The sequence below is a fragment of the Bradyrhizobium sacchari genome (assembly GCF_002068095.1).
Classification (GTDB): Bacteria; Pseudomonadota; Alphaproteobacteria; order Rhizobiales; family Xanthobacteraceae; genus Bradyrhizobium; species Bradyrhizobium sacchari.
Genome location: NZ_LWIG01000007.1, coordinates 696224 through 753005 on the forward strand (window position 1 = coordinate 696224; position 56782 = coordinate 753005).

General features: G+C 64.5%; 58 protein-coding genes and 1 pseudogene (1 of these 59 only partly in view). 28 read left to right on the plus strand and 31 right to left on the minus strand.

Annotation, left to right across the window (positions count from 1 at the left end):
- The 3 genes from cysC to A5906_RS09760 form a co-directional block, all read left to right on the plus strand.
- The coding region (gene cysC / locus A5906_RS09750) for an adenylyl-sulfate kinase (RefSeq protein WP_080134973.1) at window positions 1-481 on the plus strand (481 nt) is incomplete at its 5' end.
- A gap of 296 nt (window positions 482-777) precedes the next feature.
- Window positions 778-2943: a malate synthase G gene (locus A5906_RS09755; protein WP_080134974.1), complete on the plus strand. Its 2166-nt coding sequence runs from the start codon at window positions 778-780 to the stop codon at window positions 2941-2943.
- Between the two features lie 132 nt (window positions 2944-3075).
- Window positions 3076-3276, plus strand: coding sequence for a CsbD family protein (locus A5906_RS09760; RefSeq protein WP_008546815.1), 201 nt, complete (start codon window positions 3076-3078; stop codon window positions 3274-3276).
- A 164-nt stretch (window positions 3277-3440) separates the two neighbouring features.
- On the opposite strand, the gene A5906_RS41245 is transcribed toward A5906_RS09760, so the two are convergent.
- The gene (locus A5906_RS41245; RefSeq protein WP_018646636.1) at window positions 3441-3596 is read right to left on the minus strand and encodes a Thivi_2564 family membrane protein; all 156 of its coding nucleotides are present in this window, start codon (window positions 3594-3596) and stop codon (window positions 3441-3443) included.
- A gap of 286 nt (window positions 3597-3882) precedes the next feature.
- On the opposite strand from A5906_RS41245, the gene A5906_RS09765 reads away from it, so the two are divergent.
- Both A5906_RS09765 and A5906_RS09770 read left to right on the plus strand, forming a co-directional pair.
- Window positions 3883-5976 carry a methyl-accepting chemotaxis protein gene (locus A5906_RS09765; protein ID WP_080134975.1) on the plus strand — a complete coding sequence of 698 codons (2094 nt, stop codon included), beginning with the start codon at window positions 3883-3885 and terminating at the stop codon, window positions 5974-5976.
- 314 nt (window positions 5977-6290) lie between these two features.
- Window positions 6291-8384: a methyl-accepting chemotaxis protein gene (locus A5906_RS09770; RefSeq protein WP_080134976.1), complete on the plus strand. Its 2094-nt coding sequence runs from the start codon at window positions 6291-6293 to the stop codon at window positions 8382-8384.
- 200 nt (window positions 8385-8584) lie between these two features.
- On the opposite strand, the gene A5906_RS09775 is transcribed toward A5906_RS09770, so the two are convergent.
- Together A5906_RS09775 and A5906_RS09780 are read right to left on the minus strand one after the other, a co-directional pair.
- On the minus strand, window positions 8585-9235 hold the full coding sequence (locus A5906_RS09775) for a DUF2865 domain-containing protein (protein ID WP_080134977.1): 651 nt from the start codon (window positions 9233-9235) through the stop codon (window positions 8585-8587).
- A 17-nt stretch (window positions 9236-9252) separates the two neighbouring features.
- Window positions 9253-10038 (minus strand): L,D-transpeptidase, encoded by a 786-nt coding sequence (locus A5906_RS09780; RefSeq protein ID WP_080134978.1) that lies wholly within the window; start codon window positions 10036-10038, stop codon window positions 9253-9255.
- A gap of 208 nt (window positions 10039-10246) precedes the next feature.
- Here A5906_RS09780 and A5906_RS09785 point away from each other — a divergent pair, with 208 nt between their 5' ends.
- The 3 genes from A5906_RS09785 to A5906_RS09795 all read left to right on the plus strand — a co-directional run bounded on the left by A5906_RS09785 (window position 10247) and on the right by A5906_RS09795 (window position 12354).
- Window positions 10247-11359: an AI-2E family transporter gene (locus tag A5906_RS09785; protein WP_080134979.1), complete on the plus strand. Its 1113-nt coding sequence runs from the start codon at window positions 10247-10249 to the stop codon at window positions 11357-11359.
- A 78-nt stretch (window positions 11360-11437) separates the two neighbouring features.
- Window positions 11438-11809: an ElaB/YgaM/YqjD family protein gene (locus tag A5906_RS09790; protein ID WP_080134980.1), complete on the plus strand. Its 372-nt coding sequence runs from the start codon at window positions 11438-11440 to the stop codon at window positions 11807-11809.
- Window positions 11810-11898: 89 nt separating this feature from the next.
- Window positions 11899-12354 (plus strand): hypothetical protein, encoded by a 456-nt coding sequence (locus tag A5906_RS09795; RefSeq protein WP_080134981.1) that lies wholly within the window; start codon window positions 11899-11901, stop codon window positions 12352-12354.
- An 11-nt stretch (window positions 12355-12365) separates the two neighbouring features.
- Here the strand turns inward: A5906_RS09795 and A5906_RS09800 are convergent, their stop codons facing one another.
- From A5906_RS09800 to A5906_RS09810, 3 genes are read right to left on the minus strand one after another with little or no spacing between them, the layout of a single operon-like run.
- Window positions 12366-12548: a hypothetical protein gene (locus A5906_RS09800; RefSeq protein ID WP_080134982.1), complete on the minus strand. Its 183-nt coding sequence runs from the start codon at window positions 12546-12548 to the stop codon at window positions 12366-12368.
- On the minus strand, window positions 12545-13756 hold the full coding sequence (locus A5906_RS09805) for a PepSY-associated TM helix domain-containing protein (protein ID WP_080134983.1): 1212 nt from the start codon (window positions 13754-13756) through the stop codon (window positions 12545-12547). Before A5906_RS09805 ends, A5906_RS09800 begins: the two co-directional genes overlap by 4 nt.
- Window positions 13757-13765: 9 nt before the next feature.
- Window positions 13766-15949 (minus strand): TonB-dependent siderophore receptor, encoded by a 2184-nt coding sequence (locus A5906_RS09810; RefSeq protein WP_245326652.1) that lies wholly within the window; start codon window positions 15947-15949, stop codon window positions 13766-13768.
- Window positions 15950-16459: 510 nt separating this feature from the next.
- Between A5906_RS09810 and A5906_RS09815 the strand changes: the two genes are divergently transcribed.
- Together A5906_RS09815 and A5906_RS09820 are read left to right on the plus strand one after the other, a co-directional pair.
- The gene (locus A5906_RS09815) at window positions 16460-17602 is read left to right on the plus strand and encodes an OpgC domain-containing protein (RefSeq protein WP_080134985.1); all 1143 of its coding nucleotides are present in this window, start codon (window positions 16460-16462) and stop codon (window positions 17600-17602) included.
- Window positions 17603-17713: 111 nt separating this feature from the next.
- On the plus strand, window positions 17714-18322 hold the full coding sequence (locus A5906_RS09820) for a TetR/AcrR family transcriptional regulator (protein ID WP_167523551.1): 609 nt from the start codon (window positions 17714-17716) through the stop codon (window positions 18320-18322).
- 112 nt (window positions 18323-18434) lie between these two features.
- On the opposite strand, the gene A5906_RS09825 is transcribed toward A5906_RS09820, so the two are convergent.
- From A5906_RS09825 to urtA, 16 genes are all read right to left on the minus strand, one after another.
- A complete protein-coding gene (locus A5906_RS09825) occupies window positions 18435-20090 on the minus strand; it encodes a CHASE domain-containing protein (RefSeq protein ID WP_080134987.1) in 1656 nt (551 codons plus the stop codon).
- A gap of 299 nt (window positions 20091-20389) precedes the next feature.
- Complete coding sequence (gene ureG, locus A5906_RS09830) at window positions 20390-21013, minus strand: urease accessory protein UreG (RefSeq protein ID WP_080134988.1); 624 nt, start codon at window positions 21011-21013, stop codon at window positions 20390-20392.
- Window positions 21014-21165: 152 nt separating this feature from the next.
- On the minus strand, window positions 21166-21894 hold the full coding sequence (locus A5906_RS09835) for an urease accessory protein UreF (protein ID WP_080134989.1): 729 nt from the start codon (window positions 21892-21894) through the stop codon (window positions 21166-21168).
- A complete protein-coding gene (locus A5906_RS09840; RefSeq protein ID WP_080134990.1) occupies window positions 21875-22534 on the minus strand; it encodes an urease accessory protein UreE in 660 nt (219 codons plus the stop codon). Before A5906_RS09840 ends, A5906_RS09835 begins: the two co-directional genes overlap by 20 nt.
- A gap of 13 nt (window positions 22535-22547) precedes the next feature.
- Window positions 22548-22847, minus strand: a complete 300-nt coding sequence (locus tag A5906_RS09845) for a putative quinol monooxygenase (RefSeq protein ID WP_080134991.1) — start codon at window positions 22845-22847, stop codon at window positions 22548-22550.
- 128 nt (window positions 22848-22975) lie between these two features.
- A complete protein-coding gene (gene ureC / locus A5906_RS09850) occupies window positions 22976-24691 on the minus strand; it encodes an urease subunit alpha (protein WP_080134992.1) in 1716 nt (571 codons plus the stop codon).
- 34 nt (window positions 24692-24725) lie between these two features.
- Window positions 24726-25265: an HD domain-containing protein gene (locus A5906_RS09855; RefSeq protein WP_080134993.1), complete on the minus strand. Its 540-nt coding sequence runs from the start codon at window positions 25263-25265 to the stop codon at window positions 24726-24728.
- 139 nt (window positions 25266-25404) lie between these two features.
- Entirely contained in the window at window positions 25405-25860 is a 456-nt protein-coding gene (locus A5906_RS09860) for an endonuclease domain-containing protein (protein WP_136615093.1), read from the minus strand.
- 68 nt (window positions 25861-25928) lie between these two features.
- Entirely contained in the window at window positions 25929-26234 is a 306-nt protein-coding gene (locus tag A5906_RS09865) for an urease subunit beta (RefSeq protein WP_080134995.1), read from the minus strand.
- Window positions 26235-26350: 116 nt separating this feature from the next.
- A complete protein-coding gene (locus A5906_RS09870) occupies window positions 26351-26653 on the minus strand; it encodes an urease subunit gamma (RefSeq protein WP_007605424.1) in 303 nt (100 codons plus the stop codon).
- A gap of 40 nt (window positions 26654-26693) precedes the next feature.
- On the minus strand, window positions 26694-27524 hold the full coding sequence (locus A5906_RS09875) for an urease accessory protein UreD (RefSeq protein ID WP_080134996.1): 831 nt from the start codon (window positions 27522-27524) through the stop codon (window positions 26694-26696).
- Window positions 27525-27560: 36 nt separating this feature from the next.
- A complete protein-coding gene (urtE, locus tag A5906_RS09880) occupies window positions 27561-28256 on the minus strand; it encodes an urea ABC transporter ATP-binding subunit UrtE (RefSeq protein WP_080134997.1) in 696 nt (231 codons plus the stop codon).
- Window positions 28257-28259: 3 nt separating this feature from the next.
- Window positions 28260-29021: an urea ABC transporter ATP-binding protein UrtD gene (urtD, locus tag A5906_RS09885; RefSeq protein ID WP_080134998.1), complete on the minus strand. Its 762-nt coding sequence runs from the start codon at window positions 29019-29021 to the stop codon at window positions 28260-28262.
- Window positions 29022-29027: 6 nt separating this feature from the next.
- Window positions 29028-30194: an urea ABC transporter permease subunit UrtC gene (gene urtC, locus A5906_RS09890; protein ID WP_080134999.1), complete on the minus strand. Its 1167-nt coding sequence runs from the start codon at window positions 30192-30194 to the stop codon at window positions 29028-29030.
- Window positions 30191-31798 (minus strand): urea ABC transporter permease subunit UrtB, encoded by a 1608-nt coding sequence (urtB, locus tag A5906_RS09895; RefSeq protein WP_080135000.1) that lies wholly within the window; start codon window positions 31796-31798, stop codon window positions 30191-30193. Before urtB ends, urtC begins: the two co-directional genes overlap by 4 nt.
- A gap of 84 nt (window positions 31799-31882) precedes the next feature.
- Entirely contained in the window at window positions 31883-33211 is a 1329-nt protein-coding gene (gene urtA / locus A5906_RS09900; protein ID WP_080135001.1) for an urea ABC transporter substrate-binding protein, read from the minus strand.
- Between the two features lie 479 nt (window positions 33212-33690).
- Here urtA and A5906_RS09905 point away from each other — a divergent pair, with 479 nt between their 5' ends.
- The 3 genes from A5906_RS09905 (at window position 33691) to A5906_RS09915 (ending at window position 36087) form a co-directional block, all read left to right on the plus strand.
- Window positions 33691-35286 carry a DEAD/DEAH box helicase gene (locus A5906_RS09905; RefSeq protein ID WP_080135002.1) on the plus strand — a complete coding sequence of 532 codons (1596 nt, stop codon included), beginning with the start codon at window positions 33691-33693 and terminating at the stop codon, window positions 35284-35286.
- 24 nt (window positions 35287-35310) lie between these two features.
- Window positions 35311-35601 carry a translation initiation factor IF-1 gene (gene infA / locus A5906_RS09910; RefSeq protein ID WP_009027364.1) on the plus strand — a complete coding sequence of 97 codons (291 nt, stop codon included), beginning with the start codon at window positions 35311-35313 and terminating at the stop codon, window positions 35599-35601.
- A 276-nt stretch (window positions 35602-35877) separates the two neighbouring features.
- Entirely contained in the window at window positions 35878-36087 is a 210-nt protein-coding gene (locus A5906_RS09915) for a cold-shock protein (protein ID WP_080135003.1), read from the plus strand.
- Here the strand turns inward: A5906_RS09915 and A5906_RS09920 are convergent.
- The 3 genes from A5906_RS09920 to A5906_RS09930 form a co-directional block, all read right to left on the minus strand.
- On the minus strand, window positions 36024-36521 hold the full coding sequence (locus A5906_RS09920) for a TadE/TadG family type IV pilus assembly protein (RefSeq protein WP_080135004.1): 498 nt from the start codon (window positions 36519-36521) through the stop codon (window positions 36024-36026). The genes A5906_RS09915 and A5906_RS09920 overlap by 64 nt on opposite strands.
- 406 nt (window positions 36522-36927) lie before the next feature.
- Complete coding sequence (locus tag A5906_RS09925) at window positions 36928-37416, minus strand: pilus assembly protein N-terminal domain-containing protein (protein WP_080135005.1); 489 nt, start codon at window positions 37414-37416, stop codon at window positions 36928-36930.
- A 155-nt stretch (window positions 37417-37571) separates the two neighbouring features.
- Entirely contained in the window at window positions 37572-38399 is an 828-nt protein-coding gene (locus A5906_RS09930; RefSeq protein ID WP_080135006.1) for a sterol desaturase family protein, read from the minus strand.
- A 269-nt stretch (window positions 38400-38668) separates the two neighbouring features.
- On the opposite strand from A5906_RS09930, the gene A5906_RS09935 reads away from it, so the two are divergent.
- The 11 genes and pseudogenes from A5906_RS09935 to A5906_RS09975 all read left to right on the plus strand — a co-directional run bounded on the left by A5906_RS09935 (window position 38669) and on the right by A5906_RS09975 (window position 47600).
- The gene (locus A5906_RS09935) at window positions 38669-38833 is read left to right on the plus strand and encodes a Flp family type IVb pilin (RefSeq protein ID WP_018646598.1); all 165 of its coding nucleotides are present in this window, start codon (window positions 38669-38671) and stop codon (window positions 38831-38833) included.
- 70 nt (window positions 38834-38903) lie between these two features.
- A complete protein-coding gene (locus A5906_RS42950) occupies window positions 38904-39050 on the plus strand; it encodes a hypothetical protein (protein ID WP_186465151.1) in 147 nt (48 codons plus the stop codon).
- Between the two features lie 123 nt (window positions 39051-39173).
- Window positions 39174-39698 carry an A24 family peptidase gene (locus tag A5906_RS09940; RefSeq protein WP_080135007.1) on the plus strand — a complete coding sequence of 175 codons (525 nt, stop codon included), beginning with the start codon at window positions 39174-39176 and terminating at the stop codon, window positions 39696-39698.
- 127 nt (window positions 39699-39825) lie between these two features.
- Window positions 39826-40626: a Flp pilus assembly protein CpaB gene (gene cpaB, locus A5906_RS09945; protein ID WP_080135251.1), complete on the plus strand. Its 801-nt coding sequence runs from the start codon at window positions 39826-39828 to the stop codon at window positions 40624-40626.
- 11 nt (window positions 40627-40637) lie between these two features.
- Window positions 40638-41745: type II and III secretion system protein family protein (locus A5906_RS09950; RefSeq protein ID WP_245326674.1), on the plus strand; the 1108-nt coding region annotated here is incomplete at its 3' end.
- A gap of 1 nt (window position 41746) precedes the next feature.
- Window positions 41747-42111 (plus strand): annotated as a pseudogene (locus tag A5906_RS44175) (secretin); the annotation flags it as partial.
- Window positions 42112-42131: 20 nt separating this feature from the next.
- Complete coding sequence (locus A5906_RS09955) at window positions 42132-42866, plus strand: CpaD family pilus assembly protein (RefSeq protein ID WP_080135008.1); 735 nt, start codon at window positions 42132-42134, stop codon at window positions 42864-42866.
- Window positions 42863-44131 carry a CpaE/TadZ family protein gene (locus tag A5906_RS09960; protein WP_080135009.1) on the plus strand — a complete coding sequence of 423 codons (1269 nt, stop codon included), beginning with the start codon at window positions 42863-42865 and terminating at the stop codon, window positions 44129-44131. The genes A5906_RS09955 and A5906_RS09960 overlap by 4 nt, the downstream gene beginning before the upstream one ends.
- Before the next feature lie 21 nt (window positions 44132-44152).
- On the plus strand, window positions 44153-45622 hold the full coding sequence (locus A5906_RS09965) for a TadA family conjugal transfer-associated ATPase (RefSeq protein ID WP_080135010.1): 1470 nt from the start codon (window positions 44153-44155) through the stop codon (window positions 45620-45622).
- A gap of 16 nt (window positions 45623-45638) precedes the next feature.
- Window positions 45639-46616 carry a type II secretion system F family protein gene (locus tag A5906_RS09970; RefSeq protein ID WP_080135252.1) on the plus strand — a complete coding sequence of 326 codons (978 nt, stop codon included), beginning with the start codon at window positions 45639-45641 and terminating at the stop codon, window positions 46614-46616.
- A 9-nt stretch (window positions 46617-46625) separates the two neighbouring features.
- The gene (locus tag A5906_RS09975; protein WP_080135011.1) at window positions 46626-47600 is read left to right on the plus strand and encodes a type II secretion system F family protein; all 975 of its coding nucleotides are present in this window, start codon (window positions 46626-46628) and stop codon (window positions 47598-47600) included.
- A 63-nt stretch (window positions 47601-47663) separates the two neighbouring features.
- Here the strand turns inward: A5906_RS09975 and A5906_RS09980 are convergent, their stop codons facing one another.
- Complete coding sequence (locus tag A5906_RS09980) at window positions 47664-48485, minus strand: tetratricopeptide repeat protein (protein ID WP_080135012.1); 822 nt, start codon at window positions 48483-48485, stop codon at window positions 47664-47666.
- Between the two features lie 119 nt (window positions 48486-48604).
- Window positions 48605-48808 (minus strand): hypothetical protein, encoded by a 204-nt coding sequence (locus A5906_RS09985; protein WP_008132239.1) that lies wholly within the window; start codon window positions 48806-48808, stop codon window positions 48605-48607.
- Window positions 48809-49003: 195 nt separating this feature from the next.
- On the opposite strand from A5906_RS09985, the gene A5906_RS09990 reads away from it, so the two are divergent.
- From A5906_RS09990 to A5906_RS10005, 4 genes are all read left to right on the plus strand, one after another.
- Window positions 49004-50377 carry a leucyl aminopeptidase family protein gene (locus A5906_RS09990; RefSeq protein ID WP_080135013.1) on the plus strand — a complete coding sequence of 458 codons (1374 nt, stop codon included), beginning with the start codon at window positions 49004-49006 and terminating at the stop codon, window positions 50375-50377.
- Window positions 50370-51224, plus strand: a complete 855-nt coding sequence (locus A5906_RS09995) for a C40 family peptidase (RefSeq protein WP_080135014.1) — start codon at window positions 50370-50372, stop codon at window positions 51222-51224. The genes A5906_RS09990 and A5906_RS09995 overlap by 8 nt, the downstream gene beginning before the upstream one ends.
- Before the next feature lie 245 nt (window positions 51225-51469).
- Entirely contained in the window at window positions 51470-51763 is a 294-nt protein-coding gene (locus tag A5906_RS10000; RefSeq protein WP_080135015.1) for a hypothetical protein, read from the plus strand.
- Window positions 51764-51788: 25 nt separating this feature from the next.
- Complete coding sequence (locus tag A5906_RS10005) at window positions 51789-52016, plus strand: hypothetical protein (protein WP_080135016.1); 228 nt, start codon at window positions 51789-51791, stop codon at window positions 52014-52016.
- An 85-nt stretch (window positions 52017-52101) separates the two neighbouring features.
- On the opposite strand, the gene A5906_RS10010 is transcribed toward A5906_RS10005, so the two are convergent.
- The 4 genes in view from A5906_RS10010 to A5906_RS10025 are tightly spaced (at most 3 nt apart) and all read right to left on the minus strand, a layout consistent with a single transcriptional unit that may run on beyond the window.
- On the minus strand, window positions 52102-53739 hold the full coding sequence (locus A5906_RS10010; RefSeq protein ID WP_080135017.1) for an ABC transporter ATP-binding protein: 1638 nt from the start codon (window positions 53737-53739) through the stop codon (window positions 52102-52104).
- A 3-nt stretch (window positions 53740-53742) separates the two neighbouring features.
- The gene (locus A5906_RS10015) at window positions 53743-54921 is read right to left on the minus strand and encodes an ABC transporter permease (RefSeq protein ID WP_080135018.1); all 1179 of its coding nucleotides are present in this window, start codon (window positions 54919-54921) and stop codon (window positions 53743-53745) included.
- Entirely contained in the window at window positions 54921-56030 is a 1110-nt protein-coding gene (locus A5906_RS10020) for a microcin C ABC transporter permease YejB (protein ID WP_080135019.1), read from the minus strand. The genes A5906_RS10015 and A5906_RS10020 overlap by 1 nt, the downstream gene beginning before the upstream one ends.
- A 2-nt stretch (window positions 56031-56032) precedes the next feature.
- Window positions 56033-56782: the 3' portion of an extracellular solute-binding protein gene (locus A5906_RS10025; RefSeq protein ID WP_080135253.1), read on the minus strand. It continues 1125 nt past the right edge of the window; the window shows 750 of its 1875 coding nt (coding positions 1126-1875); the start codon falls outside the window, past its right edge; it ends in the stop codon at window positions 56033-56035.

Consider the following 56782-nt stretch of genomic DNA (forward strand, 5'->3'; position numbering starts at 1 on the left):
GCTGTTCACCAATGGCGGCTCGCCGATCCTGCTCGATGGCGACACGCTGCGTGCGGGCCTCAACAGCGATCTCGGCTTCTCCGTGGCCGATCGCAGCGAGAACATCCGCCGCCTCGCCGAGGTCGCGACGCATCTCGCCCGCAATGGCCATATCGCGATCGTCGCCGCCGTGTCGCCGGCCCGCGAGGACCGTACCGCCGCGCGCCGCATCGCTGACACCGCGTTCCGAGAGATCCATGTCGCGACGCCGGCCGGCGTCTGCGAGGAGCGCGATCCCAAGGGCCACTACAAGAAGGCCCGCGCCGGCGCGCTGGCCTCGTTCACCGGCATCGGCAACGACTACGAGGCGCCGCTGGCCGCCGAACTCGTCATCGACACGTCGAAGCGGACGGTGGCCGAAGCGGCGGACGAGATCGAGCAGATGCTGAAGTCGACCGGCGTGCTGTTCGACGAAGTCGTGGACCTCGCCGCGAATATTTGAGGCCGTCCTAATCCTCCGCTGTCGTCGCCCGGCTTGACCGGGCGATCCAGTATTCCAGAGGCAGCGCTGGGATATGGAGAAGCCGCAGCGTACTGGATTCCCCGCTTTCGCGGGGAATGACAGTTATGCGTGGGGCTGCCTCCCTCTCCTTGACATTTTGACAAACCTTTAGGGGTCTTCTCACCGCCCCGATTTTGGGGCTAATAGGTCCCCGAAAGTCGCCCCTCGTGGGCGCATTTTGCTGCTGTCGGGTCAAAAGCAGCCAAAAACAGCCATTTCCAACAAGAAAGCCCATCATGAAACGCGTCGACGCCCATGGATTGAAGATTGCTCCCGTCCTGTTTGACTTCATCGCCAAGGAAGCGGCCCCCAAGACGGGGATCGCGCCGGATGCGTTCTGGGCCGGGGTTGCCGCCATCATCAAGGAGCTTGGGCCGAAGAACCGCGCGCTGCTGGCGGTGCGTGACACGCTGCAGGCCAAGATCGACGACTGGCACCGCGCGAGCAAGGGCAAGGCGTTCGACCTCGAGGCCTACACCGCCTTCCTGAAGGAGATCGGCTATCTCGTTCCGGAGCCGGCGACGCAGAAGGTCGAGACCGCCAATGTGGACGAGGAGATCGGCAAGATCTGCGGCCCGCAGCTCGTCGTTCCCCTCACCAATGCGCGCTACGCGCTGAACGCGGCGAATGCGCGCTGGGGCTCGCTCTATGATGCCTTCTACGGCACCGACGCGATCCCGCACGATCCGTCCGAGGGCGGCAAGGGTTACAACAAGGCACGCGGCGACAAGGTGATCGCCAAGGCCAAGGCGTTCCTCGACGCAGCCGCGCCGCTCGCGACCGGCAGCCACACGGACGTCACCGCCTATAGCGTCGTCGCAGGCCAGCTCGCGGCGAAGCTGAAGAGCGGCAATGCGACCGCGCTGAAGAACGCGGATCAGTTCGCAGGCTTCCAGGGTGATGCGGCCGCGCCGAGCGCGGTGCTGCTCGTCAACAACGGCCTGCATGTCGAGGTGAAGATCGACCGCAGCAGCACGATCGGCAAGGACGATCCGGCCGGCGTCGCCGACATGATCATGGAGGCGGCGGTCTCGACGATCCTTGACATGGAGGACTCGGTTGCCGCGGTCGACGCCGAGGACAAGGTGCTGGTCTACCGCAACACGCTCGGCCTGATGAATGGCACGCTGTCGGCCGATTTCGAGAAGGGCGGCAAGACGCTGACGCGCTCGCTCAACGCCGACCGCGTCTACAAGACGCCCGACGGCAAGGGCGAAGTGAAGCTGCATGGCCGCAGCCTGCTCTTGATGCGCAATTGCGGTCACCACATGTTCACCGACGCCGTGCTCGACGAGAAGGGCGAGGAAGTGCCGGAAGGCCTGCTCGATGCCGCCGTCTCCGGCCTGCTCGCCATCCACGACCTCAAGGGCAACTCCAAGGTCAAGAACAGCCGCACGGGATCGGCCTATATCGTCAAGCCGAAGATGCACGGCCCGGACGAAGTCTCGCTCACCTGCGAGGTCTTCGACCGCGTCGAGAAGATGCTGTCGCTGCCCGAGAACACGCTCAAGATCGGCATCATGGACGAGGAGCGCCGTACCACCGTCAACCTCAAGGCCTGCATCCAGCGCGCGTCCAAGCGCATCATGTTCATCAACACCGGCTTCCTCGACCGCACCGGCGATGAGATCCACACCTCGATGGAAGCGGGCCCCATGATCCGAAAGAACGAGATGAAGGCGCAGGCCTGGATCAAGGCGTATGAGGACTGGAACGTCGACATGGGTCTGACCTGTGGCCTGCCCGGCCATGCCCAGATCGGCAAGGGCATGTGGGCCGCGCCCGACAAGATGGCCGACATGCTGGCGCAGAAGCTTGGCCATCCGCAGGCCGGTGCCACCACCGCCTGGGTGCCCTCGCCGACGGCGGCGACGTTGCACGCCCTGCACTACCACCAGGTCAACGTGATCGCGCGCCAGCAGGAACTGACCAAGGGCGGGCCGCGCGCAAAGCTCGAAGACATCCTCACCATTCCGGTGTCGAAGTCGAACTGGGCGCCCGATGACGTCAAGCAGGAGATCGACAACAACTGCCAGGGCATCCTCGGCTATGTCGTGCGCTGGATCGACCAGGGCGTCGGCTGCTCCAAGGTGCCCGACATCCACGACGTCGGCCTGATGGAAGACCGCGCCACCTTGCGCATCTCCAGCCAGCACCTCGCCAACTGGCTGCACCAGGGCGTGATCACCGAGGCACAGGTGATGGAATCGCTGAAGCGGATGGCGGTCGTGGTCGACAAGCAGAACGCGGGTGATCCGATCTACAAGCCGATGGCACCTGCCTTCGACGGCGTCGCCTTCAAGGCCGCCTGCGACCTCATCTTCAAGGGCCGCGAGCAGCCGAACGGCTACACCGAATACATCCTCACCGCGCGCCGCCGCGAGGCCAAGGCGCTTGGTTGAGCTTCAGTCACAGGAACGTCAAAAAGCCCCGGCCTGCGCCGGGGCTTTTTTGTCGGGCGAAACGTCGCGGCGCTCCACGGAACGGCTGTGCGCGCCTCGCGTTGTCCGGCCATCAACCCATGGGAGATGGTCATGGACTGGAATCGGATCGAAGGAAACTGGAAGCAGTTCAAGGGGTCGGCCAAGGAGAAATGGGGCAAGCTCACTGACGACGACCTCCAACTGATCGAGGGCCGTCGCGAGCAGCTCGAAGGCCGGCTCCAGGAACGCTATGGCAAGGCCAAGGACCAGGTTCGTCAGGACGTCGACGACTGGCTGAAGTCACTGCACTAGCGCAGCATGAACGAAGCCCCGGCGCAGGCCGGGGCTTTTTGTTTGAAAGCAGTCGCACGCGTAGCCCGGATGGAGCGTAGCGCAATCCGGGACCCATATCGCTTGGGGCAAGACCCCGGGGTTTCGCTTCGCACCATCCGGTTACGCCGCCTACGCTACCTTCGCTAGAACACCGCGAGATATTTCAACAATGACACGATGCCAATGATGATGACGATCACGCGCGCGATCTGCTTGGCGCGGCCGTCCATCGGCAGCATGTTGATGAGGTAAAGTACGAGGATGACGACGAGAAAAGTGACGAGGACGCCAATCAGCATTGCAGGGACCCCCCTTCTGGCAAATTGCTAACAGTGTCCTAACGCCCGTCTCGCGCAGCGGTTCCATCCCGGCAACCCATTGCAACTTCTAGTAAATGCGTATTTCTACCGGCAGGCTGGCTGCCTAAAACTTTACCCTTTTCCTTTCACATGCAGACACCGTCCGGCCGTGAGGCGCCAACGGCATGCGATTGCCGATTCTAACCCGCCCCTCCTTTTTGATGTTGCCGGGGCGCCGTCACGAACTTTGATTTGGGAATTCGACTTGGGAATTGGGGGGACCTCGATGCTGAATCGTCTGACCGTATCCGCGCTACTCAAGGCGGTGATCGCGATCACGTCGGTCTGCGTGGTCGTTGCGCTCTCGCTCACCGCCTATGCGTCCTGGGACCGGCTGAGGACCGCCAGCCGCATCTCGCAGATCGCCGACGCGTCCGCGGACCTGTTCAAGGCGATGCACAATCTGCGCACCGACCGCTCGAGCACCAACCGGCTCCTCAACGCGACCGAACCGATGGATGCCGAGATCGAGAAATATCTGCGCGCGATCCGGGACGCCGAGATGCCAGCCATGGCACACGCGCTGGAGCTGCTGCCGACGATGGAGTTTCCGCAATCCGGCACGCTGGTGCCGGAGCTCGCGCGCCTCTATAAGTCGGCGAGCGAGCAGCAGAAGCAGTTCTGGGAGGAGGTCGTCAAGCCCAAGGACCAGCGCCGCTCCGGCCTTCCGAAGGAATACATGGAGACGACGCAGGGCCTGCTCGACACGCTCGACAAGCTCTCGAACACCTTGGCCGCGACCGTCAATCACCAGGACGCTGCGATCGACCAGCTGCTGTCGATCAAGCAGAACGCCTGGCTGCTCCGCAACACCGCGGGCGAGGCGTCGCTGATCATCTCCCTCGGGCTCAACAGCGGCCGCATCGCGCCGGAGGCTCGCCTCGCCTACACCCAATTCGTCGGCGGGACGGCCGCGACGTGGAAGGCGCTGGAATTATCGACCTCGGGCATGGAGCTGCCGCCGGCACTGTCATCCGCCATGGCCGCGGCCAAGACCGCCTATTTCGATCCGCAATATCTGGCCCTTCGCGATCGCCTGGCGAATACGCTTGCAAATGGCGAAAAGGCCGAGATGACGGCCAACCAGTGGACGCCGGTCACCGTGGGCCGCCTGTCCAGCGCGGTTGCCGTCGCCGAGACGGCGCTGGACGCCGCCAAGAGCCATACCCTGGAACAGCGCAGTGCTGCGCTGCGCGCGCTGATCGTGCAGCTCGTGCTGCTCGCGCTCGCCGTCGCGCTTGCCGTCGGCGCGATCATGCTGGTCAGCCGCCGCGTCATCCGTCCCCTCAACACCATCCGCGACGCCATGCTGAAGGTCGCCGGCGGCGACCTTTCGGTCGACAGCGGCTATCTCGAGCGCCAGGACGAGATCGGCGCGCTCGCCGGCGCGCTGGAAGCCTTCAAGCAGCAGGCCACCGACAAGCTCAAGATCGAGGCGCAGGAGCGTGAGCGCAATGTGGGTGCTTCCGCACGCCAGCGCGCGATCGAGGCCTATGTCGGCGAGTTCGAGGGCGTGGTCCGCAAGACGCTCGACGAACTCAGCCGAGCCTCCGGCGAGATGCGCAAGACCTCGGGCGATCTGTCCGCCGTGTCGCGCCAGACCAACGACCGCGTGCAGGTCGCCGGCAAGGCCTCCAACGATGCCTCGATGAGCGTCGACAGCGTCGCCGCAGCCGCCGAGGAGCTCTCGGCCTCGATCAACGACATCAGCCAGCAGGCCGCCCATGCCGCTGGCATCGCCGGACGCGCCGTCACCCAGGCACGCGAGACCGACGGCACCGTTCAGGGGCTTGCAAAATCCGCCGGGCGCATCGGCGAAGTCGTCGGCCTCATCAACACCATCGCGGCGCAGACCAATCTGCTCGCGCTCAACGCCACGATCGAGGCGGCGCGAGCCGGCGAGGCCGGCCGCGGCTTTGCCGTGGTCGCATCCGAGGTGAAGTCGCTGGCGAGCCAGACCGCGAAAGCGACTGAAGAGATCTCCGAGCAGATCGCCGATATCCAGAAGGTCGCGGGAGACGCCATCACCGCGATCCAGACCATCGGCGGCATCATCGGCGAGGTGAACGAGGTCGCCACCGCGATCGCGGCCGCCGTGCAGGAGCAGGGCGCGGCGACGCAGGAAATCACGCGCAGCACGCAATTTGCAGCGCAGGGCACCAAGAACGTCTCGGACAACATCACCGGCGTCAAAGCCGACGCGGATGCCGCGGCCGAGGCCGCGGACAATGTCAAGCACGCCTCCGAGATGCTGGAGAGCCAGAGCCGCCAGCTCGGCCATGAGGTCAGCGACTTTCTCGGCAAGATCCGCGCGGCGTAGGGCTTGGCTCCGGTGTCGTCCCGGCGAAAGGACCCATAGCCACCTGCTAGCGTAATGGGCAGGCTGGTGGCTAGCGCCTGCCGCCACGCCGACATTTGGGGTAATGGGTCCGGCTTTCGCCCGGACGATGATGGGCGCGCCCGCAATTTTACGGCAGAGGCACTGTCTAAGTTTTTACCCTTTTCGGGCCAAATGCCCCAAGCGCCTGCCGAGGCGGGCGTTGCTCTGTCATGTGCAACCCTTTGGTCTTTCGAAGTCCGTCGGGAGACTGCCGTTCGGGGCCACGAACTTCGCAATGCCTACCGGGGTGCCCGATGCTCAACCGCCTGACCGTATCCACGCTGCTGAAAGCGGTGATCCTCTCGACCACTCTCGTCGTCGTGATCGGCTGCTCGATCAGCGCATGGAGTTCATGGACCCGGCTTCAGCAGGCCAACCGGATCGTTGCGGTATCCGGCGCGTCGGCCGAGGTGTTCAAGGCGATGGCCAACATCCGGGCCGACCGCTCGACCAGCAGCCGCCAGCTCACCTCGGACGTCCAATTGGACCAGGATATCGAAAGATATATCCGCGGAATCCGCGACATTCTGATGCCGGCACTGGCGCGTGGCATCGAGATTCTTCCCTCCATCGACTTGCCGCAGGGCGAGGCGATGGTGTCCGACCTCAGTCGGCTGAACAAGCTGCTGCTTGAGAAGCAGGCAGAATTCTGGACCGAGGTCGCCAAGCCCAAGGCGTCGCGCCGCGCAGCACTCGCGAAGGAGTATACCGACGCCGAGGATGGGCTGATGGCGATCCTCGAAAAGCTCGCGCCGATGCTCGGCGCGAGCGTCAATCATCAGGACGCGATCATCGACCAGTTCATGATGATCAAGCAGATGGCCTGGCTGTTGCGCCTGAGTGCCGGCGAGTCCTCGCTGATCGTCGGCAACGCGCTCGGCACCGGCAAGATCACGCCCGAGCTTCAACTCGCCTATACGAAGTTCCTTGGCGGCACCGATACCGCCTGGAATGCGATTGAACTCGCCACGGTCGGCATGCAACTACCGCCCGCGCTCGTCGCGGCGATGGCGAACGCCAAGGCGGTTTATTTCGACCCGCAATACGCCACCACGCGCGACGGCATCATTGCCGCGGTCGCCAAGGGCGAAAAGCCGTCGATGACCGCGAACCAGTGGAGCCCCTACTCGGTCGGCCGCATGGCGAGCGCGATCAAGCTCGCCGACGCCGCGCTCGAGGCGGCCAAGGATCATTCCGCCACCCAGCGTGCGGCGGCGGTGCAATCGCTGATCGTCAACATTGCCCTGCTCGTTGTCGCGATCGTCCTGTCCGGTGCTGCCATGCTGGCGGTCAGCCGCCGCGTGATCACGCCGCTGCACAAGATCCGCGACGCGATGCTCAAGGTCGCCGGCGGCGACCTTGGCGTCGACAGCGGTTATCTGGACCGTCACGACGAGATCGGCTCGCTTGCGGGCGCGCTCGAGACATTCAAGCACCAGGCGATCGACAAGCTCAAGATCGAGGCGCAGGAGCGCGAACGCAACGCCGGCGCTGCCGCCCGGCAGCGCGCGATGGAAGCCTATGTCGGCGAGTTCGAGGGTGTGGTGCGCAAGTCGCTGGGCGAACTCAGCCAAGCCTCCGGCGAGATGCGCAAGACCTCGGGCGATCTGTCCGCAGTGTCGCGCCAGACCAATGAGCGCGTCGAGATCGCGGGCAAGGCCTCGAACGACGCCTCCATGAGCGTCGACAGCGTGGCCGCTGCCGCCGAAGAGCTGTCGGCCTCCATCAACGACATCAGCCAACAGGCCGCGCATGCCGCCGGCATCGCCGGCCGCGCCGTCACCCAGGCGCGCGAGACCGACAGCACCGTCCAGGGGCTGGCGCACTCCGCCGGGCGGATCGGCGAGGTCGTCGGCCTCATCAACACCATCGCGGCGCAGACCAATCTGCTCGCGCTCAATGCCACGATCGAGGCCGCTCGCGCCGGCGAGGCCGGCCGCGGCTTCGCCGTGGTCGCCTCCGAGGTGAAGTCGCTGGCGAGCCAGACCGCGAAGGCGACCGAAGAGATCTCCGAGCAGATCGCCGACATCCAGAAGGTCGCGGGCGATGCCATCAACGCGATCCAGGCGATCGGCGGCATCATCGGCGAGGTCAACGAGGTTGCCACCGCGATCGCCGCCGCCGTTCAGGAACAGGGCGCGGCGACCCAGGAGATCACCCGCAGCACGCAATTTGCAGCGCAGGGTACCAAGAACGTCTCGGACAACATTACCGGCGTGAAGGCCGACGCCGACACCGCAGCCGGCGCCGCGGACAACGTCAAGCAGGCCTCAGAAACGCTGGAGGCGCAAAGCCGCCAGCTCGGCCAGCAGGTCAGCGACTTCCTCGGCAAGATCCGCGCGGCCTAGAGAAGCGGATTCGCGGCGTAGGGACGCGGATTCGAGGTGAAGCTGTAGCCACACCTCCGGTGTCGTCCCCGCGCAGGCGGGGACCCCTAGCCACAGGGAGCGGACGAGACGCGGGCTGGCAACTCCGAGTCTTCGCCATGTCCGCGACGACAGCCTCTGTGGAGCTGCTCGCGCGGCAACTCAGCCAACGCCCACGCGCCCTACTCCTTCGCCACCACCGGGACCTGACGGAATCTCGCGCGGACCGATTCCGGCAGCGGGGAGAAGTTCATCGTGACGCCGCGGCGGTCGTTGGCGTTACGGCTCGCGACCACCAGGCCATCGCTGCCGGCGACGATATCGCCCTTGCGCAGGGTGGGGTCGTCCTCGACCTTGACCTGGGCAAGTCCGACCGGATCCTTGCCGTTGCAGGTGCAGCCCGCAACGATCTCGTTGCGGTAGCGGAATGCGTTCGGCAGGTCGGAGTATGATTTTCCGGTCTCGGTCGTGGCGTCGTCGATGTTGCTGCCATAGACCAGCGAGGTTTCGGACGCCGGGCAGAAGCTCTTGCAGGATTGCGCCTTGCTCCCGGTATCATTCCCTTGCGCCGGAAAATACCGGCCGTCGCAGCCGCGCACGCAATAGGCCGCGCCGCCGCCATAGGCGGCCCGCTGCCGCGGCGCGTCGTAGCGCGGCATGTCGTCATTCGGGAACGGCGTGCGGATCTGCGGAGGCCGCGCGCCGAATGCGCCGAACAGCGCCGAGAAGAAATCTTCCGCATGCGCGGGCGGCGCCAGCGCGAGCCCGAGACAGGTGACGGCGACCAGGGCTGCCGCGCTGCCAGCCAGCCTGGCGATCGAGCGTTTGCTCATGTGACCTCACTCAGCTCCTAGTTCACAGCCGACGTCGAGATGTTCAACGCCTGCCGGCCCGACGGCAGCGTCGTCGCCGCGGGGCGCTTGCGCCAAGAATCACCGCCCTTGTCGCCGCCTTTCGCCATCAGCGGGGCGTTCTTGGGCAGCACGACGACCTTGGCGCCGATATTGACGCGGTTGAACAGGTCGGTGACATCCTCATTGGTCATGCGGATGCAGCCGGAGGAGACGAACTTGCCGATGGTCGTGGGGTCGTTGGTGCCGTGGATGCGGTATTCGCTCGATCCCAGATACATCGCGCGCGCGCCGAGCGGATTGCCCGGGCCCCCGGCAACGAAGCGCGGAAGATAGGGCTGGCGCGCGATCATCTCAGCCGGCGGGTGCCAGTCCGGCCATTCGGCCTTGCGGCTGACGCTCTGCACACCCGACCAGGTAAAACCCTCGCGGCCGACGCCGACGCCGTAGCGGATCGCCCGGCCATTGCCGAGCACGTAATAGAGGTATGTATTGCCGGTATCGATCACGATCGTGCCGGCCGGCTCGCTGCGGTCGAAGCCGACGATCTGCCTACGCAGCCGGCCGGGCAGCTGCGCGTCCTCGTCGGTCGCCTGCGGCTCGTCGTTCGCATAGCCGCGCGAATAGGTTTGATCCTGCGGATAGGCTTGCGGCTGCATCGGGACATAGCCAAGCGTCTGCGCGCTCACAGCTCCGAAGGGCACGACAAGCAGTGCGGCGGCGAAGGCAAAAGCGGTGGTGGCGCGCGGCGCAAGGCGGCGGCGGGCTGGAGAGACCATTGTCATGTGCTGCCCCGTTGGATGGGCGCATCAGGGTGATGCGGCTTGCCAACAAACGCAGCGAGGCCGACTCAGGTTCCGCCGCTCGATGCGGCGGTGACGTCACAGTCAAGCGAGCGCAACTTCACGAAGCCGCGACGGAACCTCGGTGCGGCCTCGGACGTTGTGACGTCATCAGTGGGCGCGCGGAGGCTCTCCGTGCGGGAGAGGTATTGTGCGCGTCCTTCCCAGTGAACGTCTGATTCCCGGCAGCGGCGAAGGTGACCCGCTCCCCGGCAGCTCTGCCGAACTGCCGCCGGTGATCCGCCGCACCGAGTTCGTCGCCTTCGCGCTCGCCGGCCTGCTCCTGATCGCCGTGGTCGCGGTGCTCTACGTCGCCAAGGCGTTCTTCCTTCCTGTGGTCATGGCCTTCGTCACCGGCGCCATGCTGTCTCCGGCGGCGACCTTCCTGGAGAACCGCAAGGTACCGCGCGCTCTCGGCGCCGTCCTGATCGTGATCGCCGTGAGCGCCGTGGTCGCCTTCGTGGTCGCGCTGATCGCCTCGCCCGTGATGGAGTGGAGCTCGCGCCTGCCCGAACTCGGCGCGCAGTTGAAGGACAAGCTGCACGTGTTCGACCGGCCGCTGATGCTGTGGCGTCAGCTGCAAGCCATGGTCGGTGGCTCGGAGGGACTGCCGAGCTTCCAGCTACCGAAATTCGAATGGGTGCAGCCGACGCTGGAATTCCTCTCGCCCACCTTCACCGAATTCCTGCTGTTCTTCGTCACGCTGATCCTGTTCATCGCGAGCTGGCGCGACCTGCGGCGGGCCTTGATCATGACGTTCAGCGACCGCGATGCGCGGCTGCGCACGCTGCGCATCCTCAACGAGATCGAGGTCCATCTCGGCAACTACCTGCTGACGGTGACCGTCATCAATATCGGCGTGGGCATTGCCACCGGCTTCGTCTGCGCGGTGACGGGCATGCCCAACCCGGCGGGCCTCGGCGCGCTCGCAGCAACCCTCAACTTCATCCCGATCATCGGGCCGATCGCGATGTTCGCCATATTGGTCGTGGTAGGGCTTGTCGCGTTCCCGACCATCGGCGGCGGCCTGGCCGCCGCCATCGCCTTCGGCGGCATCACGTTTCTGGAGGGACATTTCGTCACGCCGACCATCATCGGCCGCCGCCTGGCACTGAATGCGCTGGCGGTGCTGCTGGCGCTAGCGTTCTGGACCTGGCTGTGGGGACCGATGGGTGCCTTCCTGTCGTCGCCGCTGCTCATCGTCGGGCTGATCTTGAAGGAACATCTGTTGCCGGAGGATACGCCGCAGCTGCCGCAGGAGTAACCGGTTTCCCCAATCGGAACTTACCCGAGGACGAAACGTTTTCCGGCTATCTCAGCCGCAAACAGTTCGGAGCCCCAGATGTCAACGAGCGATGCCGAAGCCGGGATGAGAGACTGGACCGACAAAGCCACTAAGGAACGCCTCGAGAAGGATGTAGCAGCCGTGAAAAGCGATATCGCCGCCCTCACCGACCAGATCACCGACGCGCTCAACACCTTTGCCAATTCCACCAGCAAGCAGGCCAGGCGCGGCTATCGCCAGGCGCGCGAGAACATGGATTCCGCGATCGACGACATGTCGGAGCGCGGCAGCGCCATGATGGACGCGGCGCAGGATGCCTATGGATCGATCGAGGAAACGCTGGAAGACGCAATCACGCAGCGGCCGCTGGCGACCGTCGGGCTGGCGCTCGGCATCGGCTTCCTGATCGGACTAGCCTGGCGCCGGTAAGGAGGCCCAGCGAAGGTTGAAGCGGCGCCGCGGCGCCGCCAATGTCGGCTTGTGATGATCAGGCTTGTGGGGATCTGAGGAGCAAGGCCATGTTCCAGCGCATCATCGACGGCATCAGTGCATCGACCGGAACGACGGTCCGGCTGACGTCGCTCGCCGCGGGTGCTGCATTCGCGCTGTTCATCACGACATGCTTCCTCTGCGCCGCAGCCTTCATCGCAGTCCTCGAGAAATACGGTCCGGTGCAAGCGTGCCTCGCCGGCGCAGGCGTTTTCTTTCTGCTGACGCTGACCGCCGCGGTGAGCTATTGGGCGTACAAGCGGCAATTGCGCAAGGAAGCCCAGATCGCGGCCGAGCGCGCCGCCAAGTCGGCAGCGTCGAGCATGCTCGCCGACCCCATGCTGCTCGCCACCGGGCTGCAGATCGTCCGTGCCATCGGGGTCAAGCGGCTGCTGCCGATCCTGGCGATCGGCGGCGTCGCGCTCGGCATCATGGCGAGCCGAGCTAGCATCCCCGACGAGACATCGGCAGAGCCAGCCGAGTAGAGACGAGTAATTCAGCAGCGGCTGCGGACGACACAGATCGCGGCCACCGCGAGCGGGGTCGCCAGCGCGATCCAGGACAGCGGCAGCCACACTCCGGTCTGGCCGAGCAATGCCGACAACAGGCCGAACAGGCTCAGGACGGCCAGCAGCACCGGCCAGCGCCAGATCAGGGCGAGCGAACGACGGCCGGTCACTCGGCACCTTCAGGTGAGGGCAGCGGCATGGCAGCGACAGTGCGCTCGGGTCTCGTCGCCGGTGACCGCGCGAGCCAGAGATAGAGCCCGCTGCCGAGCACCACGATCGTCACGAGATCCAGCACCACCCAGATGATCTTCAGCGGCATGCCGCCATAGTCACCGAAATGCAGGGGCCGCGACAGCTCCAGCGCGCGCAGATACCAGGGCATGGTGACCGCGGACACCAGCGCCCCGCTCCTCGCATCGACCAGCACCGGGCTGAACAGCCGCGAGGTCAATGGCTCCTTGCCCTTGGTCCAGACCACGTAGTGGAAGGGCGAACCGAACGGCGAGCCGGGATATACCACGCTCGTCGCCGTCATGTCGGGGAAGGCCGCCTTCACCGTATCATAGGCCGCCTGCGGTGATGACAGCTCCGAGGTGTGCGGCACCGGCTTGCCCTGCAGCGGGGCCAGCATCGCGCGCACGTCGGTCTGCTGCCACAGCGCGAACAGCGGCGTCGAGAGCTCGTTGATCACCCCGGTGGTGCCGACCACCAGCGCCCAGCCGACCGTGACGACGCCGAGCAAATTGTGCAGGTCCAGCCATTTCAGCCGCGGCGATCGCGCCGCGCGCACGGTGCCGAAATCCAGCTTGCGCATGAAGGGCCCGTAGATCGCGATGCCGGAGACGATCGCCGCGACGAACAACAGCGCCATCGCACCGAGGAACAATTCGCCCGCAAGCCCTGCGAACATGTCGCGGTGCAGGGACAGCATCAATTGCAGGAAGGTGAGGCCGTCCTCGCCGAACGGCTTCGTCTGTTTCAGCACGTCGCCCGTGTGGGCGTCGAACCGGATCGAGTGCAGCGACCTGCGGTTGGCCCTGAAGGCTTCCCAGGAGCTCGCCATGAACACCATGATCTTGGGCTCGTCATCGTCGACGAACACCGAGAGGATGGTTTCTCCGGGATACAGCTTCCTGGCCGCCTCGACCACCCGGTCGAGGTTGACATTGGGCGTGCCCTCCGCCACCTGCGCATAGGGCAAGGCGTCGTCGAGCAGACCGTCGATCTCGTCGCGCAACACCAGCGGCAGGCCGGTGATGCAGATCAGCAGCAGGAACAGCGTGCAGATCAGGCTCGACCATTTATGCACGAACAGCCAGCGCCGCAGCGCGGGCTTTCGCTCATAGCGACGTTCCCTGGAGATCGCCTGCGCGGTCATTGCGTCCCCCTACCAGCGGTAGCGCAGCGTCGCAATCACGTTGCGGCGCAGGCCGTAATAGCAGCCGGTGTCCTGACAGACCTCGACATACGTCTTGTCAAACAAGTTGGTCACATTGGCGCTGGCCAGGAAGCCCTTGAATTGCGGACCGAGGGCCGCGAGGTCGTAGTGCACGCCAAGATCGAACAGGGTGGTGGCAGGAACGTCGAACGTATTCAGTGAGTTGCCGGGCGCGGCGCCGAGATAACGCACCCCGCCTGACAGACCGAAGCCATCAAGCGCGCCGCCATGAAAGGTGTAATCCGCCCAAAGCGAGGCGGCGTGAAGCGGTATGCCGGGAACACGCTTACCGAGATTGGTTGTGTTCGACTCGGTATTGACGATCTCGGTATAGGTGTAGGCGCCAAGCATAGTCAGATTGCGGCTGATCTCGCTCTTGCCTTCGAGTTCGACGCCGCGCGAACGTACTTTGCCCGTCTGCACGTTCGAACGCACGCCTCCGATGATGTGAGTCGGATCGGGGTCGGGCGTCAACACATTCTGCTGTTCGAGGTTGAAAACCGCCAAGGTCAGAAGTGTCTTCGGATCGAGCTGGTATTTGACACCGACCTCCTCCTGCTGGCCTCGCGTCGGCTTGAATGCCTGGCCGAAGAAGTTGGTGCCTAGCCGTGGCTGGAAGGATTCGGTGTACTGGACATAGGGCGCGACGCCGTTGTCGAACTTGTAGAGCAGTGCCGCACGCTTGATCAGGGCACCGTCCGACTTGGGCGCGGTGATACCGGTCAGGAGATTGTCGGTATCGAGGTCGGCTTGGTCATAGCGCAAGCCGAGCAGTGCGACGAAACCGCCGAACTTGATCTGGTCCTGGCCATAGAACCCGACCTGTTCGAGCCTCTGGCGATTGTAGGTGGCCACCGGCGGATTCGGGAGCGGCAGGCCATACACGGGGTTGAACGCGTTGATCGCGGGAACGCCGGTCGTCGTATTGCGGGCAAGCGCGGTATCGACGGAGTTGCGATAGTCGATGCCCAGCAAGGCGGTGTGATCGAGCGGGCCGGCCTTGAACTTGAATTCGCCCTGATTGTCGAGGGCAAGCGAGCGTAGCGTCTCGTAGGTTGCGTAGACACCGCGCGGAAGGCTGAACGGGTTGGTCAATACGGTTGGCGAGACCACCTTGAAATCGGTGGAGTTGTCCATGTAGCGCAGGTTCTGCCGCACCGTGACCACGTTGTTGAAGTGGTGCTCGAACAGATAGCCGATCGAGCCCACCGTGCGGTCGGTCTTGTCGAAGCCCGGCTCGCCCGAATAGAAGCTGGTCGGAATCTTCGCGCCGCCGGCGACCGGGAAGACCGTGCCATTGGCGGGGAGCAGGTTGAAGAAACCGGCCTTGGGATCCCGCTGATAGGTGCCGAGAACCGTCAACGTGGTCTGGTTGTCCGGTCTCCATGTCAGTGACGGCGCGATCGAGACACGCTGATAACTGGTGTGATCCACCTGGCTGCCGACATCGAAGCCAGAGGCAGTGAAGCGGTAGAGAAATTCCTTGTTCTTGTCGATCGGCCCCGAGAGGTCGACGCCCGCCTGGGCGCGGCCATAGCTGCCGGTCGAGACGAACATCTCGTGATAGGGCTCGAGCGTCGGCCGCTTGGAGACGAGATCGACCAAGCCCCCCGGCGAAGCCTGGCCATACAGCACTGAAGCCGGGCCATGCAGGATCTCGACACGCTCGAGATTGAACGGCTCGACGATCGGGTAGGCAAAGATGCTCGCATTCATCAGCCGGAGGGAGTCGAGGTACTGGTCGGCAAGGAATCCTCGAATGAAGATCTGGTCGAAGCGCGCATCGGCTCCGTTCGCCTCGGCCCGCACGCCCGACGTATACCGTACCGCCTGTGAGACGCTCTGCGCGCCCTGGGCTTGGATCTGGTCCTGCGTCACGACGGAGATCGCAACCGGCGTCTCGATCAGCGGCGCATCAGTCTTGGTGCCGGTCGCGCTCCGCGTCGCGACCATGCCGTCGACATGGCCGAATGCGGATTCCTTGTGGCCGCCCCCGGCTCCCGCCCCGGCTGCAGCCGCTGCCGCGGCGCCGGCCGGTGCATTCGCGCGCGAGACGGCTCGCGCGCGGCCCGCTCGACTGCGCGAGGATGACGTATTGACGCGCTTCGGCGGCGCACTGCTCTGGACGATCACCGGGGCGAGCTCGGTGCCCGCGGCAGCGGCCGAACCCGCTGTCGATGATTGGGCTGCCGCCCCTCCCATACCAACGAACAACACAACTGAGCTGACGGCCCCGATAAGCCGCCAGCGCCGCACTTCCAAGACGCCCACTGCAACTTCCCCAACTTCCAACGACTGCGCAACGCAGCCGGAACAAGGAGTTAGCGCAGCGGTTCAGCGTTGCGGGCTGGAAGGCTTCCAGACTGGAGGTTTTCCATTTCCAGACTACAGAGGCACTGCAACCGGGAGCAGAGCCGTGCAGTATCGGCGGCGACCGATGCCTGCCGCAACCGCAGGCGGATTGTCGACTTTGCAAAAGTTGCGACTGAGATGGGTTCAACGCAGACCTGCAAACGCAGCGGCAGATCTTGCGCGATGCTGCGTCAATAGGGACAAACCGCCCCCACTCACGCAAACGCTACTCGGATAGGCAGGCGGTTGCCGTTAAAAACGTCACCCTGATTCTCAAAGCTATTTTACTCAATGAAACCGTCCGTCAAGGCGAACCTCGCCGCATTTCAGCACGACGCCAGACTCTATCTGACGCTCGGCATCGCCAATTGGTCGGTGTTCGTCGACCATATTCCGAACAACGTCGTCAACCTGCTGACGCTGCGGAACTTCGGTTTCAGCGGCGCCGCCGATCTGTTCGTGTTCGTGGTGGGCTATGGCGTTGCCATCATCCACGGCAGGATGGCACTGGAGCGCGGCTACGTGGTCGCTGCAACGCGCATCTTCCGTCGCGTCTGGCGGCTCTACGCCGCCTATATCGTGCTGTTCGTGATCTATATCGACACCATCGCCTATGTCGCCTCGCAATCGATGGCACCGGAGATCATCCACGAATACAACATCTCGGGAATTCTCGAGCACCCGCTGCGCATCCTGGTTCGCGGCCTCGTGCTCCAGGAAGAGCCGCTGAACCTCGACTTGCTGCAATTGATGATCCCGCTGATGGCGTTCTTTCCGCTCGTGCTGTGGGGCCTGATGCGATGGCCGAACCTGACGCTCGGCGCATCGATCGCGCTGTACGCCGCCGCACGGTGGTTCGACTGGAATTTCCGCGTCTATCCGGACCAGGAATGGACCTTCAATCCGCTGTGCTGGCAGATGCTGATGGTGCTGGGCGGCTGGTTCGCCGTCACAGGCGCGCCGGGGCGTGCGCTGCGCGGCATGTCCTGGCTGCGGATACTCGCCGGCGCCTATCTGGTCTTCGCGATGGCCGTCACCCTGATGCGCCACTCGCCGGCACTGTCCACCTACCTGCCCGATTTGCTGCTGAGCAGCATCGCGCCGACCGACAAGGAAAACCTCGCGCCCTATCGCGTGCTCCACTTCCTCGCCCTCGCGCTGATTGCGACCCATCTCGTTCCGGCCGATCATCCCGGCCTGACATGGAGACCGCTGCAGGCGGTGATCACATGCGGCGAGGAATGGCTCGCGGTGTTCTGCGTCGCCGTGTTCCTGTCCTTCGCCGGTCACCTCATCCTGATCACCGGGCCGAACCTGGTGCTGATGCAGGTCGCGGTGAGCATCACCGGCTTCGCCGCGATGACTGGACTCGCTTATTACATCACCTGGTCGAAGCGGCAGGATCTGCCGGCAGCCCTGCGGCAAGCGCGATGATGATTCATCCGGATCTCATCGCGCCTTGGGCGAAGAATCGTGCGATTCTGCTAGGCCGAAGGCGGCGGCTGCGCTATGCCGGGACTCTGCGTGAGGAGACCGGGCGTGGCGATGGCGAAAGGCGGCGGTGAAGAGGCTGACAGCGTCCCCCGGCGCGGACGGCCGCGATCGGTCGAGACCTCCAACGCCATCCTCGAAAGCGCCTATGTGCTGATGGCGGCCACGGGCCTTGCCGCCACCACCATCGATGCGATCGCACGCCACTCCAGCGTCTCCAAGATGACGATCTACAAATGGTGGCCGTCGCGGGAGGCGCTGCTGATCGACGCCTTCCTCCACCATGCCGCGCAGATGCTGCCGCTGCCGCCCGCGAGTGCCGGCACGCCCGCGGCACGCGCACGCCGTCATGCCTCGGCCTATGCCGAAGCGCTCCAGGGCGAATTCGGCAAGGTCCAGCTCGCCGTCATCTCCGAATGCATCTCCAAGACCGGCTCGGCGGAGCTGTTCTACGCACGCTACTTGCAATTCCGCCGCGACGCGCTGGTGGACATGATCGCGGCGGGCCAGAAGGACGGCAGCATTCTGGCCGGGGCGCTGCCTGAGGATCTCTACGACGCGATCTATGGCAGCCTGTTCTACCGCTACATCTTCGGCATCGCGCCGATCACGCCCAGCTATGCGCGCAATCTGGTCGATCTGGTGTTGCGGCCGAAGGATTAGAAGCGCAACCCCTAAAGCATGATCCGCGAAAGTGCGAAGCGTTTTTCCGGAAAGATCATGTTTAAACAAAAACCCGAAGCGCGATGACGCTTCATCCAAATCTCATCGCGCTTTAGCGTACCGGCCTGACCGGGGCCGATATCTTGTCCGTGCGGTCGCGCTCGGTCATGTCCACCACCGTCTCCATCGGCGCGGTCAATTCATAGACGTAGGAGACGTCGGTGAAGAAACGCTTGGCGGTCCCCCCCAGCGCCTCGGGCGCGACGCGGTCGAGCAGGATCAGGCCAAAATCGGAATCGGGCCGGCGCGTCGCTTCGCTGGTGTTGAACTCCTCCCAGCGGAAATGGAACACCTCTTCGGGTTCCTCACCCGTCACCGTCCAGTTGGCGGTAATGTGCGGATGCTTGCCGACCAGCGACAGGCCCTCGTCGGAATGCGAGGCGAGCTCGAAGAACAGCAGCGAGAGGCTCTGCGCGGCGCGCGCGCTCACCGCGATGTCGGGGCCGGTAACGGCGATGCGATCGGCATGCGGAATCGCGCGCGCCTCGAACAGGCCTTTCAGCTTGACGCCCTGCCACTGGCTCTCGCTGAGCAGCGAGACCACGTTGGACATGGCGTGGATGCGGCCGATCAGGAGCTCGCGCGCGACGTCGATGTCCGAGCCGTGGCGCAACGTGCGCGTCACGATCGACTGGATCACCGCCAGGATGTTTTTCACGCGGTGGTTCAGCTCGTCGATCACGGCGGTCAGGCGGCGCTCGAAGCCGATCCGCACCTGGATTTCCCGGCTGAGCCGCAGATTGTTGTAGGCGACATAGCCGAACAGGCCGCACACCATCGCGGTGATGGCAAAACCGATCGCAGCCACGATGATCGCGGTCTGCTCGGCGCGGCGCGCCGAATTGGTCTTGGCGTAATAGCTGAGCTGCCAGTCGCGGCCGCCGAAACTCACCGTACGTGTCGCCGACGGCGCCGGGCCGTCCGCACCTATGCGCGTGGAGACCACCCCCTGATCGTTGGCGATGAGTTCGCCGCCTTCCTTACGCGGATCCTTCAGCGCAACCGAGAACAACGACATGTCGTCGTTGGTCAGCATCAGCGAGGCGAGCTCATAGGAAAACGTGACGAACCCGGCCGGCTCAGTTGCCCCCTCGGGAATCACGGGAGCAGCCACGATGATGCCGATCGGGCCGTTCCCGCGCAGCAGCGGCAGCGGGTCGGATGCGACCGATCGCTTCTCGATCCGGGCCCGGGCGAGCATCGCGCTGCGCACCGGATCCTGGTCATAGCTGCGGCCGGGCAGCGTCTTGGTCTCGTCGCTGCGCGGCTCGAGATCCATCAGCACGTCGATCGGATGAGTGAGGCTCGCGGGGGCGATGGGCTTGTCGCTGTAATCGCGGATCTGCGGCTTCGGGAAGCCGGCCGCCGCAATCGCTGCTTGCGCTGCAGCGAGCTCATTCGGCTGAAGCCGGGCCACCCAGCCGGCCACCACGAAATCGGTCTTGAACGCATAGATCGCCGAGCGCAGCGGCTCCAGCATGTTGGGCTTGAGCACCGACGGCGCGCGGAACAGGCCTGAGGCGACACGCGCAAGCAGCTCGCGCTCGGTGAGCCGGTCCTGAACCAGGCTCGCATGGACGTCGATCGCGCGCGCGAGCGCGATCCGGTCCAGGGCCAGCTCCTGGTCGTGGACGCGATAGGCCGCAAGCCCGGAAAGCAAGGCTCCGAGCAGTGCGATGAAGCCGATGATGAAACCCAGCCGGACCACGCGACTACTCAGACGGAAGCGGGAGATCGGCAATAAACACGGAGCATATGAACGCCGCTCGAACGGCCATGTGCCGAAACAGGGTGAACCCCAACGGCGCAGATAATGGAGGAGGAGGCATCAGTACGCAACTTGGGTCGCCTGGAAAGCTTAATCCGCCCGGCCGAGGGTCCGGCCGGGGACCGAATTGCCCCGGGCACCGGAGGTATTCAATCGCCGTGCCCGAAATTTGTTCCGCAAGGCGCGGCTCTGCCCCAGGCGTTAACGGTGAAAACGCCTGCGCCAAGTCGTCGCGTCGGTCAGCCGGCCCGTTTCAGCCCGCCTTTGGCCTCGATGAAGCCGATGATGCGGTCGAGCCCCTCGCTCTTCTTCATGTTGGTCATGACGAAGGGGCGCTCACCGCGCATGCGCCGGGCGTCGGTCTCCATCTTCTCGAGGGAGGCGCCGACATGGGGCGCAAGGTCGATCTTGTTGATCACCAGCAGGTCGGACCGGGTGATGCCGGGGCCGCCCTTGGACGGGATCTTGTCGCCGGCGGCGACGTCGATCACGTAGATGGTGAGGTCGGCCAGCTCCGGGGAAAAAGTGGCAGCGAGGTTATCGCCGCCGGACTCGATCAGCACGAGGTCGAGGCCAGGGAATTTCGCGCGCATATCCGCGACCGCCGCGAGGTTCATCGAGGCGTCCTCGCGGATCGCCGTGTGCGGACAGCCGCCGGTCTCGACGCCTGCGATGCGATCCGGCGTCAGCGAGCCCGAACGCACCAGGAATTCCGCATCCCATTTGGTGTAGATGTCATTGGTGATCGCGGCGATGTCATAGCGCTCGCGCATGGTCTTGCAGAGCAGGTCCATCAGCGCGGTCTTGCCTGACCCGACCGGGCCGCCGACGCCGACACGCAAGGGGCCGTGAGAAGTCGACATGCTCTCTCCTTAACGTCGGCCCGGCGAAGGCCGGGATCCATAGCCAGCGAATTCGGTTGTCGCCACAACCTGTGACTCCCGCCGTCCATAATCACATGCATTTGTGGTTATGGGTCGCGGCCTTCGCCGGGACGACACTGAGAGCCTAGCCCTCATGACCTGAACAGCCGCGTGTATTGCGTCTCGTGCCGCAGGCTGGCGAGATCGGCGCGGAACGAGGCGCTGCCGAGATCGTCCAATGTCGCGTTCAGCGCGCGATTGGCCGTTGCGGCCACCGCCGCTTCCAGCCGCACCAGCACGCGCTGGCTGTCGGTCTGGCCGAGGGGAATGAGGCGGCTGGCCGCCGAGATCCAGTTCGAGACCAGCGCATGCAGGAAGGCATGCAGCGTCGGCGCCAGCGGCACGCCGTGCATAGCTGCGACCACACCGACGGCGACGGGATAGACCAGTGGCCCACTGCATGCCGCAACCATGGCATCCAGGCCATCCGCATCCCACGCCGCGCGGGAGATGTCGATGAAGGCGCGGCCCTGCGAGGTCGTCTCCAGCTGACGCTCGCGCGACGGCACGAAGGCGCTTGCGAGTTCCGCGATGTCGCGCAAGGAGGTCTCCTCGCCCGCCTCCGTGGCGCGATAGGCATGGACCAGGAACACCGCATCGCAGAAGCCCGAGCCGTCGCCGAGCATCGCATCAAGCCAGTCGGTGAGCGTCGCGATGTCCGTGATGTCGCCCGCCTCGACCGCCCATTCGATGCCGCTGGAATAGGAAAAGCCGCCGACGGGAAACCCCGGCGATAGCCAGGTCATCAGCCGGTACAGCGCTGCCGCCTCGCGTTCGGCGAGGCCGCCGGTGCCAACAGGCTCATTTGTGGTCATGAGCATGCTTATGGCCGTGGTGGTGGTCGGGATGGTCGCAATGCTCGTCGTGGTGATGGTGGTGATCGTGCCCATGGTCATGCGCATGACCATGATGATGGTGGTCATGGCCGTGATGATCATGACCGCGGTGGTCATGGTGGTCATGGCCGTGATCGTGGTGGTGATGGCCGTGATCGTGGTGCGCATGGTCGTCGTGACCATGCGCGTGGCCGGCGTCGGCATAGGCGCCGCCTTCGGGATCGAACGGCGCTTCGATCTCGATCACACGCGCACCGAGGCCCTTGACCATGGCCTCGATGACATGGTCGCGGCGGATGCGCAGGCTCTTGACCATGATCTGCGTCGGCAGATGGCGGTTGCCGAGATGCCAGCCGACGCGGATGAGATGATGCGGATCGCGGCCGCGAATTTCGAGCAACGGCTCGGGTGCCGCGACCACCTCGACCAGCCGTCCGTCCTCCAGCACCAGCGCATCGCCGCCGCGAAGTGCGACGGCGTTCTCCAGGTCGAGCAGGAATTCGAGACCGCGCGTCCCCGTCATTGCCATGCGGCGACGGTGCCGATCGTCGAAATCGAGCACGACTGTGTCCGCCGGCGCTTCCGTGAAGCGGTGTTGTCCCCTGACCTGCGTCGCCCGGATCATGCGTCTCACCTCTCTACCGTGTCTCGACCTTCTCGGGCGTGATGTATTCGACCTTCGGCGGCGCCGCGAAGCATTTCACCGCGATCCGGCCGAACGTCTTCATGTGTTCAGCGGCACGATGCGGTCCCAGCGCCTCCATGTTCTCCCACTGCTCGACGAACACCATCTTGCTCGGATCGGTGACGCTCTCATGCATGTCGTAGGCGATGTTGCCGGGCTCTTTCCGCGTCTCCTTGATGCAGGCGATGGCACCTGCAATAAATTCGGCGCGCGTCTCGGGCTTGATAGTCAGGGTCGCAACAACGTAGATCACGAGAAATCCTCCCGGCTTTTCTTCTAAAGACTGGATACCGGGCGGGACATTAGACCAGGCGGGACCGAACGCAAAACCGGAAAAGACGTCCCCGGGCACTCGCCGGGAGCATGCGTTGAGGCGCTATTTCAGTACATGAAATATCGCTGCGCCATGGGCAGCACCTCCGCCGGCGCACAGGTCAGCAGCTCGCCGTCGGCGCGCACCTCGTAGGTCTCCGGATCGACCTCGATATTGGGCGTGGCGTCGTTGTGGATCATGCTCTTCTTGGAGATCCTGCCGCGGGTGTTCTGGACCGCATAGAGCTTCTTCTCGATGCCAAGCTTTCGCGCCAGGCCGCCGGTGACCGCGGCTTTCGAGGTGAAGACGACGGAGGACGCGGTCCTCGCCTTGCCGAAGGCGCCGAACATCGGCTGGTAGTGCACCGGCTGCGGCGTCGGAATCGAGGCATTGGGATCGCCCATGGGCGCCGCGACGATGGTGCCGCCCTTGATGATGCAGTCCGGCTTGACGCCGAAGAACGCCGGCGACCACAGCACGAGATCGGCGAGCTTGCCCTTCTCGACCGAGCCGATCAGCTTCGACACGCCATGCGCGATCGCGGGATTGATCGTGTACTTGGCGATGTAGCGCTTGACGCGGAAATTGTCGTTGTCCTTGCCCTTGTCCTGCGGCAGTGACCCGCGCTGCTTCTTCATCTTGTCGGCGGTTTGCCAGGTCCGGATAATAACCTCGCCGAGGCGTCCCATTGCCTGCGAATCCGAGGACATCATCGAGAGCGCGCCGAGATCGTGCAGGATGTCCTCGGCCGCGATCGTCTCCTTGCGGATGCGGCTTTCGGCGAACGCGAGGTCTTCGGCGATCGAGGGATCGAGGTGGTGGCACACCATCAGCATGTCCAGATGCTCGTCGATGGTGTTGCGCGTGAACGGACGCGTCGGGTTGGTCGAGGACGGCAGCACGTTCTTCAGGCCGGCGACCTTGATGATGTCTGGCGCGTGACCGCCACCGGCGCCTTCGGTGTGGAAGGCGTGGATGGTGCGGCCCTTGAACGCCTTGATGGTGTCCTCGACGAAGCCGGATTCGTTCAGCGTGTCGGAATGCAGCATGACCTGAATGTCGTAGTCGTCGGCCACCGACAAACAGTTATCGATCGCGGCCGGTGTCGTCCCCCAGTCCTCGTGCAGCTTCAGCGCGCAGGCGCCGGCCTTGATCATCTCGACCAGCGCCGCGGGCCGCGAGGCGTTGCCCTTGCCGGAAATGCCGAGATTGACAGGGAAGGCGTCGAACGACTGGATCATCCTCCCCATGTGCCAAGGTCCCGGCGTGCAGGTGGTGGCGAAGGTGCCGTGCGACGGGCCGGTGCCGCCGCCCAGCATCGAGGTGACGCCAGACATCAGCGCGTGTTCGATCTGCTGCGGGCAGATGAAATGGATGTGGCTGTCGAAGCCGCCTGCGGTGAGGATTTTTCCTTCACCCGCGATCACGTCGGTGCCGGGGCCGATGACGATGGTGACGCCGGGCTGGATGTCGGGATTGCCGGCCTTGCCGATCGCCGAAATCATGCCGTCCTTGATGGCGACGTCGGCCTTCACGATGCCCCAGTGATCGACGATCAGCGCATTGGTGACGACCGTGTCGGCCGCGCCCTGCTTGTTGGTGACCTGCGACTGCCCCATGCCGTCGCGGATCACCTTGCCGCCGCCAAACTTCACCTCCTCGCCATAGACGGTGAAATCCTTCTCGACCTCGATGATGAGGTCGGTGTCGGCGAGCCGCACCCTGTCGCCGGTGGTCGGGCCGAACATGTCGGCATAGACGGAACGCTTTATTTTGACGGACATCACAAGCCCCGTTTGCAATTGAACTGTTGACTGCTCACAGCAAGGCCCTCGCTGCTTTCACGGCATCGTCGAATTTCGTATCGAGCCACGCATTGCCGCCGCGGCAACCCGCAACGACCTGCGTGGCCCACGCGATGTAATCGGCGAGATCCTCGCGCTCCTCAGCGGTCGGATCGGTTTGAATGCGCGCGCCCGTGTTGCTGATCTTGTCGGCGATCTTGATCAGCTTGGCGCCGGGCGATTTGTGCGGAGCGTCCTCGATCTGCTTCCGCCGTCTCACCGCCTTCGGCAGGCTCATGTCGTCGGTGCATTCGACGACGAGGGACGCAACACGCTCTGAGAATGTCTGCGCGAGCTCCTCGCGCGTGGTGCCGGTGTCCTCGATCGTGTCGTGCAGCCAGCCGGCTGCGACCAGCTCGGCGTCGGCGCCGTCGGTCGCGGTCGCAAGCAGGCTCGCGACCTCCGCGAGGTGATTGATATAGGGCTCTTTGCCGCGCCCCTTGCGCGCCATACCGTTGTGGCGGTGCGCGGCGAGCTCGGCGGCTTCCGAGACGAGGCGGATTGGGGACAGCATTCTTATGCCTCCTCCAGATGGTTGAGTGCACTGCGAACATGCCACATCACTCCCGTCGGAGTGCGCAGCATACCCCCCTCCCCGATCCTCCCCCGCAAGGGGGGAGGGAGCCTGATCGGCGTGCTCACCTGACAGTGCATCATGGCCTCTCTGGTGCGTCAGGATCAGAGGTAAGGGACGCACTGGCGGAAGGGTTCCCTCCCCCCTTGCGGGGGAGGGTTAGGGAGAGGGGTGCCGCTTGCTCCGCTGCCTCGAGAATGGAAAGAACAACGCCCTCGAGATTTTTCATCACGTCATCATTGGTGAAACGCAACACGTGATAGCCACGGGATGCGAACCATTGGTCGCGCTGTTCATCGCGCCGGATACGATCTTCGAAGTCGTGGCTCTCGCCATGGAGTTCAACGATGAGCTTGCAGGAATGGGCGACGAAATCCGCGATGTAATGGCCCATGGGAGTCCGACGGCGAAAGGCAAGGCCCGCGAGCCGATCGGCCTTCAGGTGGCGCCACAGCAACGTTTCTGCACGAGTCATCTCGCGCCTCAGTCGTTTGGCGCGGGTTCTTTGGAACTGAGGGACCTCGTCGTGTGGCATACCCCTCTCCCCAACCCTCCCCCGCAAGGGGGGAGGGAGCCTGACCGGCGTGCTCACCTCACATCGAATCACAGCTTGCCCTGTACCTCGCCGCGGAAGCCGTAGATCGTCTTCTTGCCCGCCATCGCGACGAGCTGGACGTCGCGGGTCTGGCCCGGCTCGAAGCGGACGGCGGTGCCGGCGGCGATGTCGAGGCGCATGCCGCGGGACTTCTTGCGGTCGAATTTCAGCGCGGGGTTGGTCTCGAAGAAATGGTAGTGCGAGCCGACCTGGATCGGGCGGTCGCCGGTGTTGGCCACCGTCAGCGTCACGGTCTTGCGGCCGGCATTGAGCTCGATCTCGCCGTCCTGGATGAAGAGTTCGCCGGGGATCATGTTTCGCTTCCTCTGTCATTCCGGGTCGGCCCAAAGGGTCGAACCCGGAATCTCGATCAACAATCTCTGGATTCCGGGTTCGCCCTTTCGGGCGCTCCGGAATGACGAATTCAAAACTACCTGATCGGCTCGTGCACGGTGACGAGCTTGGTGCCGTCGGGAAAGGTCGCCTCGACCTGGATGTCGTGGATCATCTCGGGAATTCCCGGCATCACCTGGTCGCGGGTCAAGACCTGCGCGCCCGATTGCATCAGCTCGGCGACGGTGCGGCCGTCGCGCGCGCCCTCGAGGATGAAATCGGAGATGATCGCGATCGCCTCGGGATGGTTCAGCTTGACGCCGCGGTCCAGCCTGCGGCGCGCCACGATCGCCGCCATCGAGATCAGAAGCTTGTCCTTTTCGCGGGGAGACAGATTCATGCGAGATCTCTTCCGTTCAACACGTCAATTCAGCCAGTCATCAGTTCAGCCAGAGGCGCGGCAGAGCCGCACCCGTGCGCGCCAGCACGGCCATCATGTCGGCGCGCAAACGCGCCGCATCTTGGGCACAGAACCGCGCCATTGCAAAGCCATTCCATGCCGAGATTCCGACCTCACCGGAGAAAGACTCCGATGCCTCCCGGATGCGCTCGAGGAGGACTTCGTCACCCGGCACGATCAGGACCGTGCCGATCGCCGCGCCGCCCTTGGCCACGGCCGACCGCGCGAGCTTTGCGCCGATATTGCCATCGAGCCGGACGGTTTCTGCGAACACCAGTTTCCCGCCGCGGCGCATCCGCCAGCGATCGACGAACTCGCCCTGCTCCATCCGCTCGCCCATGGCTGTACGGCCGAACACCACGATCTCGCAGAGCAGGAGCGAGGCCGCCTCGTCGAGCTCGATGTCGAAGCGGCGCTGCACCCGCGCGCGGTCGAACAGGATGGTCTCCTGCGGAAGCCATGACAAATGCGCGTCCGCGCCGGCCTTCAGGGCGATGTTGAGCTGCGCCGCCGGGCCCGGCGCGCGATAGACCTTCTCCGCCGCCGCCGTAGTCAGCGTCAGCCGCGCGCGATCCGCCGCCGATATCTCGATGTCGAAGCGATCGCCGCCGGCAACGCCGCCGGCGGTGTTGACGAACACGCCGGACATGCCCTGATCTTCCGGCGAGGGAAAGCGGACACGGAGCGAACCGGATTCATGCAAGGCGCCACGCCGCGTCACGCCGTCGCGCGCATGCACGTCGAATCTGACGGCACCGCGAGCACGGTTGGCCTCGAAAATCGTGGACGTCGCTGACAGTTCGCTGCGCATCCGTCTCCCCAGCCGGTCGCGGCAGGATTTTCCGGCTTACAGCGCCATCTGGCGACTGATTTCGGCCGGATCGAGATTGGAGCGGTCGCAGGTGAATTTCACCGCGCCGCGATCCATCACCGCGAAACTGTCGCCGAGTTCGCAGGCAAAGTCGAGATATTGTTCGACCAGCACGATGGCGATGTTGCCGAGATTGCGCAGGTACGAGATCGCACGGCCGATGTCCTTGATGATCGAGGGCTGGATGCCCTCGGTCGGCTCGTCGAGCAGGAGCAGTTTTGGCCGCATCACAAGCGCGCGGCCGATCGCGAGCTGCTGCTGCTGGCCGCCGGAGAGGTCGCCGCCGCGCCGGCCGAGCATGGATTGCAGCACCGGAAACAGCGAGAACACGTCGTCCGGAATGTGCTTGTCCTCGCGCTTGAGCGGACCGAAGCCGGTCTTGAGGTTCTCCTCGACCGTCAGCAACGGGAAGATCTCGCGGCCCTGGGGCACGAAGCCGATGCCCTTGCGCGCCCGCTCATAGGGCTTGAGGCCGCTGATGTCGTTGCCGTCGAACACGATCGCGCCGGAGGAGATCGGATATTGCCCGACCATGGCGCGCAGCAGCGAGGTCTTGCCGACGCCGTTGCGCCCGAGCACGCAGGTCACCTTGCCGGGCTCGGCCGAGATCGAGACGCCGCGCAGCGCCTGCGCCGCGCCGTAGAACAGGTTGATGTCCTTGACCTCAAGCATCGCTCAGCGTCCCAGATAAACTTCGATGACCCGCTCGTTGGACGAGACCTGGTCGATGGTCCCTTCCGCGAGCACCGTGCCCTCATGCAGGCAGGTGACCTTGACGCCGAGCTCGCGCACGAACGTCATGTCGTGCTCGACGACCATCACGGTGTGGGTCTTGTTGATCTCCTTGAGCAGCTCGGCGGTGAGATGCGTCTCGACGTCGGTCATGCCCGCGACGGGCTCGTCGACCAGCAGCAGCTTCGGATCCTGCGCCAGCAGCATGCCGATCTCCAGCCACTGCTTCTGGCCGTGGCTGAGGCTGCCGGCGAGGCGGTTGCGGGCCTCGGTGAGACGGATCGTCTCCAGCACCTTGTCGATACGCTCGGATTCCGCCCTGCTGCCGCGCCAGAACAGCGTGCCGCGGACCGAGTGGTCGACATTGAGCGCGAGCAGCAGATTGTCCTGCACGGTCTGGCTCTCGAACACGGTCGGCTTCTGGAATTTGCGGCCGATGCCGAGCTCGGCGATACGGGTCTCGTCGAGGCGCGTGAGATCCGTGACGCCGTCGAACAGCACGGTGCCCTCGTCCGGCTTGGTCTTGCCGGTGATGATGTCCATCATTGTGGTCTTGCCGGCGCCGTTCGGGCCGATGATGGCGCGCATCTCGCCGGGCTCGAGCGTCAGCGACAGATTGTTGATGGCGTGGAAGCCGTCGAAGGAGACGTGCACGCCGTCCAGGTAAAGCATGGCGGAGGTCGCGCGGGTGTCCATGACGTTCATGACCGCTTACTCCGCCATCTTGGGTTCGGTGACGCCGTCTTCGGCCGCGGCGCTCACTGAAGCCGCTGCACGCTTCTCATTCGACGAGGCCCACCAGGCATTGAAGGTACCGACGATGCCCTTGGGCAGCAGCAGCGTCACCAGGATGAACAACGCGCCCAGCATGAACAGCCAGTACGGCGCCAGCACGCCCGAGGTGAAGAAGGTCTTGGCGTAATTGACGACGACGGCGCCGAGCGCGGCACCGACCAGCGTGCCGCGGCCGCCGACCGCGACCCAGATCACCGCCTCGATCGAATTGCCCGGCGCGAATTCGCTAGGATTGATGATGCCGACCTGCGGCACGTAGAGCGCGCCGGCGACGCCGGCCATGCAGGCCGACACCGTGAACACGAACAGCTTGTAGGATTCGACGCGGTAACCGAGGAAGCGCGTGCGCGATTCCGCGTCACGCACCGCGATCAGCACCTTGCCGAGTTTGGAGGAGACGATGGCGCGGCAGATCAGGAAACCGATGATCAGCGCCAGGCAGCTCAGCGCGAACAGCGCGGCACGGGTGCCGTCCGCCTGCACGTTGAAGCCCAAGATGTCCTTGAAGTCCGTCAGGCCGTTGTTGCCGCCGAAGCCGAAATCGTTACGGAAGAAGGCCAGCAGCAGCGCGTAGGTCATCGCCTGCGTGATGATCGACAGATACACACCGGTGACGCGGGAGCGGAAAGCGAGCCAGCCGAAGCAGAAAGCGAGCAGGCCGGGCACGAACAGCACCATCAGCGCTGCGAACCAGAACATGTCGAAGCCGTACCAGTACCAGGGCAGCTTCTGCCAGTTCAGGAACACCATGAAATCGGGCAGGATCGGGTTGCCGTAGACGCCGCGGGTGCCGATCTGCCGCATCAGGTACATGCCCATCGCGTAGCCGCCGAGCGCGAAGAAAGCGCCGTGGCCGAGCGAGAGAATGCCGCAATAGCCCCAGATCAGGTCGATCGCGAGTGCCAGGATGGCGTAGCAGACATATTTGCCCCAGAGCGCGACCAGATAGGTCTGCACCTGCAGGAACGAGCCGGCGGGCAGCAGCAGGTTGGACAGCGGGATCAGCACGCCGAGCGCAGCGACAACCAGCAGGAAGATCGTCGCACCGCGGTCCAGCGATCGCGTCAGCATGTGAGGGGTCATGCTTCCACCGCACGGCCCTTGAGCGCGAACAGGCCGCGCGGGCGCTTTTGAATGAACAGGATGATGAGAACGAGGATGGCGATCTTGCCGAGCACGGCGCCGGCGACCGGCTCCAGGAACTTGTTGGCGATGCCGAGCGTGAAGGCGCCGACCAGCGTGCCCCAGAGATTGCCGACCCCACCGAACACCACGACCATGAAACTGTCGATGATGTAGCTCTGGCCGAGATTGGGGCTGACATTGTCGATCTGCGACAGCGCCACGCCGGCGATGCCGGCAATGCCCGAGCCGAGACCGAAGGTCAGCGCGTCGACGCGCGAGGTGGCGATGCCCATCGAGGCCGCCATGCGGCGGTTCTGCGTCACCGCGCGCATCTCCAGACCGATCGCGCTGTAGCGCAGCATGGCAAGCAGGATCGCGAACACTGCCAGCGTGAAGCTGAGGATCCAGAGCCGGTTATAGGTGATGGTGATCTGGCCGAGTTCGAACGCGCCGCTCATCCAGGAGGGATTGCCGACCTCGCGATTGGTCGGGCCGAACATGGTGCGCACCGCCTGCTGCAGCACCAGCGACAGGCCCCAGGTCGCCAGCAGCGTCTCCAGCGGGCGGCCGTAGAGGAAGCGAATGATGCTGCGCTCGATCAACACGCCGATGGCACCGGCAACGAGGAAAGCGAGCGGCACGGCGATCAGCAGCGAATAGTCGAACAGGCCGGGATAGCGGGTGCGGATCACCTCCTGCACCACGAAGGTGGTGTAGGCCCCGATCATCACCATCTCGCCATGGGCCATGTTGATGACGCCCATCACGCCGAAGGTGATGGCGAGCCCGATCGCGGCAAGCAGCAGCACCGATCCGAGCGACAGGCCGTACCAGGCGTTCTGCACCGTAGACCAGACTGCGAGCGAAGACTGGATCGAGCTGATTGCGCTTGCCGCAGCCTTGGTCACGGAGGCCGGCTGGTCGCCCATGCCGGTGAGCAGTGCCATCGCCTCCTGGTCGCCGCGCGTCTTGAGGATGGCGACGGCCTCCAGCTTCTCGACCTCGGTGGCATCGGACTTGAACAGCAGGATCGCCGCACGGGCTTCGCCAAGCGCGGCCTTGACGGATTTGTTGGTTTCCTTGGCGAGAGCGGCATCGACCGCCTCGAGCGCGCCTTCCTCATGCGACTTGAAGACGGACTGCGCGGCCTGCAGGCGCGTTCCGACATCCGGAGACTGCAGCGTCAGGCTGCCGAGCGCGGCATCGACGCTGCGGCGCAGGCGGTTGTTGAGGCGGACCGCGCTCGCACTGTCGGGAACGCTGTCCACCGCCTCGCCGGTCGCGGCATCGATCGACTTGCCGTCGGTGCCGGTGACGTAAACCTTCTTGCTGTCAGGATCGGCCATCAACCGGCCGTCCTGGAGCGCGCTGATGATCGGAAAAGCCAGCTTATTGCCGCTGCTCGCGATCGCGCCGACGGCTTCCTCGGTGTCGGAGAAATCGTCGTTGGCGAATTTGGCGACCGCATCCTCGAACGGACCCGCCAAGGCCGGCAGTGCGAACGCAATCAGAAGCAACGAGAGCAGGAGCGAACAGAGACGGGCGGGCAATTTGGCTGGCACTGTGAATGACCCCGGCAGAAATGGGTAGGGAAGGCGGCGGGATCGCCGCCTTCCCCGATCGTGCAATGGAGCGTCAGACCCGGATCAGGAGCCCGAGCCGAGGCACTTGTTGGTCTTGGTGTTGAAGTTGCCGCACTTCTTGCCGACCCAGTCACCGATCAGGTCCTTCGAGCCGTCGAGCTCCTTCGACCAGGCGTCGCCCGCGACGAGGCCCGGGGTCTTCCAGACCACATCGAACTGGCCGTTGCCCTTGATCTCGCCGATGAACACCGGCTTGGTGATGTGGTGGTTCGGCAGCATCTTCGACACGCCGCCGGTCAGGTTCGGCGCCTCGATGCCGGGAAGCGCATCGATCACCTTGTCCGGATCGGTCGACTTCACCTTCTCGACTGCCTTCACCCACATGTTGAAGCCGATCACGTGCGCTTCCATCGGATCGTTGGTCACGCGCTTCGGATTCTTGGTGTAGGTCTGCCAGTCCTTGATGAACTTCTCGTTCGATCCGTCCTTGGTCTTGATCGACTCGAAGTAGTTCCAGGCGGCGAGATGGCCGACCAGCGGCTTGGTGTCGATGCCGGCGAGCTCTTCCTCACCCACCGAGAACGCGACCACCGGGATGTCCTTGGCCTTGATGCCCTGGTTGCCGAGCTCCTTGTAGAAGGGAACGTTGGCGTCGCCGTTGATGGTCGAGACCACCGCGGTCTTCTTGCCGGCCGAGCCGAACTTCTTGATGTCGGCCACGATCGTCTGCCAGTCGGAGTGACCGAACGGCGTGTAGTTGATCATGATGTCTTCCTGGGCGACACCCTTCGACTTCAGATAGGCTTCCAGGATCTTGTTGGTGGTGCGCGGATAGACGTAGTCGGTGCCCGCGAGCACCCAGCGCTTCACCTTCTCTTCCTTCATCAGGTAATCGACGGCGGGGATGGCCTGCTGGTTCGGCGCAGCGCCCGTGTAGAACACGTTCCGCTCGGACTCCTCGCCCTCGTACTGGACGGGGTAGAACAGGATGTTGTTGAGCTCCTTGAACACCGGTAGCACCGACTTGCGCGACACCGAGGTCCAGCAGCCGAACACGACCGAGACCTTGTCCTTGGTGATCAGCTCGCGCGCCTTTTCGGCGAACAGCGGCCAGTTGGAGGCGGGATCGACGACGACGGCCTCGAGCTTCTTGCCGAGCACGCCGCCCTTCTTGTTCTGCTCGTCGATCAGGAAGAGGATGGTGTCCTTCAGCGTGGTCTCGCTGATGGCCATGGTGCCGGAGAGAGAGTGAAGCACACCGACCTTGATGGTGTCGTCAGCGGCCTTCGCGCCAGTCAATGAAGCCAGACCGAGCATCAGTCCGGCGGTCGCGGCGAGCACGCCGCGGCGGCTAAATGACGCCGCTATATCGTGAGTTGATTTGGTAAGCATTTGGTATCATCTCCCTGACGCAGACGTGAAAAACGCTGCGAAACGGCCCCACGGCCGCCTGCGATTAACGGAATCGCAAGAACCATGCCATGGGCCAGGCACCCAACAAGCACCTGATTTCATTCGATAATTCGCTGCAAATCAGAGTTTCGCGACGTCCTCTTCGCCTAAAATTTGGGCGAATAAAATGTATGCTAATGCGGCAGACAGTTCATTTTTTGAGCAGAAATGCACTTCTGTCTAAATTTCCGGCATAACTATTTCTGCACCGCAACCGCCGTTCGGGGCGTCCTTGCCTTGAAAGCGCCCCCTCAATGTTCCATATGAGTGTTCGAGACCTCTTGCGAATCAAGGGGTCGTTGCGAGCCGCGTGTTCTTAAGCCCCTCCGGGCCTCTGGCTTGCCCCATATCTCCCAAGCCATCCGACACCCCAAACACGCAGGTGTCTTCTCGACACCCTTTTGCGCGCGCCGCGCCGAATGCGCCGGGCGCCCGCTTTTGACATGGAAAGAACCCATCTTTTGACTTCGTTTCAGGACTTCGGCCTCGCCGAACCCATCGCGCGCGCTCTTCGTGAAGAGAACTACGTCACCCCGACCCCGATCCAGGCCCAGACCATCCCGCTGGCGCTGACCGGCCGCGACGTCGTCGGCATTGCCCAGACGGGCACCGGCAAGACCGCGTCCTTCGCGCTGCCGATCCTGCACCGCCTGCTCGAGAATCGCATCAAGCCGCAGCCCAAGACCGCCCGCGTCCTGGTGCTGTCGCCGACGCGCGAGCTGTCCGGCCAGATCCTGGACAGCTTCAACGCCTATGGCCGCCACATCCGCCTGTCCTCGACGCTCGCTATCGGCGGCGTGCCGATGGGCCGCCAGGTTCGCGCGCTGATGCAGGGCGTCGATGTGCTGGTCGCCACCCCCGGCCGCCTGCTCGACCTCGTGCAGAGCAACGGGCTGAAGCTCGGAAGCGTCGAATTTCTCGTGCTCGACGAGGCCGACCGCATGCTCGACATGGGCTTCATCAACGACATCCGCAAAATCGTCGCCAAGCTGCCGATCAAGCGGCAGACGCTGTTCTTCTCAGCTACCATGCCGAAGGACATCGCCGAGCTCGCCGATTCCATGCTGCGCGATCCCGCCCGCGTCGCGGTGACCCCGGTCTCCTCGACCGCCGAACGGATCAACCAGCGCATCCTCCAGGTCGACTTCTCGGCCAAGCCCGCCTTCCTGACCAAGCTCCTGCAGGATGAGCAGATCAACCGTGCGCTGGTCTTCACCCGCACCAAGCACGGTGCCGACAAGGTGGTGAAGACGCTGGCCAAGGCCGGCATCGCCGCCAACGCGATCCACGGCAACAAGTCGCAGAATCACCGCGAGCGCACCCTCGCCCAGTTCCGCACGGGCGAGATCCGCACCCTGGTCGCCACCGACATCGCCGCCCGCGGCATCGACGTCGACGGCATCAGCCACGTGATCAATTTCGACCTGCCCAACGTGCCGGAGACCTATGTGCACCGCATCGGCCGCACTGCGCGCGCCGGCGCCGACGGCACCGCGATCTCGCTGGTCGCGGGCGGTGAGGAGCTGGCCTATCTCCGCGACATCGAGCGGCTGATCAAGGTGGCGCTGCCGCGCGAAGATCTCCGCACCGACGCTGGTCGCCGCGATGCGGGTCCACCCCCGCAGCAGCAGCGGCAGGGCCGGCCGGGCGGCCGCCCAGGCCAGCGTCCGCAGGGCGCACGGCATGGTGACGGACGGCGTGACGACCGGCATGCCGACGGACGCCACCACAGCGCCGGCAGGCACGGCGACGGGCGGCCCGGCGAAGGGCGCCATGAAGGACGTCATGGCGAGGGCAGACCTGTTGATGGCAGGCCCGGTGAAGGCCACAAAGCCTCCAAGGGGTCTCGCCGTCGCCGCGGTTCCGGTGGTAAGATGAGTTCCTCACCAGCCGATCGGTCGGAACAGCGTCCCGCGCATAGCGCCGGCAAGCCTGATGGAATACAAGGCGTTGCCTTTTTGCGTCGCGAGAGTCGTCCCAACGGCCGACCGAACCGCAATCCTCATTCGAACTAACAGTCCACGACTGGAGACAACCACATGGCTAAGGAAGAGCTGATCCAGTTCGAAGGACTGGTCACCGAAATCCTCCCCGACGCCCGCTACCGCGTGCAGCTCGACGCCGGACACGAGATCGTCGCCTACACCGCCGGCAAGATGAAGAAGAACCGCATCAAGACGCTCGCGGGCGACCGCGTGACCGTGGAGATGTCGCCCTATGACCTCGAGAAGGGCCGGCTGATTTTCCGCCACAAGGACGAGCGTCCCTCAACGCCCGGCGGACCGCCGCGCGGTGGGCCGCAGCGCGGTGGCCAGTTCCGCCGCCGTTAAGCGTCGAAGCGTCGATCCGCGCGCAAGCGCGGAAGTAAAATTCTGGCCTGTATGCTGATCTGCCGCGCCCCGTCGCGGCGGATCAAAAAATCGTGCGCGTCACGATTGTTTTGAAGGCCCATTTCCAATAAAATGACTTAATCGATTTTCGGCCGGACGACATTGGCATCCACCGGTACAGCCGGTTCAGACACGCTGACGACCCTTCCAGAAATTCGATCTAACCTGTCCGCGCGAGCGGGCTCTTACATTGTTTATCTGAGAGGGAACTACCCCGTGAGCATGGGAACCGTGAAGTGGTTTAACGCGACCAAGGGCTTCGGCTTCATTCAGCCCGACGATGGCGGCAAGGACGTGTTCGTGCACATCAGCGCCGTCGAGCGCGCCGGCCTCGGCACGCTGCGCGAAGGCCAGAAGATCTCCTACGAGATCGTGGCGGATCGCCGGTCCGGCAAGTCGGCCGCCGACAACCTTCGCTCCGCCTGAGCCGACGGACCTTCGGTCCGGATCAGCTCGAACGAGCAGGTGAAAGCAACAGAAAAGGTCGTGCGCAACGCACGGCCTTTTTTCGTGTTGGAGGGCGCGGTGCGCGAGGGATCGACATAGAGCTCGGTGATCGTCGCCAAGACCGGCGTGGTGGCATAGGGCGTCATGATGCCGGTCGAGGCGGCGAAGAAGTTGGTGATGTCGGCATCGCCGAGCGAAGTCGACTGCGAGGTGAGGTCCGACAGCGTCCGCGCCACCAGCGTCACCTTGCGATCGATCGCCACCGCCGACGAGAACTCCACCGTGCCGAAGAACATCACCAGCATCAGCGGCACGACCACCGCGAATTCGGTGGCCGCAAGACCGCTGCCATCGGCAAGGATTTCGTACGCGGAAAGACGCATCGCCCGCCGGATTTTCGCAATCGCCTGCATCGTTCCGCCGATCCGATGTCCTGTTGTTTGAGCATGATCTCTTTGGAAAGCCGCTAGGCACTTTTCCGGATCACGCCCTAGTAGGGCTCGTTCTTGAACGCGGCCGTGGCCACAGCAACCGCTTGCTGCCGGAGAGATTGGAGATGTTGAAGCCCAGCCCGGTGATCGCGTCGAATTTCCCCAGCCGCAGCGATCGTCCGCGCTCAATGAAATAGCTAAAACTGATTGTTTAGGCGTTGCAGGCCGGCCGCGGCCGGCGAAGCGCGCCGTTAACGAACCGTTAATCGGGCACGCCCCGAGGCACACAGAAAACAGCGGACGGAGAGGCGTGCCGCGCGTCGCCGTCGGGGCCGGATCGCACGATCCCGCCCGGACTCCCGCCAGCCGGTCTTGTTAGTTCGTCTCGTTAGTTAGTCTTGGCCGCACCGCCGATCGCATTGCTGCTCAGCGAGCCCGCCTGGCCCATCGTGGTGTTGAAGTAATTGTCGCTGTCGCCAAGCGTCACGCGGCGCTGGCAGATCGGCAGGCAGCTGTAGGACTCGCGCTCAACCCCGCGATAGACGGTGACGAGCCGGTCGCTCGGACCTTCGACCTGGATCTGGCGGTCGACCAGGATTTCGCCGGCCCGGTCCAACGCGATGAAATTGGTGGCGCCGTAGCCTTTTCCGGTCACGACGATCATGCCGCCGGGCTGGAGCGTGACATCGGCGATCAGGGGATTGCCGACCACGATGGTCGCCACCTTGCCGGGCAGCCGGACCAGCTTGGCCTGATCGACATTGACCGCAATGGTGTCGGCGGTTGGTTCGGCGAGACCGGCAGAAGGCGATGCCAGCACCGCGGCCGCAACCAGAAGACAGACGCGCGCATGGCGGCGCAGCAATTCTTTACGCATACTCTTACCCCCGGGACGTCACAAACCGGCAGAAGCGATCACATAACAGCGGAGCCGGTGCCCGACCGCGCTAACCTGCCCTCAATTCGTGAACGTTCCGCAAATTCGCCGACTATTGTTTGAACGGCCTGGCGATCTTGCCGCTCTCAGGGATGCTAGCGGCGGAACGGATAGGCGAGCTGGCCCGCGATCTCCTTCGGCATGGTCGCTTCGTCCTTACCGTAATCCTGCGGCAGCTTCCCCTCCGGCATCCGGAAGGTGCCGAACAGCACGTCCCAGATCGGGAACGTCCCAGCGAAATTGGTGTCGCCGCCATCCTCGAGCGGAGTGTGGTGCCAGCGGTGGAATACCGGCGTCGCCAGCACATATTTGAACGGCCCGAAGGTCCAGTTCAGGTTGGCGTGCACGAAGGCCGAATGGAAGGTCGTGAACGGGGAGACCCAGATCATGACGTTCGGGGAGATGCCGGCCATCAGCAGCACGACGTCGACGCCGATGGTGCCGAGCACGAGGTTGACCGGATGGAAGCGGGCCGCCGAAATCCAGCTGATCTCCTCGGAGGAGTGATGGATCGCGTGGTACTTCCAGAACCCGCCGCCATGAAACAGCCGGTGCAGCCAGTACAGCATGAAGTCCGACAGCACCAGGAACAGCACGGCCTGCACCCAGAGCGGCAATTGCGCCAGCGGGCCGTGGCCGTTGTCGTAAAAGGCGATGAGATCGTCGGCGTCGTGGATGTTGAAGAAGACGCTCGCCCCGACGATCAGGAGCCCGATCCGCATGGTGCGGGCAAATACGGGGACGAAAAACCAGTAGCAGATATCGGTGACGATCTCCCGCTTGCGCCACCACGGCAGACCGGGATTGCAGGCCCAGAAATGTTCGAGCACCGTGAAGACCAGCGCGAGCACGAAAGTGACGGGGACCACCTTCGCAATGGTTTCGCCGAGCATGAAGACGACTTGCATAGGCAGGCTCGACATCGTCGCCTCTCTTCCGAATTGCTGGACACTTCTACGCCTACTCCGCGAAATTTAAGGGAGGGTGAAGCCGGCGGCGCAGCTGCAGCGCATCCGGAACCAGGGCGATTTTCGACCAGTGCCTTAAGGTGAAATTCACTCTGGGCAAAAGCATCGCGCGGGGACCGGGTTTGCGCGATCGAATTAACTCTACCGAAAGAGCTCGGCTCTCATGGTCATCGCGTCAACGACAGCGCCGAACGAGGCGATCCAACCCCAGATGGAGTTTGTTCATGAAGAACTTGATTGCGCGTTTCGCCAAGGATGAATCCGGCGCCACCGCCATCGAATACGGCCTGATCGCCGCCGGCATCGCGCTGGCCATCATCACCGTCGTCAACAACCTCGGCAGCACGCTGAACACCAAGTTCGGCTCGATCAGCTCCTCGCTGAAGTAAGCGACCGACACACGACGGCAAAAGCCCCGGACCTCCGGGGCCTTTGTTTTTCTGAGTACGGCGAGTTCCAGTGGCGTTGCGAAAGTACAGAACCGATGCCGCGGTTGCGGCGAGCGAAGCGCAGGCGACAGCCACCGGCTCGCCAGCCTATTGGGTGTGTCTTGCACTGCTGCTGGCAACGATCGCACTCGCCACCCGCATCGCCAGCCTTTGGTGAGCGCGCCTTTGGCGGGCGACGCCCATCCAGGCCGCTGCCGCCGTTGTCGGTTTGTTTAGCACTGCCAGCTAACATCGCGCGACGCGAGATTCCGCGGCAAACCCAGGCCTCAAGACGCAGCCCATGATCCTCGACCTTGCGCGCCTCACGCTCTTCCCGGCCCTGATGGCATTCGCCGCGGCGAGCGATCTCTTCACGATGACGATCTCGAACCGCGTGTCGCTGGCGCTTGTCGCAGGCTTCTTCGTGCTCGCCCTCGCCGGTGGCATGGCACCTTACGAGATGCTGACACACGTCGGCGCCGGCGCGCTTCTGCTGGCCGTGGCCTTTACCTGCTTCGCGATGGGCTGGGTCGGCGGCGGCGACGCCAAGGTCGCAGCCTCCGTCGCGCTCTGGTTCGGTTTCACGCACCTGATGAACTTCCTGCTCTACGCCTCGCTGTTCGGCGGAGCGCTGACGCTGCTCCTGCTCCAGCTCCGGCAATGGCCGCTACCCTACGGCCTCGCGGGCCAGGCCTGGCTTGCACGACTGCACGCCAAGGAGAGCGGCATTCCCTACGGCATCGCGCTCGCGCTGAGCGCGCTGATGGTCTACCCGGAGACCGAATGGGTGAAGGCGATCGACCTCGCTCACCTCGCACTGCGCTGAACGCCCCGGCTAACCCGGCGTTAAGGCGATTTAGATACGCCTCATTAACCATGCTTTGACGAATAGCTGGTCAACTGCCGATTACGGCGGCGGCAGCGTCGCGGCGTCTTGTTGGAAAGTGAAGCGTATGAATAGGGCACGCATTGTCGTCCTGACGGTCGCCATCTGCGCCGGCGGTGCCGCCGCGTACCTGGCGAGCGGCTCGGACAATTCTGCGCCGCCTCCCGCGGCTCCGGTCGCGCAGCTTCCGACCGTCGACGTGCTGGTGGCCAAGAACGACATCGGCCTCGGCCAGACCGTCAAGCCCGAAGACGTGCAATGGCAGACCTGGCCGGCCGCGACCGCCAGCGCCACCTTCATCCGCCGCAACGAGCGTCCCGACGGCGCGACCCAGGTGACGGGCTCGATCGCTCGCGCCCCCTTCATCCAGGGTGAGCCAATCCGCGACCAGAAGCTGGTGAAGCCGGAGGGCTCCGGCTTCATGGCCGCGATCCTGCCCACTGGCATGCGCGCGATCTCGACCGAGATCTCGCCCGAGACTGGCGCTGGAGGCTTCATCCTGCCCAACGATCGCGTCGACGTGCTCCTGACCCGTCGCCTCAAGAACCCGGATCAGAGCAGCGGCGCTCCCGATCTCATCACCTCCGAGATCATCCTGGCCAACATCCGCGTACTGGCGATCGACCAGGCGCCGAAGGAGAAGGACGGCCAGAACGCGGTGGTCGGCAAGACCGTCACCCTCGAGCTCAATCCCGCACAGACGGCGACGCTGTCCGCCGCCCGCCAGAGCGGCACGCTGTCGCTGGCGCTGCGCAGCATCGTCGACGTCAAGATGAGCGAGATCACGCTCGATGATTCCGCGCAGAAGCGCGATGGCGTTTCGATCATTCGCTATGGCGTCCCGACCGCGACGGCAAAGGTACGATGAGGGCAGTCGATATGAAATGCAGGGCAGATTTGGCGACGATGCGAACCTCCATGGTCCGCGCCCTGTCGTTTTCGGCCTCTCTCGCGCTGGCGCTCAACCCGGTGCTGACCCCCGCGGTCGCCGCCGACTACCGCCCCGTGGCGCCGGCGGCCGCCGACGGCCAGATGAACGCGCGCTTCCTTTCGCTCGGCGTCGGCAAGTCCATCGTGATCGACCTGCCGCGCGACATCAAGGACGTGCTTGTCGCCGACCCCAAGATCGCCAACGCGGTGGTGCGCTCGGCGCAGCGCGCCTACATCATCGGTGCCTCGGTCGGCCAGACCAACATCGTGTTCTTCGATTCCGCCGGCCAGCAGATCGCGGCCTACGACATCGCGGTCAAGCGCGACCTCAACGGCGTGCGCGCCGCGTTGAAGCAGGTGCTGCCCAATTCCGACATCCAGGTCGACGGGCTCGGCGACGGTGTCGTGCTGACCGGCACCGTGGCGAGTCCGATGGAGGCGCAGCAGGCCAACGAACTCGCCGCGCGCCTCGCCGGCGGCGCCGACAAGGTGGTGAACTCGATCGTGGTTCGCGGCCGCGACCAGGTCATGCTGAAGGTGACGGTGGCCGAGGTCCAGCGCAGCATCGTCAAGCAGCTCGGCATCGACCTGTCCGCGAACCTGAACTATGGCACCGCGGTGGTGAACTTCACCAACTCGAACCCGTTCACGGCCCTGGGCCGCAATCTCGTGGACGGCAACAATCTGACAACGAAGTTCGGCACGTCGGTGCAGGCCACCCTGCGCGCGATGGAGACCGCGGGCGTGATCCGGACGCTGGCGGAGCCGAACCTGACCGCGATCTCCGGCGAATCGGCGACCTTCATCGCCGGCGGCGAATTCCCGGTGCCGGCAGGCTATGCGTGCGATCCCACGACGCATGTCTGTACCACCCAGATCAGCTTCAAGAAGTTTGGCATCTCGCTCAACTTCACCCCCGTCGTTCTGACCGAGGGCAAGATCAGCCTGCGCGTGATGACCGAGGTCTCGGAGCTTTCGAACGAAAATTCGATCACGCTGTCACAGGCGGTGACGTCGACGTCGGTGAACTCGCTGACCGTACCCTCGATCCGGACCCNCCCGCCGCGCCGAGACCTCGCTGGAAATTCCCTCCGGCGGCGCCATGGCGATGGCCGGCCTGATCCAGCAGCAGACCAAGCAGGCGGTCAGCGGACTGCCGGGCCTGATGCAGCTTCCGCTCCTCGGCACGCTGTTCCGCAGCCGCGACTTCGTCAACAACGCGACCGAGCTGGTCGTGATCGTGACGCCTTATGTCGTTCGCGCAACGTCGCCGAAGGACCTGTCACGGCCGGATGACGGCTTCGCCGCGCCCGCGGATCCGCAGGCCGAGCTGATCGGCAACATCAACCGCATCTATGGCGTGCCTGGCCGGACCGAACCGGCCCGTAACTACCGTGGCACCTACGGCTTCATCACCGACTGAGGCGGAACGGGGACTTCGAGATGATCACAAGACCACCCCAGCTTCGCAAACGCGCCATCGGCTTCGGTGGCGCGCTCGTCGGTATCGCGCTTGCGCTCGGCGGCTGCCAGCACGACGAAATAAGGACTGCCTCCATTCCCGACGACTACAAGCAGCGTCATCCGATCGCGATCGAGGAACAGAACCGCTCGATCGTCGTCTTCGTGGGCCATGCCCGCGGCGGGTTGACTGCCGCTCAGCGCGCCGACGTGATGGGCCTGGCGTCGACCTGGCTGCACGAGGGCACCGGGGCCATCCACATCGACGTGCCGTCGGGCACGCCGAATGCGCGCCCGGCAGCGGAGTCGATGCGTGAGATCCAGGCGATGCTGGCGGCTGCGGGCGTTCCCCCGCTCGGCATCATCACCCGGCCCTACCAGCCGGAAGACAAGCGCTTCCTGCCGCCGATCCGGCTGACCTATTCCAGGATCGCCGCGATCGCGGGCCCCTGCGGCCTGTGGCCGGAGGACATCGGCCCCTCGATGAAGAACAAGAGCTGGTTCGAGAACAAGGACTATTACAATTACGGCTGCGCCTATCAGCGCAACATGGCCGCCATGGTCGACAATCCGGCGGACCTCGAACAGCCGCGTTCCGAGACGCCGTCCTACACGACGCGGCGCACCGCCGTGTTCGAGAAATATCGCAAGGGGACCCCGACCGCGGTTATCTATCCTGAGGCCGAAAAGGCCAAACTCAGCGACACCGGCAAATGATCAGCTACGCTCGCCAGTCCCAAGAAGAGCAGCCGGAAGCATCGCTCCCGCCCGTCGAGGAGCATATTGCGCCGGCGCCCCGCGTTTCGGTCCAGGCTTTCTGCGAGACTGTGGAGACCGCTGCCGCGGTGCAGTCGGCCGGCGAGGACCGCCGCCTCGGCAAGGCTCACCTCAAGATCCAGATGGGCGGCATGGCGGCCGCGATCGAAGCCTACCGCTCGGCCCCCACGCCGAACGTGATCGTGCTCGAGAGCGACGGCCGCAATGACCTGCTGGGCGGGCTCGACCAGCTCGCCACCGTCTGCGACGCCGGCACCCGCGTGGTTGTGATCGGCCGCATCAACGACGTCACGCTCTATCGCGAGCTCGTGCGTCGCGGTGTCAGCGACTACGTGCTCGCGCCGGTGGGCCCCATCGACGTCGTGCGCTCGATCTGCAATCTGTTCTCCGCACCGGAAGCCAAGGCGGTCGGCCGCATCATTGCGGTGGTCGGCGCCAAGGGCGGCGTCGGCGCGTCCACCATCTCCCACAACGTCGCCTGGGCGATCGCGCGCGATCTCGCGATGGACGCGGTGGTCGCCGATCTCGATCTCGCCTTCGGCACCGCCGGGCTCGACTACAATCAGGACCCGCCGCAGGGCATTGCCGACGCAGTGTTCTCGCCCGATCGCGTCGACACCGCCTTCATCGACCGCCTGCTATCGAAATGTACCGACCATCTCAGCCTGCTGGCGGCGCCCGCCACGCTCGACCGGGTCTATGATTTCGGCACTGACGCCTTCGATGCCGTGTTCGACACGCTGCGCGCCACCATGCCGTGCATCGTGCTCGACGTCCCGCATCAATGGTCGGGCTGGACCAAACGCGCCCTGATCGGCGCGGACGACATCCTGATCGTGGCGGCGCCGGACCTTGCCAATCTGCGCAACACCAAGAACCTGTTCGATCTGTTGAAGGCCTCGCGCCCGAACGACCGGCCGCCGCTCTACTGCCTGAACCAGGTCGGCATCCCCAAGCGGCCCGAAATCGCTGCGACCGAGTTCGCCAAGGCGATCGAAAGCCAGCCGGTCGTCTCGATCCCGTTCGAGCCGCAGATCTTCGGCTCGGCAGCCAACAACGGGCAGATGATTGCGGAGATCTCCGCCAACCACAAATCGATCGAGATGTTCCTCCAGATCGCCCAGCGCCTGACCGGCCGCAGCGAGACGAAGAAACAAAAGTCGTCCTTGCTTTCACCCCTGATTGAGAAGTTGCGGGGAAAATAAGCCGCCGCATGGAGTCGTTAAGTGTTCGGTAAGCGTAGCGGAACAGACACCGACCTTCGGGCCCCCAAGCCCGGCGCCGTGTCGCCAGAGCCTGCCCCGGCTCCGGCGCCGACGGTGTCGCGCGCGCCGCCCCCGCCGGCCGTCGCTTCGCCGCCGCTCGCTCCGATGAAAGCCCCGCCGCCGCCCCCCATGGAGAGCCGGCGCTCGGATAATTATTACGAGGTCAAGGCGACCATCTTCGGCGCGCTGATCGAGGCGATCGACCTCGCCCAGCTCGCCAAGCTCGATTCGGAATCGGCCCGCGAGGAAATCCGCGACATCGTCAACGAGATCATCGCGATCAAGAACATCGTGATGTCGATCGCCGAGCAGGAGGAGCTGCTCGACGACATCTGCAACGACGTGCTCGGCTACGGTCCGCTGGAGCCGCTGCTGTCGCGCGACGACATCGCGGACATCATGGTCAACGGCGCCAACACCGTCTACATCGAGGTCGCCGGCAAGATCCAGCGCACCGGTATCCGCTTCCGGGACAACCAGCAGCTCCTCAACATCTGCCAGCGCATCGTCAGCCAGGTCGGCCGGCGTGTCGATGAATCCTCGCCGATCTGCGACGCACGTCTCGCCGACGGCTCCCGCGTCAATGCCATCGTGCCGCCGCTGTCGATCGACGGCCCGGCGCTCACCATCCGCAAATTCAAGAAGGACAAGCTGACGCTGGATCAGCTCGTCAAGTTCGGCGCGATCTCGCCGGAGGGCGCCGAGATCCTCCAGATCATCGGCCGCGTCCGCTGCAACGTGCTGATCTCCGGCGGCACCGGTTCGGGCAAGACCACGCTGCTCAACTGCCTCACCAACTACATTGAGCACGACGAGCGAGTCATCACCTGCGAGGACGCCGCCGAGCTCCAGCTCCAGCAGCCCCATGTGGTGCGGCTCGAGACGCGCCCGCCCAACATCGAGGGCGAGGGCCAGGTCACCATGCGCGAGCTGGTGCGCAACTGCCTGCGTATGCGTCCTGAACGGATCATCGTCGGCGAAGTCCGCGGACCCGAGGCGTTCGACCTGCTGCAGGCCATGAACACCGGCCACGACGGCTCGATGGGAACGCTGCACGCCAACAATCCGCGGGAGGCGCTCTCACGCTGCGAATCCATGATCACGATGGGCGGCTTTTCCCTTCCATCGCGAACTATCCGCGAGATGATCTGCGCCTCAATCGACGTCATCGTCCAGGCGGCACGCCTGCGCGACGGCTCGCGCCGCATCACCCACATCACCGAGGTGATGGGCATGGAAGGCGACACCATCATCACCCAGGACATCTTCGTCTACGATCTGATCGGCGAGGACGCCAACGGCAAGATCATCGGCCGGCACCGCTCGACCGGCATCGGCCGTCCGAAATTCTGGGAACGCGCCCGTTATTACGGCGACGAAAAGCGCCTTGCCGCCGCGCTGGACGCTGCGGAAGTGGCGCCGACGCAATGAGCGGGTCAGCGACGCCATGAACATGCAGATCCTCGCCCTCGCCTTCCTCGCCACCGCCGCCGTCGGCGGCATCGCCTGGGTCTTCCTCTATCCGTTGCTGTCAGGCGAACGGAAGGCGGAAAACCGCCGCGCCTCGATCGCGCGCGCCGATGCGCCCGCGACCAAGCAGACCGAGAAGAGCCAGCGAACGCGCCGCGAGCAGGTCGAGAGCTCGCTGAAGGATCTCGAGGCTCGGCGTCAGCTGGAGAAGAGCGTTCCGCTCAGCATCCGCCTGTCGCAGGCGGGGCTGGACTGGACACCGCAGAAATTCTGGATCGTGTCCGCCGTCGTGGCGGGCGCGCTGTTCGCGGCCGCCATGTTCGCCGGCGGCGGCCTGCTCGGCGCCAGCGGCCTTGCCTTTGCCGGCGGCTTCGGCCTGCCGCGCTGGGCGCTCGGCTTCCTGAAGAAGCGCCGCGAAGACAAGTTCCTGAAGGCGCTGCCCGATGCGGTCGACGTGATCGTCCGCGGCATCAAGGCGGGCCTGCCACTGTTCGAATCGATCAAGGTCGTCGCCGCCGATTCGCCCGAGCCGCTGCGCAGCGAATTCCTGGCGATCATCGAGACGCAGGCGATCGGCATGCCGCTCGGCGAAGCCTGCTCGCGCCTCTACGACCGCATGCCGCTGCCGGAAGCCAATTTCTTCGGGATCGTCATCTCGATCCAGCAGAAGTCGGGCGGCAATCTGTCCGAAGCGCTCGGCAACCTCTCCAAGGTGCTGCGTGACCGCAAGAAGATGAAGGAAAAGATCCAGGCAATGTCGATGGAAGCCAAGGCCTCGGCCGGCATCATCGGCTCGCTGCCGCCGATCGTGATGTTCCTCGTTTATCTCACGACGCCGCACTACATCTCGCTGCTGTGGACCCATCCTACCGGCCAGCTCATGCTGGTCGGCTGCGTCATCTGGATGTCGATCGGCATCATGGTGATGAAGAAGATGATCAATTTCGATTTCTGACGGTGGCGTATGGTCGAATTTCTCGTTTCGAAACTGCATGACGTCCGGTTCATGACCATGCTGCTGGCGGCCATCGCCGCCAGCGCCACCGTCTATACGCTGGTGATGCCGCTGTTCGCCGGCGAAGGCCTCTCCAAGCGCATGAAAGCGGTGGCCAGCGAACGCGAACGTATCCGGCAGCGCGAGCGCGACCGCCTCAACAAGAACGAGAAGGTCTCGCTGCGCCAGACGCCGAAGCAGATTGTCTCCAAGGTCGTCGAGGACTTCAATCTCACCAAATGGCTCGCGCAGGAAGCCGCCCGCGACAAGCTCGTCATGGCCGGCTACCGCGGGCAGGCGCCCTACATCACCTTCCTGTTCGCGCGCATGGTCGCTCCGATCGTGCTGTTCATGGGCGCGCTGCTGTACGTGTTCCTGATCGCGCACATGGACAAGCCGCTGCCGGTCAAGATCGGTATCTGCATCGGCGCCGCCTATGCCGGCCTCCAGGCGCCGATGCTGTTCCTCAAGAACGCGATCTCCAAGCGGCAGCTCTCGATCAGGCGCGCCTTTCCCGATGCGCTCGACCTGCTGCTGATCTGCATCGAATCCGGCATGTCGGTCGAACTGGCATTTCGCAAGGTTGCCACCGAGATCGTGGGCCAGTCGATCGCGCTGTCGGAGGAGTTCACGCTGACCACCGCCGAGCTGTCCTATTTGCAGGACCGCAAGGTGGCCTACGAGAACCTGGCACGGCGCACCGGGCTCGAGGGCGTCAAATCGGTGTGTCTCGCGCTCCAGCAGGCGGAACGTTACGGCACTCCGCTCGGCCACTCCCTGCGCGTCATGGCGCAGGAGAACCGCGACATGCGCATGAACGAGGCGGAGAAGAAAGCCGCCGCGCTGCCGCCGAAGCTGACGGTGCCGATGATCCTGTTCTTCCTGCCGGTGCTGTTCGTCGTCATTCTCGGGCCGACCGGCATCAAGATCTCCGAGCTGCAGTAACGCAAAAGGCGGACCGCGCGCGGTCCGCATCAGTGAGGTCAGGACGAGGCGATCGGGGACGGATCAGTCCGGCTGGCTGAGCGAGGCGACCGGCGTCCGCTTCGGCGCACCTCGCGGGCCCTCGCTGCGGCTCAGCATGTCCTTGAGATAGGCGACATTGGCCGCGGCCTGGTCCGGCGGCAGATCCGCCTTCACGATGGTCTCGGCCTCGGCGAAGCGGCCCTGGAGACCGACGACCAGGCCGAGATTCTGCCGCACCCGGCTGCTCGCGCGCGGCGATGCGTAGGCCTGCCGCAGCGTCTCCTCGGCCTTGGGCAGGTCCCTGGACAGCATGTAGGACAGGCCGAGATTGGAGAGCACGCCGGGATCGCCCGGTGCGATCTTCAGCGCGCTCGCGTAATAGGAGCGCGCCTCCTCGTGACGGCCCATCTGATCGAGCGCCGTGCCCTGCACCGAGAGCAGGCGCCAGTCCGGGTTGTCTGGCGAATGCGCCTTCGACAGTACGTCGAAGGCCTGCTGGAAATTGCCGTTGTCGGCGAGCGCGCGGCCGTACTGGGCGAGCAGCGCCTTGTTGCCGGGATTGGCGATGGTCGCCTGCTCGAGCACGGCGGCGGCCTGGGCGCGCTGGCCGTTGGCGCGCAGGGCCTGGCCATAGCCGAGCGCGGCCTCGGCATCCTTGGGATTGGCGCGGTAGCGCTCGCCATACACTTCGACGGCGCGGGCGGGATCGCCGGGCGCAGCCTCCGCACGCGAGCCGGTCGAGCCGACCGAGCCGGTGACTTCGGAGAGCTTTGACATTGCCGTGCAGCCGCCGAGGCTGATCGCCACCATCGCGACGAGCGAGGCCGACGCGAGAAGCCGGGCAGGACTGAACCGTTGACGCATGACGCCTTGACTCTCGGACAGAAGGATCGAGCCGAACGCGCCAGCAATAGACTGTTAACCCTAATGCTCGGTTAACGCCGGGGGACGCTCACCGCGGCATCCGCCTTCGATCCGACCGGTCAATATTCGATGGCAAGCCGCTTGCGGATTTCGTCGATGCGCCGGTCGAGTGCATCGAAACGGGCGTGGACGGAGCGGTCGTGAAGATAGAAGACGTAGCCGCCGGCAAGAAACGCGAAGATCCAGTGATGATGCTCGACGTAACCAAAAATCGCCTCGACGGCCTGGCCGATGAATGTGACCACGCTCCACACAAACTCCATTGCGCTCCCTCCCGGCAGGCTGTCCCGTCCGGCCGCCGGCGATCTGTGTCCACCTGGCGGCCGCTGCCGGAACCTAGCATGGCCCACTTGCTGCGAGTAGCCGCTCACTGAGCCCGCCGCAAAGCCGATTGCGGCCACGGCAAAACTCTGCGAAGTCTCCTGCAGTTCGCACGACCCGACGATCCGGACCCGCCAATGCCCTCTGTCTTCGAGACGTCCTCGACCGCCATCCCGATCACCTTCGTCACCAAGTCGAGCTGGGATCGGGTCGCCGAGGCGCTACCACCGGCGCAACGCCAGTTCGCGGCCGCCAGCGCCTATGCCGCCAAGCCGGGCGGCTATCTGGCGCTGCCCGCGCCCGACGGCGCCATCGCGCAGGTGCTGTTCGGCCTCGAGGACGAAGGGGCACGATCGCGCGACCTGTTCCGGCCGGGCGCCCTGCCCGGCCTGCTGCCGCCGGGGACTTACCGCTTCGCCAACGCACCGCACGATGCACGGCTCGCCGCACTCGCCTTCGCGCTCGGCACCTACCGCTTCGCCCGCTACCGCAAGGCGGACCGGCCCGAGGTCCGCCTGGTGCCGCCCGACGGCGTCGATGCCGCCGAGATCGATCGCATCGCAGACGCCGCGATGCTGGCGCGCGACCTCATCAACACGCCGTCCAACGACATGGGCCCGGAGCAGCTCGCCGCGGCCGCGCAGACGCTCGCCGCGGAGTTCGGCGCGAGCTTTGCCTGCACCATCGGCGAGGAGCTGGAAACGCACTTCCCGCTGATCCATGCCGTCGGCATGGCATCGAGCCGCGCACCGCGGCTGATCGATATCGGCTGGGGCGATCCTGCTCATCCCAAGGTGACGCTGGTCGGCAAGGGGGTCTGTTTCGACACCGGCGGACTCGACCTGAAGCCGTCGAGCGGCATGCTGATCATGAAGAAGGATATGGGCGGCGCCGCCAACGTGCTGGCGCTCGCGCGCATGGTGATGGACGCCAAGCTGAAAGTGCGGCTGCGCGTGCTGATCCCGGCCGTGGAGAATGCGGTCGCCGGCAACGCCTTCCGCCCGCTCGACATCTTTACCTCGCGCAAGGGCATCACGGTTGAGATCGGCAACACGGATGCGGAAGGCCGCCTCGTTCTCGCCGATGCACTGGCGTTGGCGGACGAGGAGAAGCCCGACCTGCTGATCGACCTGGGCACGCTGACCGGTGCGGCGCGCGTTGCGCTGGGGCCCGATTTACCGCCCTTTTACACCAATGATGAGACCCTGGCCGCGGACGTCGCGCGCTGCGCGGTGAAGGAGAACGATCCGTTGTGGCGCATGCCGCTATGGCCGCCTTACGATGCGTGGCTGGATTCTAAGACCGCCACCATCACCAACGCGCCGTCAGGCGGTTTTGCCGGCTCGATTACCTGCGCGCTGTTCTTGCAACGCTTCGTCGAGCAGGCCGGAAGCTGGCTCCATGTCGACATCTACGGCTGGACGCCGTCGGCCAAGCCGGCGCGGCCCGAGGGCGGCGAATGCCAGGCCGCACGTGCCATCTACCAGGTGCTGAGCGAGCGCTATGCATGATCCGGGTTACGATCCGCGGCTGACACCGGCGCGGGGCGACCTCGCCGCCAAATATCTTCAAGGCAAGGTGCAGGCGCAGCGCTTCGTCGAGGGTGAAGAGTTCGAGGTGGTCGAGCCGATAGCGCCCGTGCGCGAGCAGCCGTCCTCAGGCGCGACGCTGATGACGGAGGCGCTGCGCGGCGAGCGCGTCACGGTCTACGATCACAACGGCGAGGGCTGGGCCTGGGGACAGCTTGACCGTGACGGCTATGTCGGTTGGCTTCCCGACGCAGCGCTGGCAAAGCCGTCGTTCAGTCCGACGCACAAGGTCGTCGCGCTGAGGACGCTTATCTTTCCCGGGCCGTCGATCAAGCTGCCGCCGGCAGACACGCTGGTGATGGGTACATTGGTCGCCATCGCGCGCGAGGATGGGAACTTTGCCGTAACACGCGGCGGACAGTTTTTGCCCAAGACGCATCTCGGATCACTCGACCATCGCGAGCCGGATTTCGTCGCGGTCGCCGAACGCTTCGTCGGCACACCTTATCTCTGGGGCGGCAAGAGCAGCCTCGGCATCGATTGCTCGGGTCTCGTGCAAGTGTCGCTGACGGCCGCTGGCATCGGCTGCCCGCGCGACAGCGACATGCAATTGGCGGGGCTGGGCCGCGCCCTGGAGTCGCACGAACGGAACAGCTTGCTGCGCGGCGATCTGATCTTCTGGAAGGGTCATGTCGCGATCATTCGCGACGGCGACACCATGGTTCACGCCAATGCGCATCACATGGCAACCGTGATCGAGCTGATCGAGCCGGCGATCGCGCGGATCAAGGCGGCCGGCAGCGAGGTCGTTGCGATCAAACGGCTGTAGGGTGTCTGCCGCAACTTGCCGCGTCCGCCGACTGCGACTCTCCAGCGCAGACAGAACCGGAAGTCGCGAACGTTCCCCAACAAGCTCTCAGGGAACACGCAGCATCGTTCGGGCAAACCGTCGCTCGAAGGGCAATCCGCCATCGGCTGACAGCACTTCGCGGCGCAGCTACGGAACAACGTTACAACTGAGGGATTTGCGGAACGAAACGCGTCGCCGATCTTTCTCTGGCATTAGGAGGTCCCATGAGTTCTCAAGCCAGAGAAGGCGCGTGTGCATTCGCTTGGCGGAACTATTTGCTGCTTCACAGCGGCATCAGCGAGAATGACGACAGGCGTTCCGCCCTCTACCGCTACATCGCCAATCTTCGCGATATCGGCGAAGATGATTTCGATCTCTTGCAAATAGCCGCAGTCGCTTACTTGAAAAAATTGGATGAACTGCATGACGACCAATGTGCGCGACTGGCGGCAGACCAAGTCTTGGCCGAGCGTTTAGAAGCGCGCATTCACAACCGGAGAGGTGACTTTAGGCCGTAACACCCAGAGCGAAGGAGCGAACAGGATGGCAGACAAGACCGCTTCCGCAAACGATCTCGCGCGCGATCCACAACGGCGCATCGCCGCGGCGACAGCAATCGGCATGAATGCCTTGAAGCCGATCATCCACCTTCAGGCCTCAATGCTGAGGATGTGGGCCGATAATATCGAGAAGTTCGCGGGCAATTACGAAAAGAAGCTGGAAGAAACGGCGACGACGGCCGAGGAACGAGACAAGGAACGCGCCGCGTAGATCAGCTCGACGGGCCAAGCCCGCTTTGGCTACAAGCAGAAGCATTCCGGGGACTCGCGCTACGAGCGCCCCGGAATGACGAACGCTACGTCGCCACCGCCCCGTTCCCCGCCGTCTCCAGCCGGAACGCCGCCGCGAATAGCGCACGCGTGTAGTCGGTCTTCGGGTTCTTGAACAACTCGGCCGCCTGGCCCTCCTCCACCACCTTGCCGCCGCGCATCACGATGAGGTGGCTGGCGAGCGAGGCGACGACGCGCAGATCGTGCGAGATGAACATGTAGGTGAGCTCGCGCTTGCGCTGGAGCTCGCGCAACAGATCGACCATCTGCGCCTGGAACAGCATGTCGAGCGCGCTGGTCGGCTCGTCCAGCACGACGAAATCCGGTTCCAGCACCACCGCCCGCGCAATCGAGATGCGCTGGCGCTGGCCGCCGGAGAATTCGTGGGGATAGCGGTAGCGGGTATCCGCCTTCAGCCCGACATCTTCGAGCGCCTTGACCACGCGCGCCTCGCGCTCCTCCTGCGACAGCTTCGGCTGGTGCACCGACAGACCCTCGGCGATGATGTCGGCGACCGACATACGCGGACTGAGCGAGCCGAACGGATCCTGGAACACGATCTGCATGTCGCGCCGGAACGGCCGCATCTCCTTGAAGCGCAGGCCCTGGATGTCCTTACCGAGGAAGACGATACGGCCGTTCGAGGAGATCAGCCGCAACAGCGCCAGCCCCAGCGTTGTCTTGCCCGAACCGGATTCGCCGACGACGCCGAGGGTCTCCCCCCTGCGCACGGCAACGCTGACGCCGTCGACCGCCTTGATGTGACCGACCGTCTTGCGCATCAGGCCGCGCTTGATCGGAAACCACACTTTCAGGTCATTGGCCGACATCACCACCGGCGCATTCGGCTGCGGCGGGGCCGGATCGGGCTTCGGCTCGGCCGCGAGCAGATCGCGCGTATAGGGATGCTTCGGGGACTTGAAGACCTGCTCGACCGGCCCCTGCTCGACGATCACGCCGCCTTTCATGACGCAGACGGTGTCGGCGATGCGGCGAACGATGCCGAGATCGTGGGTGATGAACAAGAGGCTCATGCCGAGCCGCGAGCGGATCTCGGCGAGCAGCGCCAGGATCTGCGCCTGCACCGTGACGTCGAGCGCCGTGGTCGGCTCGTCCGCAATCAAGAGGTCCGGTTCGTTGGCGAGCGCCATCGCGATCATCACGCGCTGGCGCTGGCCGCCGGAGAGCTGGTGCGGATAGCTCTTCAGCCGCGTCTCGGGGTCCGGAATGCCGACCTGCGTCAGCAGCTCCAGCGTCCGTTTGCGCGCCTCGGCATTGCTGGTCGGATTGTGCAGCTGGATGATCTCGCCGATCTGCGCCTCGATCGTGTGCAGCGGATTGAGCGAGGTCATCGGCTCCTGGAAGATGATGGAGATGTCGCTGCCTCTGATCTCCCGCATCTGCTGTTCCGACTGGTCGATCAACTCCTGCCCCTTGAAGCGGATGCTGCCCGAGGGATGGGAGGCGCTGGGATACGGCAGCAGCTTCAGGATCGACAGCGCGCTGACCGACTTGCCGGAGCCGGATTCGCCGACCAGCGCGACGCATTCGCCACGCTTGATCTGGAACGAGACCTTGTCGACCGCGAGCGTGGTGGCACCGCCCTGGTGGAAGGCCACCGAGAGGTCACGCACGCTGAGCAGGGGCTGGTTGATTGCGTCCATGGGCTACCTGAACGTCTTGCGCGGATCGAAGGCGTCGCGCACGGCTTCGCCGATGAAGATCAGGAGCGACAGCATGATCGCGACCGAAAAGAAGCCGGTGAAGCCGAGCCACGGGGCCTGCACATTGGCCTTGGCCTGCGACAGCAGCTCGCCAAGCGAAGGCGATCCCGGCGGCAAGCCAAAGCCCAGGAAGTCCAGCGCCGTCAGCGTCATCACCGAAGAGGAGACGATGAACGGCAGGAACGTCATGGTCGCGACCATCGCATTCGGCAGGAGATGCCGGAACATGATGATCTTGTTCGATACCCCCAGCGCGCGCGCAGCCTGGATGTATTCGAAATTGCGCCCGCGCAGGAATTCCGCGCGAACGACCCCAACGAGAGAGACCCAGGAGAACAGCAGCATGATGCCGAGCAGGACGAAGAAGCCCGGCACCAGCACCGACGAAATGATGAGGAGCAGATAGAGATACGGAATCGCGCCCCAAATCTCGATGAAGCGCTGGAAGATGAGGTCGACCCAGCCGCCGAAATAGCCCTGAACGCCGCCCGCGGCCACTCCGACGATCGAGGATATGATGGTGAGGCAAAGACCGAACAGCACCGAGATGCGGAAGCCGTAGATCAATCGTGCCACCACATCGCGCCCCTGGTCATCGGTGCCGAGCCAGTTATATTCGAGATCGCGGCAGCTCTTCAGCCCTTTCTTCTCCACGACGGGCTTGCACTGCTTTTCCGTCAGCAGCCAGGTCGGCGGCGAAGGCGCGGGTGTCGGCAGGTCGAGGTTGTGCGTCGAGTAGGAATAGCGGATCAGCGGCCAGATGATGGTGCCGCCCTTGTCCTTGATCAGCTTCTGCAAATACGGATCGCGGTAGTCGGCCGCGGTCTCGAAATCGCCGCCGAAGGTCGTCTCCGAATAGGTCACGAAGGCCGGCCAATAGAGACGACCGTCAAATTTGATCAGGAACGGCCGGTCGTTGGCGATCAGCTCGGCGAACAGCGACACCACGAACAGGACGATGAAGATCCAGAATGACCAGTAGCCGCGCCGGTTGGCCTTGAAGTTCTGCCAGCGCCGCTTGTTCAGCGGCGACGGCGCAAACGGCTTGCGCGTGATCGGCGCGGTCACGCCGAGCGGCGAGCCCGTGGTGGTTTCGATGGGGGTCGGGGCGGTCAGCGTCATCAGACCTCCCGCGCCGCGAAGTCGATCCGTGGATCGATCCACATGTAGGTGAGATCCGAGATCAGGTTCATCACGAGGCCGATTAGCGCATAGATGTAGAGGGTACCGAACACCACGGGATAGTCGCGATTGAGCACGCTCTCGAAACCGAGCAGACCAAGGCCATCGAGGGAAAAGATCGTCTCGATCAGCAGCGAGCCCGAGATGAAGGCGTGGACGAACGCGCCGGGGAAACCGGCCACGACGATCAGCATCGCGTTGCGGAAGACGTGGCCGTACAACACCTGCGTCTCGCTGCACCCCTTGGCGCGCGCCGTCATGACATATTGCTTGCGGATTTCGTCCAGGAACGAGTTCTTGGTCAGCAGCGTCATGGTGGCGAAGGCACCGAGTGCCATCGACACCAGCGGCAGCGTGATGTGCCAGAAATAGTCGATGATCTTCCAGTACCACGGGAATTGCGACCAGCCGTCCGAGGTCAGGCCGCGCAGCGGGAACCAGTTGAGGAAGGAGCCGCCCGCAAACAGGATGATGAGGAGAATGGCGAACAGGAATCCCGGGATCGCGTAGCCGACGATGATGATCGCCGAGGTCCAGGTGTCGAAGCGCGTGCCGTCCTTCACCGCCTTGCGGATGCCGAGCGGAATCGAGATCAGGTAAGTGAGCAAGGTCAGCCACAGCCCGAGCGAGATCGAGACGGGCAGCTTCTCCTTCATGAGCTGAAGCACGTTGACGTCGCGAAAATAGCTCTTGCCGAAATCGAAGCGGGCGAAATTCCACACCATCAGCAGGAAGCGTTCCGGTGCCGGCTTGTCGAAGCCGAACTGCACCTCCAGCTTCTTGATGAAATCAGGGTCGAGCCCCTGCGCGCCGCGATATTTGGAGTTGATGGCATCGCCGCCGGCACCGACCTGCCCCGGCGCGCGCTGCGCAAAATCGCCGCCGCCCGAGATGCGCGAGGTACCGCCGGTGTCGGCGCCGGAGAGCTGCGCGATCACACGCTCGACGGGGCCGCCCGGCGCGAACTGCACCACGACGAAAGAGACGAAGAGGATTCCGAGCAGGGTCGGGATCATCAGGAGAAGACGGCGGGCAATATAGGCGCTCATAGCTATTTCGCCTGTTCGAGCTTGGCAGCCTTGGCGCCATCGTACCACCAGATATCAGGAGCGCCGACGCCGTTGGCATAGCGCGGCAGTTTCTGGGGGTGGCCGAACTGATCCCAGTAAGCCAGCCGATGCGTCTTGTTGTACCACTGCGGCACCCAATAGCGGCCGGCGCGGAACAACCGGTCGAACGCACGGCAGGCGACGGTCAATTCCTCGCGGCTGTCGGCAGCCATGATCTTCTCGATCATGGCATCGATGGCCGGGCTGGCGACGCCCGCGAGATTGTACGAGCCTTTGGTGTTCGCGACCTGCGACGAGAAGAACGCACGCATGGCATCGCCCGGCGTCGCCGACATGCTGAAACGCTGGATGGTCATGTCGAAGTCGAATTCTTCCTGGCGTGCCTTGTGCTGCACGGCATCGACAACGCGCACGCTCGCCTCGATGCCGAGAGTGCCCAGGTTCTTGACGTAGGGCGCGTGGTGCGGCTGGAACGAGGGTTCGTCCAGCAGGAACTCGATCTTGAAGACCTCGCCGTTGGGAAGCACCCGCTTGCCGTCCTTGATCGGCACGCCGGCCTCGTTCAGCAATTGCTGCGCCTTGCGCAGCAGGCCGCGGTCCTGCCCGGAACCGTCGGAGATGGGCGGCGTGAACGGCGCCGCGAATACCTCGTCCGGAACCTGGCCGCGAAACGGCTCCAGCAGCTTCAACTCTTCCGGCGACGGAGGCCCGTCGCTCGCCATGAGGTCCGA

Coding starts and splice junctions, on each gene's coding strand:
- infA (WP_009027364.1), top strand. CDS start 35,311: ATGGCTAAGGAAGAGCTGATCCAGTTCGAAGGACTGGTCACCGAAATC.
- A5906_RS09970 (WP_080135252.1), top strand. CDS start 45,639: ATGAACATGCAGATCCTCGCCCTCGCCTTCCTCGCCACCGCCGCCGTC.
- urtC (WP_080134999.1), bottom strand. CDS start 30,194: ATGACCCCTCACATGCTGACGCGATCGCTGGACCGCGGTGCGACGATC.
- A5906_RS10000 (WP_080135015.1), top strand. CDS start 51,470: ATGAGTTCTCAAGCCAGAGAAGGCGCGTGTGCATTCGCTTGGCGGAAC.
- A5906_RS09860 (WP_136615093.1), bottom strand. CDS start 25,860: ATGCCACACGACGAGGTCCCTCAGTTCCAAAGAACCCGCGCCAAACGA.
- A5906_RS09985 (WP_008132239.1), bottom strand. CDS start 48,808: ATGGAGTTTGTGTGGAGCGTGGTCACATTCATCGGCCAGGCCGTCGAG.
- A5906_RS09760 (WP_008546815.1), top strand. CDS start 3,076: ATGGACTGGAATCGGATCGAAGGAAACTGGAAGCAGTTCAAGGGGTCG.
- A5906_RS09995 (WP_080135014.1), top strand. CDS start 50,370: ATGCATGATCCGGGTTACGATCCGCGGCTGACACCGGCGCGGGGCGAC.
- A5906_RS10005 (WP_080135016.1), top strand. CDS start 51,789: ATGGCAGACAAGACCGCTTCCGCAAACGATCTCGCGCGCGATCCACAA.
- A5906_RS41245 (WP_018646636.1), bottom strand. CDS start 3,596: ATGCTGATTGGCGTCCTCGTCACTTTTCTCGTCGTCATCCTCGTACTT.
- A5906_RS09775 (WP_080134977.1), bottom strand. CDS start 9,235: ATGAGCAAACGCTCGATCGCCAGGCTGGCTGGCAGCGCGGCAGCCCTG.
- A5906_RS10010 (WP_080135017.1), bottom strand. CDS start 53,739: ATGGACGCAATCAACCAGCCCCTGCTCAGCGTGCGTGACCTCTCGGTG.
- A5906_RS09765 (WP_080134975.1), top strand. CDS start 3,883: ATGCTGAATCGTCTGACCGTATCCGCGCTACTCAAGGCGGTGATCGCG.
- ureG (WP_080134988.1), bottom strand. CDS start 21,013: ATGTCGACTTCTCACGGCCCCTTGCGTGTCGGCGTCGGCGGCCCGGTC.
- A5906_RS09905 (WP_080135002.1), top strand. CDS start 33,691: ATGCGCCGGGCGCCCGCTTTTGACATGGAAAGAACCCATCTTTTGACT.
- A5906_RS09840 (WP_080134990.1), bottom strand. CDS start 22,534: ATGATCCGGGCGACGCAGGTCAGGGGACAACACCGCTTCACGGAAGCG.
- A5906_RS10020 (WP_080135019.1), bottom strand. CDS start 56,030: ATGAGCGCCTATATTGCCCGCCGTCTTCTCCTGATGATCCCGACCCTG.
- urtD (WP_080134998.1), bottom strand. CDS start 29,021: ATGAACGTCATGGACACCCGCGCGACCTCCGCCATGCTTTACCTGGAC.
- A5906_RS09790 (WP_080134980.1), top strand. CDS start 11,438: ATGTCAACGAGCGATGCCGAAGCCGGGATGAGAGACTGGACCGACAAA.
- A5906_RS09770 (WP_080134976.1), top strand. CDS start 6,291: ATGCTCAACCGCCTGACCGTATCCACGCTGCTGAAAGCGGTGATCCTC.
- A5906_RS09870 (WP_007605424.1), bottom strand. CDS start 26,653: ATGAATCTGTCTCCCCGCGAAAAGGACAAGCTTCTGATCTCGATGGCG.
- A5906_RS09795 (WP_080134981.1), top strand. CDS start 11,899: ATGTTCCAGCGCATCATCGACGGCATCAGTGCATCGACCGGAACGACG.
- A5906_RS09780 (WP_080134978.1), bottom strand. CDS start 10,038: ATGACAATGGTCTCTCCAGCCCGCCGCCGCCTTGCGCCGCGCGCCACC.
- A5906_RS09815 (WP_080134985.1), top strand. CDS start 16,460: ATGAAACCGTCCGTCAAGGCGAACCTCGCCGCATTTCAGCACGACGCC.
- ureC (WP_080134992.1), bottom strand. CDS start 24,691: ATGTCCGTCAAAATAAAGCGTTCCGTCTATGCCGACATGTTCGGCCCG.
- A5906_RS09820 (WP_167523551.1), top strand. CDS start 17,714: ATGGCGAAAGGCGGCGGTGAAGAGGCTGACAGCGTCCCCCGGCGCGGA.
- A5906_RS09990 (WP_080135013.1), top strand. CDS start 49,004: ATGCCCTCTGTCTTCGAGACGTCCTCGACCGCCATCCCGATCACCTTC.
- A5906_RS09975 (WP_080135011.1), top strand. CDS start 46,626: ATGGTCGAATTTCTCGTTTCGAAACTGCATGACGTCCGGTTCATGACC.
- urtE (WP_080134997.1), bottom strand. CDS start 28,256: ATGCTTGAGGTCAAGGACATCAACCTGTTCTACGGCGCGGCGCAGGCG.
- A5906_RS09935 (WP_018646598.1), top strand. CDS start 38,669: ATGAAGAACTTGATTGCGCGTTTCGCCAAGGATGAATCCGGCGCCACC.
- cpaB (WP_080135251.1), top strand. CDS start 39,826: ATGAATAGGGCACGCATTGTCGTCCTGACGGTCGCCATCTGCGCCGGC.
- A5906_RS09875 (WP_080134996.1), bottom strand. CDS start 27,524: ATGCGCAGCGAACTGTCAGCGACGTCCACGATTTTCGAGGCCAACCGT.
- A5906_RS09855 (WP_080134993.1), bottom strand. CDS start 25,265: ATGCTGTCCCCAATCCGCCTCGTCTCGGAAGCCGCCGAGCTCGCCGCG.
- A5906_RS10015 (WP_080135018.1), bottom strand. CDS start 54,921: ATGACGCTGACCGCCCCGACCCCCATCGAAACCACCACGGGCTCGCCG.
- A5906_RS09755 (WP_080134974.1), top strand. CDS start 778: ATGAAACGCGTCGACGCCCATGGATTGAAGATTGCTCCCGTCCTGTTT.
- A5906_RS09960 (WP_080135009.1), top strand. CDS start 42,863: ATGATCAGCTACGCTCGCCAGTCCCAAGAAGAGCAGCCGGAAGCATCG.
- A5906_RS09865 (WP_080134995.1), bottom strand. CDS start 26,234: ATGATCCCCGGCGAACTCTTCATCCAGGACGGCGAGATCGAGCTCAAT.
- A5906_RS09925 (WP_080135005.1), bottom strand. CDS start 37,416: ATGCGTAAAGAATTGCTGCGCCGCCATGCGCGCGTCTGTCTTCTGGTT.
- A5906_RS09835 (WP_080134989.1), bottom strand. CDS start 21,894: ATGCTCATGACCACAAATGAGCCTGTTGGCACCGGCGGCCTCGCCGAA.
- A5906_RS09940 (WP_080135007.1), top strand. CDS start 39,174: ATGATCCTCGACCTTGCGCGCCTCACGCTCTTCCCGGCCCTGATGGCA.
- A5906_RS09920 (WP_080135004.1), bottom strand. CDS start 36,521: ATGCAGGCGATTGCGAAAATCCGGCGGGCGATGCGTCTTTCCGCGTAC.
- A5906_RS09980 (WP_080135012.1), bottom strand. CDS start 48,485: ATGCGTCAACGGTTCAGTCCTGCCCGGCTTCTCGCGTCGGCCTCGCTC.
- urtA (WP_080135001.1), bottom strand. CDS start 33,211: ATGCTTACCAAATCAACTCACGATATAGCGGCGTCATTTAGCCGCCGC.
- A5906_RS09955 (WP_080135008.1), top strand. CDS start 42,132: ATGATCACAAGACCACCCCAGCTTCGCAAACGCGCCATCGGCTTCGGT.
- A5906_RS09805 (WP_080134983.1), bottom strand. CDS start 13,756: ATGACCGCGCAGGCGATCTCCAGGGAACGTCGCTATGAGCGAAAGCCC.
- A5906_RS09930 (WP_080135006.1), bottom strand. CDS start 38,399: ATGTCGAGCCTGCCTATGCAAGTCGTCTTCATGCTCGGCGAAACCATT.